Origin of the sequence: Mesorhizobium sp. LHD-90 (assembly GCF_030929505.1) — a bacterium.
In the GTDB taxonomy this organism is placed as follows: domain Bacteria; phylum Pseudomonadota; class Alphaproteobacteria; order Rhizobiales; family Rhizobiaceae; genus Kumtagia.
Genome location: NZ_JAVFVV010000009.1, coordinates 1 through 57,037, shown reverse-complemented (window position 1 = coordinate 57,037; position 57,037 = coordinate 1). Strand labels below are relative to the sequence as shown.

At 65.3% G+C, this 57,037-nt stretch carries 48 protein-coding genes, 1 tRNA gene and 1 pseudogene (1 of these 50 cut by a window edge); 27 read left to right on the top strand and 23 right to left on the bottom strand.

Annotation, left to right across the window (positions count from 1 at the left end; translation table 11 throughout):
- A protein-coding gene (locus tag RB623_RS14130; protein WP_308057497.1) for a PspA/IM30 family protein crosses the window boundary here: on the bottom strand, positions 1–353 show its 5' portion. It extends 334 nt beyond the left edge of the window; 353 of the gene's 687 nt are visible here — the first part of the coding sequence; it begins with the start codon at positions 351–353; its stop codon lies off the left edge, out of view.
- Between the two features lie 228 nt (positions 354–581).
- On the opposite strand from RB623_RS14130, the gene RB623_RS14125 reads away from it, so the two are divergent.
- Positions 582–1,352 carry a polysaccharide deacetylase family protein gene (locus RB623_RS14125; RefSeq protein ID WP_308057496.1) on the top strand — a complete coding sequence of 257 codons (771 nt, stop codon included), beginning with the start codon at positions 582–584 and terminating at the stop codon, positions 1,350–1,352.
- Positions 1,353–1,440: 88 nt separating this feature from the next.
- On the opposite strand, the gene RB623_RS14120 is transcribed toward RB623_RS14125, so the two are convergent.
- Positions 1,441–4,467 carry a calcium-binding protein gene (locus RB623_RS14120; RefSeq protein ID WP_308057495.1) on the bottom strand — a complete coding sequence of 1,009 codons (3,027 nt, stop codon included), beginning with the start codon at positions 4,465–4,467 and terminating at the stop codon, positions 1,441–1,443.
- Between the two features lie 262 nt (positions 4,468–4,729).
- Between RB623_RS14120 and RB623_RS14115 the strand changes: the two genes are divergently transcribed.
- Complete coding sequence (locus tag RB623_RS14115) at positions 4,730–5,389, top strand: helix-turn-helix domain-containing protein (protein ID WP_308057494.1); 660 nt, start codon at positions 4,730–4,732, stop codon at positions 5,387–5,389.
- 31 nt (positions 5,390–5,420) lie between these two features.
- The gene (locus RB623_RS14110) at positions 5,421–6,152 is read left to right on the top strand and encodes a 16S rRNA (uracil(1498)-N(3))-methyltransferase (RefSeq protein WP_308057493.1); all 732 of its coding nucleotides are present in this window, start codon (positions 5,421–5,423) and stop codon (positions 6,150–6,152) included.
- 111 nt (positions 6,153–6,263) lie between these two features.
- Here the strand turns inward: RB623_RS14110 and RB623_RS14105 are convergent, their stop codons facing one another.
- Positions 6,264–6,920: a TerC family protein gene (locus tag RB623_RS14105; protein WP_308057492.1), complete on the bottom strand. Its 657-nt coding sequence runs from the start codon at positions 6,918–6,920 to the stop codon at positions 6,264–6,266.
- A gap of 488 nt (positions 6,921–7,408) precedes the next feature.
- Between RB623_RS14105 and RB623_RS14100 the strand changes: the two genes are divergently transcribed.
- Positions 7,409–8,782 (top strand): glutamate--cysteine ligase, encoded by a 1,374-nt coding sequence (locus RB623_RS14100; RefSeq protein ID WP_308057491.1) that lies wholly within the window; start codon positions 7,409–7,411, stop codon positions 8,780–8,782.
- On the opposite strand, the gene RB623_RS14095 is transcribed toward RB623_RS14100, so the two are convergent.
- Entirely contained in the window at positions 8,779–9,483 is a 705-nt protein-coding gene (locus tag RB623_RS14095) for an RNA methyltransferase (protein ID WP_308057490.1), read from the bottom strand. The two genes, RB623_RS14100 and RB623_RS14095, sit on opposite strands and share 4 nt — an antisense overlap.
- Before the next feature lie 148 nt (positions 9,484–9,631).
- On the opposite strand from RB623_RS14095, the gene RB623_RS14090 reads away from it, so the two are divergent.
- A complete protein-coding gene (locus RB623_RS14090) occupies positions 9,632–10,642 on the top strand; it encodes a DUF937 domain-containing protein (RefSeq protein WP_308057489.1) in 1,011 nt (336 codons plus the stop codon).
- A gap of 120 nt (positions 10,643–10,762) precedes the next feature.
- Here RB623_RS14090 and RB623_RS14085 read toward each other — a convergent pair whose 3' ends face one another.
- Positions 10,763–11,029: a DUF1127 domain-containing protein gene (locus tag RB623_RS14085; protein WP_308057488.1), complete on the bottom strand. Its 267-nt coding sequence runs from the start codon at positions 11,027–11,029 to the stop codon at positions 10,763–10,765.
- A gap of 163 nt (positions 11,030–11,192) precedes the next feature.
- Here RB623_RS14085 and RB623_RS14080 point away from each other — a divergent pair, with 163 nt between their 5' ends.
- Positions 11,193–12,149 carry a LysR substrate-binding domain-containing protein gene (locus RB623_RS14080; protein ID WP_308057487.1) on the top strand — a complete coding sequence of 319 codons (957 nt, stop codon included), beginning with the start codon at positions 11,193–11,195 and terminating at the stop codon, positions 12,147–12,149.
- Positions 12,150–12,237: 88 nt separating this feature from the next.
- On the top strand, positions 12,238–13,830 hold the full coding sequence (gene xseA / locus RB623_RS14075) for an exodeoxyribonuclease VII large subunit (RefSeq protein WP_308057485.1): 1,593 nt from the start codon (positions 12,238–12,240) through the stop codon (positions 13,828–13,830).
- A gap of 286 nt (positions 13,831–14,116) precedes the next feature.
- Here the strand turns inward: xseA and RB623_RS14070 are convergent, their stop codons facing one another.
- The 4 genes from RB623_RS14070 to RB623_RS14055 form a co-directional block, all read right to left on the bottom strand.
- Positions 14,117–15,190 carry an alcohol dehydrogenase family protein gene (locus RB623_RS14070; RefSeq protein ID WP_308057484.1) on the bottom strand — a complete coding sequence of 358 codons (1,074 nt, stop codon included), beginning with the start codon at positions 15,188–15,190 and terminating at the stop codon, positions 14,117–14,119.
- Between the two features lie 149 nt (positions 15,191–15,339).
- Entirely contained in the window at positions 15,340–16,713 is a 1,374-nt protein-coding gene (locus tag RB623_RS14065) for an aspartate aminotransferase family protein (RefSeq protein ID WP_308057483.1), read from the bottom strand.
- A 69-nt stretch (positions 16,714–16,782) separates the two neighbouring features.
- Positions 16,783–18,276, bottom strand: coding sequence for an NAD-dependent succinate-semialdehyde dehydrogenase (locus tag RB623_RS14060; RefSeq protein ID WP_308057481.1), 1,494 nt, complete (start codon positions 18,274–18,276; stop codon positions 16,783–16,785).
- Positions 18,277–18,392: 116 nt separating this feature from the next.
- A complete protein-coding gene (locus tag RB623_RS14055; protein ID WP_308057724.1) occupies positions 18,393–18,881 on the bottom strand; it encodes an Lrp/AsnC family transcriptional regulator in 489 nt (162 codons plus the stop codon).
- Positions 18,882–18,976: 95 nt separating this feature from the next.
- Here RB623_RS14055 and RB623_RS14050 point away from each other — a divergent pair, with 95 nt between their 5' ends.
- The 10 genes from RB623_RS14050 to doeB all read left to right on the top strand — a co-directional run bounded on the left by RB623_RS14050 (position 18,977) and on the right by doeB (position 28,860).
- Positions 18,977–20,362 carry a PLP-dependent aminotransferase family protein gene (locus RB623_RS14050; RefSeq protein WP_308057480.1) on the top strand — a complete coding sequence of 462 codons (1,386 nt, stop codon included), beginning with the start codon at positions 18,977–18,979 and terminating at the stop codon, positions 20,360–20,362.
- Between the two features lie 127 nt (positions 20,363–20,489).
- On the top strand, positions 20,490–21,275 hold the full coding sequence (ehuA, locus tag RB623_RS14045; RefSeq protein ID WP_308057479.1) for an ectoine/hydroxyectoine ABC transporter ATP-binding protein EhuA: 786 nt from the start codon (positions 20,490–20,492) through the stop codon (positions 21,273–21,275).
- A 71-nt stretch (positions 21,276–21,346) separates the two neighbouring features.
- A complete protein-coding gene (ehuB, locus tag RB623_RS14040; protein ID WP_308057478.1) occupies positions 21,347–22,204 on the top strand; it encodes an ectoine/hydroxyectoine ABC transporter substrate-binding protein EhuB in 858 nt (285 codons plus the stop codon).
- Between the two features lie 174 nt (positions 22,205–22,378).
- Entirely contained in the window at positions 22,379–23,038 is a 660-nt protein-coding gene (gene ehuC, locus RB623_RS14035) for an ectoine/hydroxyectoine ABC transporter permease subunit EhuC (protein WP_308057477.1), read from the top strand.
- Positions 23,039–23,060: 22 nt separating this feature from the next.
- The gene (ehuD, locus tag RB623_RS14030) at positions 23,061–23,720 is read left to right on the top strand and encodes an ectoine/hydroxyectoine ABC transporter permease subunit EhuD (protein WP_308057476.1); all 660 of its coding nucleotides are present in this window, start codon (positions 23,061–23,063) and stop codon (positions 23,718–23,720) included.
- 73 nt (positions 23,721–23,793) lie between these two features.
- Positions 23,794–24,573 carry an ectoine utilization protein EutA gene (gene eutA / locus RB623_RS14025; protein ID WP_308057474.1) on the top strand — a complete coding sequence of 260 codons (780 nt, stop codon included), beginning with the start codon at positions 23,794–23,796 and terminating at the stop codon, positions 24,571–24,573.
- Positions 24,570–25,586 (top strand): hydroxyectoine utilization dehydratase EutB, encoded by a 1,017-nt coding sequence (gene eutB / locus RB623_RS14020; RefSeq protein ID WP_308057473.1) that lies wholly within the window; start codon positions 24,570–24,572, stop codon positions 25,584–25,586. Before eutA ends, eutB begins: the two co-directional genes overlap by 4 nt.
- Entirely contained in the window at positions 25,586–26,578 is a 993-nt protein-coding gene (eutC, locus tag RB623_RS14015; protein ID WP_308057472.1) for an ectoine utilization protein EutC, read from the top strand. The genes eutB and eutC overlap by 1 nt, the downstream gene beginning before the upstream one ends.
- 34 nt (positions 26,579–26,612) lie before the next feature.
- On the top strand, positions 26,613–27,794 hold the full coding sequence (doeA, locus tag RB623_RS14010) for an ectoine hydrolase DoeA (protein ID WP_308057471.1): 1,182 nt from the start codon (positions 26,613–26,615) through the stop codon (positions 27,792–27,794).
- 73 nt (positions 27,795–27,867) lie between these two features.
- Positions 27,868–28,860, top strand: a complete 993-nt coding sequence (doeB, locus tag RB623_RS14005; RefSeq protein ID WP_308057470.1) for a N(2)-acetyl-L-2,4-diaminobutanoate deacetylase DoeB — start codon at positions 27,868–27,870, stop codon at positions 28,858–28,860.
- 83 nt (positions 28,861–28,943) lie between these two features.
- Here the strand turns inward: doeB and RB623_RS14000 are convergent, their stop codons facing one another.
- Entirely contained in the window at positions 28,944–29,252 is a 309-nt protein-coding gene (locus tag RB623_RS14000) for a hypothetical protein (RefSeq protein ID WP_308057469.1), read from the bottom strand.
- Between the two features lie 250 nt (positions 29,253–29,502).
- Here RB623_RS14000 and RB623_RS13995 point away from each other — a divergent pair, with 250 nt between their 5' ends.
- Entirely contained in the window at positions 29,503–29,778 is a 276-nt protein-coding gene (locus RB623_RS13995) for a YMGG-like glycine zipper-containing protein (protein ID WP_374121675.1), read from the top strand.
- Positions 29,779–29,983: 205 nt separating this feature from the next.
- Here the strand turns inward: RB623_RS13995 and RB623_RS13990 are convergent, their stop codons facing one another.
- From RB623_RS13990 to RB623_RS13980, 3 genes are all read right to left on the bottom strand, one after another.
- Positions 29,984–30,718 (bottom strand): class I SAM-dependent methyltransferase, encoded by a 735-nt coding sequence (locus RB623_RS13990; RefSeq protein ID WP_308057467.1) that lies wholly within the window; start codon positions 30,716–30,718, stop codon positions 29,984–29,986.
- A gap of 340 nt (positions 30,719–31,058) precedes the next feature.
- Positions 31,059–31,135, bottom strand: a tRNA-His gene (locus tag RB623_RS13985).
- A 224-nt stretch (positions 31,136–31,359) separates the two neighbouring features.
- On the bottom strand, positions 31,360–31,824 hold the full coding sequence (locus RB623_RS13980; RefSeq protein ID WP_308057466.1) for a phasin: 465 nt from the start codon (positions 31,822–31,824) through the stop codon (positions 31,360–31,362).
- Positions 31,825–32,101: 277 nt separating this feature from the next.
- Between RB623_RS13980 and RB623_RS13975 the strand changes: the two genes are divergently transcribed.
- The 3 genes from RB623_RS13975 (at position 32,102) to RB623_RS13965 (ending at position 39,745) form a co-directional block, all read left to right on the top strand.
- Positions 32,102–36,673, top strand: coding sequence for an ATP-binding protein (locus tag RB623_RS13975; protein WP_308057465.1), 4,572 nt, complete (start codon positions 32,102–32,104; stop codon positions 36,671–36,673).
- Positions 36,674–36,916: 243 nt separating this feature from the next.
- On the top strand, positions 36,917–37,966 hold the full coding sequence (locus RB623_RS13970; RefSeq protein ID WP_308057464.1) for a Fe(3+) ABC transporter substrate-binding protein: 1,050 nt from the start codon (positions 36,917–36,919) through the stop codon (positions 37,964–37,966).
- Positions 37,967–38,050: 84 nt separating this feature from the next.
- On the top strand, positions 38,051–39,745 hold the full coding sequence (locus RB623_RS13965) for an iron ABC transporter permease (protein ID WP_308057463.1): 1,695 nt from the start codon (positions 38,051–38,053) through the stop codon (positions 39,743–39,745).
- Between the two features lie 583 nt (positions 39,746–40,328).
- Here RB623_RS13965 and RB623_RS13960 read toward each other — a convergent pair.
- On the bottom strand, positions 40,329–42,287 hold the full coding sequence (locus tag RB623_RS13960; protein ID WP_308057462.1) for an acetoacetate--CoA ligase: 1,959 nt from the start codon (positions 42,285–42,287) through the stop codon (positions 40,329–40,331).
- A gap of 162 nt (positions 42,288–42,449) precedes the next feature.
- Between RB623_RS13960 and RB623_RS13955 the strand changes: the two genes are divergently transcribed.
- The 4 genes from RB623_RS13955 (at position 42,450) to RB623_RS13940 (ending at position 45,363) form a co-directional block, all read left to right on the top strand.
- Positions 42,450–42,833, top strand: a complete 384-nt coding sequence (locus tag RB623_RS13955; RefSeq protein ID WP_308057461.1) for a type II toxin-antitoxin system RelE/ParE family toxin — start codon at positions 42,450–42,452, stop codon at positions 42,831–42,833.
- Positions 42,830–43,147, top strand: coding sequence for a helix-turn-helix transcriptional regulator (locus RB623_RS13950; RefSeq protein WP_308057460.1), 318 nt, complete (start codon positions 42,830–42,832; stop codon positions 43,145–43,147). Before RB623_RS13955 ends, RB623_RS13950 begins: the two co-directional genes overlap by 4 nt.
- 9 nt (positions 43,148–43,156) lie before the next feature.
- A complete protein-coding gene (locus RB623_RS13945) occupies positions 43,157–43,393 on the top strand; it encodes a type II toxin-antitoxin system HicB family antitoxin (protein ID WP_308057459.1) in 237 nt (78 codons plus the stop codon).
- A 134-nt stretch (positions 43,394–43,527) separates the two neighbouring features.
- Positions 43,528–45,363, top strand: a complete 1,836-nt coding sequence (locus RB623_RS13940; protein ID WP_308057458.1) for an AsmA-like C-terminal region-containing protein — start codon at positions 43,528–43,530, stop codon at positions 45,361–45,363.
- 7 nt (positions 45,364–45,370) lie between these two features.
- Here RB623_RS13940 and RB623_RS13935 read toward each other — a convergent pair whose 3' ends face one another.
- The 8 genes from RB623_RS13935 to RB623_RS13900 all read right to left on the bottom strand — a co-directional run bounded on the left by RB623_RS13935 (position 45,371) and on the right by RB623_RS13900 (position 54,979).
- On the bottom strand, positions 45,371–46,189 hold the full coding sequence (locus RB623_RS13935) for an ABC transporter permease subunit (protein ID WP_308057457.1): 819 nt from the start codon (positions 46,187–46,189) through the stop codon (positions 45,371–45,373).
- Position 46,190: 1 nt separating this feature from the next.
- Positions 46,191–47,078, bottom strand: a complete 888-nt coding sequence (locus tag RB623_RS13930) for an ABC transporter permease subunit (RefSeq protein WP_308057723.1) — start codon at positions 47,076–47,078, stop codon at positions 46,191–46,193.
- 84 nt (positions 47,079–47,162) lie between these two features.
- Positions 47,163–48,305 (bottom strand): ABC transporter ATP-binding protein, encoded by a 1,143-nt coding sequence (locus RB623_RS13925; RefSeq protein WP_308057456.1) that lies wholly within the window; start codon positions 48,303–48,305, stop codon positions 47,163–47,165.
- Positions 48,306–48,368: 63 nt separating this feature from the next.
- On the bottom strand, positions 48,369–49,466 hold the full coding sequence (locus RB623_RS13920) for a polyamine ABC transporter substrate-binding protein (protein ID WP_308057455.1): 1,098 nt from the start codon (positions 49,464–49,466) through the stop codon (positions 48,369–48,371).
- A gap of 354 nt (positions 49,467–49,820) precedes the next feature.
- Complete coding sequence (locus RB623_RS13915; protein WP_308057454.1) at positions 49,821–50,768, bottom strand: DMT family transporter; 948 nt, start codon at positions 50,766–50,768, stop codon at positions 49,821–49,823.
- Positions 50,769–50,964: 196 nt separating this feature from the next.
- Entirely contained in the window at positions 50,965–52,089 is a 1,125-nt protein-coding gene (locus RB623_RS13910; protein WP_308057453.1) for a DUF937 domain-containing protein, read from the bottom strand.
- A 355-nt stretch (positions 52,090–52,444) separates the two neighbouring features.
- Complete coding sequence (locus RB623_RS13905; RefSeq protein WP_308057452.1) at positions 52,445–53,344, bottom strand: DUF2167 domain-containing protein; 900 nt, start codon at positions 53,342–53,344, stop codon at positions 52,445–52,447.
- A gap of 117 nt (positions 53,345–53,461) precedes the next feature.
- Positions 53,462–54,979: an XRE family transcriptional regulator gene (locus RB623_RS13900; RefSeq protein ID WP_308057451.1), complete on the bottom strand. Its 1,518-nt coding sequence runs from the start codon at positions 54,977–54,979 to the stop codon at positions 53,462–53,464.
- A gap of 273 nt (positions 54,980–55,252) precedes the next feature.
- Between RB623_RS13900 and aceA the strand changes: the two genes are divergently transcribed.
- The gene (gene aceA / locus RB623_RS13895) at positions 55,253–56,542 is read left to right on the top strand and encodes an isocitrate lyase (RefSeq protein ID WP_308057450.1); all 1,290 of its coding nucleotides are present in this window, start codon (positions 55,253–55,255) and stop codon (positions 56,540–56,542) included.
- Positions 56,543–56,650: 108 nt separating this feature from the next.
- Positions 56,651–56,917: a hypothetical protein gene (locus RB623_RS13890; protein ID WP_308057449.1), complete on the top strand. Its 267-nt coding sequence runs from the start codon at positions 56,651–56,653 to the stop codon at positions 56,915–56,917.
- Here RB623_RS13890 and RB623_RS13885 read toward each other — a convergent pair.
- Positions 56,914–57,037 (bottom strand): annotated as a pseudogene (locus tag RB623_RS13885) (IS481 family transposase); the annotation flags it as partial. The gene RB623_RS13890 and the pseudogene RB623_RS13885 overlap by 4 nt on opposite strands.

Sequence of the window (57,037 nt, the reverse complement as noted above, 5' to 3'; positions counted from 1 at the left end):
AGCCGCGCGATCTCCGTCTCGAAATTCTTCTGCGCCTGTTCGCAAGCCGCCTTTTCCGCCTCGAGCAGGCCGATCGTCTCGGCCGCCTCGCGGGCAAGCTCGTTGCGGCCCTGCTCCAGCGCCGAAACGGTTCGGGTTTCGAGATCCTCGATGCGCGCCGCCAACCTCGCATGTTGCTGGGCCTCCTGGCTGTTCTGGGCGACGGCGACGGCAATCGCCTTGCGCGCCGCGGCGATCGCCTCGGCGCAGTCCCTGATCTGCTGGCGCAGGATCACCAGCGCGTTGCGGTCGACGATGCCCTGACCGGCTTCGTACGACCGGCCCCTGGCGAGCGCGCATAACTGTTTCCACATGGTTCATTCTCCCTATGAACGTTGTTCACAAATGCAACCTACATGATCGTGAACGTTGTTCAAGATAAAAATGAACGTCGTTCAAATTTTTGGACGAGGATGGTTAATGCCCGTGCGCCGGCCCCTCGCCGCGCGGCGGCTGAGTGGAAACCCGCCGCCGGCCATGGCGGCCGGCTTCCAATGGCCGGCGCCGCCGTGCCATGGTGCCGCGCAAATCGAGGGGGACTTATGCGCGACGCGCCGAACACCTGGAACCTGCTTCGCCTGCTGGCGCTGATGCTCACGCTGCTCGCCGCCGGGCTTGCCCCTTCCGCCGCGGCCGAGCGCACCATCTATCTCACCTTCGACGACGGGCCGCTGCCGGGCACCGCCAACGTGCTCGACGTGCTGGAGAGCGAAGACGTGCCGGCGACGATGTTTCTGGTCGGCCTGCATGTCGAAGCCGGCGCCGAGCGGCGCGCTCTGCTCAAGCGGGCGAAATCCATGCCGCTGGTGACCGTCGGCAACCACAGCTACAGCCACGCCCGCAACCGCTACAAGGACTATTACTCGGACACCGAGGCGGTGGTGGCCGACATGCAGCGCGCCAACGGCGTGCTCGGGCTGACGCCGTGGGTCAATGCGCGCATGCCCGGCCGCGACGTGTTCCGGCTGCGAAAGACCTTCAAGGAGGATATTTCGGTCAACGCCGCGCAGTACGAGCGCGAGGCGGTCGACTTCGATTTCGTTTCGGCCTCCGGCTTCCTGCTCTATGGCTGGGATTTCGAATGGGTGCACAAGGACAGCGGCGAGCCGGTGCAGAGCGTCGAGCGTCTCGTCAGCGAGATCGACCATCTGTTCCGCTTCAACCGCTTCACGCGGCGCGGCAAGATGATCCTCTTGATGCACGACCAGATGTTCCAGGACCGGTTCGACGGCAAGGCGAACCTCACTGCTCTCATCCGAGCGCTGAAATCAAGCGGCTACGCCTTCGGCGATATAAGGACCTACGAACAATAGGCACGGAATGCACAAACCCGCCGGGCGCGTGAATGCGCCCGGCGGGTTTGGTCACGTCGTAAGGCGACGAGGTCGCCCGAGCGCGTCCTCAGATGAGGACGAAGTCGCTGACGCTCAGCGTGCTGACGCCGGCCAGCTTGACGACCAGCACGCTTTCATGCTCGCCGCCATTGCCGTCGGCGTCGAACCAGAGCCGGCCGGTATCGGTCTCGAACAGGAATTGCGCGCCCGCCGTCGTGGCGACGGTGCCGGTTCCCAGCACCAGCTTCAGCGCATAGTTATCGGCGAGGTCGAACCCTTCCCGCTCGATACGCAGCATGTCGGAGCCGCGGGTGAAGTCGGTGATCAGATCGCCGGAGTCGACGCCGTCCCAACCGAAGACGAAGGTGTCGTTGCCGGCGCCGCCGGTCAGCATGTCGGCGCCCTCGCCACCACGCAGCAGGTCGTTGCCGCCACGACCGTCGAGCCGGTCGCCGCCCTCGTTACCGTAGAACGCTTCATTGGCGTCGGTGCCGCGAATATCGTCATCGCGGTCGCTGCCGAAGACACGTTCGATGCTGGAGAGCCGCAGCCCCTTCGCCATGCCGGAGTTCAGGGTGTAGTCGGCGAGATCGACCCGGACCGACATGCCCGACTCGAAGTCGAAGAACAGCGTGTCCTGGCCGGCGCCGCCGGCGAACACATCCGTGCCGACGCCGTTGGTGCGGGTGAACGTGTCGTTGCCGTCGCCGCCTGAAAGCCGGTCGCTGCCCCGGCCGTCGAAAAGCTGGTCGTTGCCCGAACCGCCACTCAGCACATCGTTGCCGGCGCCGCCGTCCAGCACATCCGCGCCGGCGCCCGCGGTCACCGTGTCGCCGCCCGCGCCGCCGATGAAGTTCAGGGCTTCCATGCCTGAAAAGCCGGTCGTCGCATCGACCACGACCGTACCGGTCGAGAAGGTAAAATTGATCGCCGCGGTCGTGTCCGAGAGATCGAGGAAGACACGATCCGCGCCCGCACCGCCGGCGGCGCTGTCGCCGGCGTTGATGTGGAGCTGGTCGTTGCCCGCGCCGCCGTCCAGCACGTCGCGGACCTTGTCGGAGATGTCACCCGTTGCCCACAGCACGTCGTTGCCGTCGCCGCCGAACAGCGTATCCTTGCCGTTCCCGCCGATCAGTTCGTCGTTGCCGCCGAGCCCTGTCAGCCTGTCGTTGCCGTCATGGCCGTCGAGCACGTCGTTGAGGTTGCCGCCGGTCAGCGTGTCGTTGCCGGCGCCGGAGGTGATGTGCACGCGTTCGAAATCCACCAGCCGCACGCCGCCATTGACCAGCAGGGCGTTGGCGGAAAGCACGAAAGTCAGGTCGGCAGTGGCGCCCGAGCGGTTGATCGAGGCGAAATCGGTGCCGGTGCCGCCATTGACGCTGTAGACGCCGTAGATGCTGCCGCCGGCAGCATTCAGGTAGATGCTGTCGTTGCCATTGCCGAGCTTCACGGAGTTCTTGTCGCCGGTGGCGTGGAAGGCATCGACCTCGATCTGCACGGTGTCGTCGCCGTCGCCGGCGTCGATGGTGTTGTTGCCGGCGGCTTCCAGGATGCGGTCGTTGCCGGCGCCGCCGACGACGATGTCGTCGCCGCCGCCGGCGTCGAGGACATCGTTGCCCGTGCCGCCGGTGAGCCGGTCGTTGCCATCCCCGGAATTGAACGTCACCTGTCGCGCCGCGCTGCCGTCCAGCACGTCGTCGCCGTCGCTGGTGGTGATGGTGAAAATCTCGGCATCGGCGATCACCGAGCCGTCCGACAGCCTACCGAAGCGGCCGTCTATGGCGAAGTTGAGATCCTGGCCGACATTGGACTGGCGATCGATGACCACCTGGTCGACGCCGGCCCCGGCACGCACGCTGTCCTTGCCCTTTCCGGTGATCAGCACGTCGTCGCCATTGCCGCCGTCGAGAACGTCATTGCCGTCGCCGCCGTCGAGCATGTCGTTGCCGTCGCCGCCATAGAGGGCGTCGCCGCCCGCAAGGCCCGACAGGACGTCGTCCCCGGCGCCGGCGGTGAAGACGTCCTTGGCGCTCGATCCGGTGATCGTGTAGGCCTCGATGTTGATGAAGGTCGTACCGTCGGCCAGCGTGTTGGTGACGTTGGGGGCCTTGGCCGTGAACGTCCCCGAGAGCCCGTTGACGATCAGCCGGTCGATGCCCGTGCCGCCGTCGATCGTGTCCGGTCCGTCGCCGATCCGCAGGGTGATCGTGTCGTCACCGACGCCGCCGATGAGCGTGTCCTTGCCGGCGCCACCCTCCAGCATGTCGTTGCCGGCCGCGCCGTCCAGCTTGTCGTCGCCGCTGCCGCCGGAAACGTAGTCGTCGCCATTGCCGCCACTCGCGGCGTCGATGCCGTCGCCGCCGTCGATATAGTCGTCGCCGTCATTGCCGACCAGCCGGTCGTTGCCGGCGCCGCCGAGCAGGCTGTCGCGTCCATACCCGCCATAGAGCGTGTCGTTGCCGATGCCGCCGTCGATGGCATCGTCGCCGCCATCGCCGTATGCGGTGTCGTTGCCGTCCTCGCCCAGCAGCATGTCGAACCCGCCGCCGCCGCGCAGCACGTCATTGCCGGCGCCGCCGAACAGGGTGTCGGACCACATGCCGCCTGTGAGCTTGTCGACAAACGCCGTTCCGGTGACCATGAAATTTTCGACATCGATGAGCCGCATGCCCAGCAGCGAGACGGTCTTCACCGTGTCGGGCGCAACGAAGGTGACGCCGGCCGCCTCGTTCTCGAAACTGAAACTGATGGTGTCGAAACCGACACCGCCGTTGATCGCGTCACCCACCCCCTCGGCGAGGTCCATCAACATGATGATGTCGTCGCCGAGATCGGCCTTGATGGTGTCGGCGCCTTCCCCGCCGATCAGGAAATCGTCGCCGGATCCCCCTTCCAGGCTGTCGTTTCCGTCGCCGCCAAAGACGCTGTCGTCCTGGAAACCGCCCTTGACGCTATCCTCGCCGTCGCCGCCGTCGAGAAGATCGTCGTCGAAGCCGCCGGAAATGGTGTCGTTGCCGCCATTACCGAACAGCGTGTCGGCGCCATCCGTGCCCGGGATAGTCTCGGATTTGTCGGTACCATTGTAAAAAGCCATATGGTCAGTCCTCTGTTGCGCCGATAGGCGCCTGCCCAAGCGGGATCGACGCGCCGCCCTTCCCTCGAAGGCCGATCGCCGGTCGAATTGCCCGCGATTTCAACGATTGCGATTCACGCAACTGATACCCGCGACGCGTCTTGGCCGACGCGGACTCATCTGGAAACGATGGACAGTCACCCTATTTCAGCATACGGTGGCGTGTAGCGAAAGAAAGAACAACCGTCAATATCAATACATATGTCTGTGCAGTGAAATCGTAGTGACACGGCCCTACACCCTAAGGAAGCGCGCCGAGCAGCAAGCCGACACGAGACGGCGCATCGTCGAGGCCGCCGTGGAGCTGCACAGCAGCGTCGGCCCCGCGCAAACGACGTTCAGCATGGTGGCGGAGCGCGCGAGCGTTCAGCGGCACACGCTCTATGCCCATTTCCCCAACGAGCGGAGCCTGTTTGCTGCATCCTCCAGCCTGGCCGCCGAGCGGCATCCCGTTCCCGACGCCTCGCCCTGGCGCGCGCTAGAGGATCGGCGCGAAAGACTGACGACCGGGATCCGGGCAATCTATGACTGGTATGAACGCCAGGCTCCGCTGCTGGCACGGGTGCTGCGCGACGCCGAGCATCACGCGCTGACGCGCGATATCGCCAGGACCCAGTTCGCCCGGCCGTTTGCCGAGTGGAAAGAGGCGCTCGGGGCGGGACTGGACCACCAGCAGCGCGCCATGCTCGGCCTGGCGCTGCGGTTCTTCAGTTGGCGCTATATGAGCCGGGATGCGGGCCTCAGCCAGGACGCCGCCGTCGACATGATGGTTCTCGCCATCGATGGCGTCGGTCAGGGCGAACAGAGCCGAAGGGCTGGAGCCGAACCCGAACCGGAGGAGGCAAGGCAGGCGAGCGTCGCGTCGTCATCCGCTCTCCCTTGACCCGCTTGCCGGCCTGCCGCATTGCTCGGCGATGCGCGCCAACTACAGAATGCAGCGGCTTTTCGTTTCGGACGACCTCGCCGTCGGCGCGGCGATCGAGGCCGGGCCGCAGCACAGCCACTATCTGCTCAATGTACTGCGCATGGCCGACGGCGAGGTGCTCGTCTTCAACGGCCGTGACGGCGAGTGGCGCGCCCGCGTCCAGCCGAAATCGAAGAAGGCAGCCCTGCTGGTGCCGGTCGAGCGGACGCGCCCGCAGCCGCCGGTGCCGGACCTCGTCTATTGCTTCGCGCCGCTCAAACAGGGCCGGCTCGACTATCTCGTGCAGAAGGCGGTGGAGATGGGCGCCGGCCTGCTCCAGCCGGTCGTGACCCAGCATACGCAAGTCGCAAAACCTGGCATCGACCGCCTGCAGGCGAACGCCATCGAGGCTGCCGAGCAATGCGGCGTGCTGGCCGTGCCGCAGGTTGTCGATGCCGTGAAGTTGGACCGGCTGCTCGCCGGCTGGGAAAAAGACCGCCGCCTGATCTTTTGCGACGAGGACGCTTCGACCAACAATCCGCTGCCGGCCTTGCAGGCGATTTCGGAGACAAGGCTTGGGCTGCTGATCGGCCCGGAAGGCGGGTTTTCCGACGAGGAGCGCAAGATGCTGCGCGCCCTGCCCTTCGTCACCGCCATTCCGCTCGGGCCGCGCATCCTACGCGCCGACACGGCCGCGGTGGCGGCACTTGCGCTGGTGCAGGCGACGATCGGGGATTGGTAGTCTGCGTGCCGCTGCACGGCCGCCGGTCCAAACACCTTGACCATCGGCGCCGCCCCTCATGGCCCTGCCGGGCGGTGAGGAGCGGCGCCAATGGTCGAATGTTGCCGGCCCTTACGAGCCGTTGACGACCGCAAACACCTCGTGACCGCCGCGATAGATCATTTCCAGCGACACATAGAGGATGACGGCGAGGCCGACATAGGCGATCCAGCGGTGGCGCTGGAGAATGCGGGCGATGAAGCTCGCGGCAATGCCCATCAGCGCAATCGACAGGATGAGGCCGAACACCAGGATGCCCGGATGGTCGCGCGCGGCACCCGCGACGGCCAGCACGTTGTCGAGCGACATCGACACGTCAGCGATGACGATCTGCCAGGCGGCCTGCGCGAAGGTTTTTCGCGGCGCGCCGCCGGCGATCGTGCCGTCCTGGTTGAGATCTTTGCCTTCCAGCGCTTCGGCCCCGGCCACTTCCTCGGCATGCGAGGTACGCAGCTCGCGCCACATCTTCCAGCAGACCCAGAGCAGCAACACGCCCCCCGCCAGCAGCAGGCCGACGATCTGCAGGAGCTGCGTGGTGACGGCGGCGAAGCCGATGCGCAGCACGGTGGCGGCGATGATGCCGATCAGGATCGCCTTGGCCCGCTGCTCCTTAGGCAGGCCGGCGGCGGCCAGTCCGATGACAATCGCGTTGTCGCCGGCCAGCACCAGGTCGATCATGATGACCTGCAGAAGCGCGGACAGCGCTTCCGGTGTAAAATATTCCATCATTTGGCACCCATTTTTCGAATGGGGGTGCCGGCATGGGTGGAACGCCACGCGCGCGCGACCGCCGGAAAGCACTTTTGCGCTTCCGGCCAAAGATCACAGGCTGTCGTCAGCTAGATTCCACAAACACCAGACCCCGGTTGGACTTCCAGTCCGACATCACAGCCTTGGAAAAGCTGTCAGAGGGGCCCGGTCTGGTGGCGCTTGTGTAGCGATTGGGCGGATCGAATTCAAGGGCAGTGGCGTAGCAATAGAGTGGGCGCGCACTGCGACGCGCTTCGCCGCACCCACAGGACAGGCGCATCCGTGGGGACCGAACCGGCTGTCCATCACATGTACGCGTCCCCTGAACGGATTTTGCGCGCAATGCCTCCCGCGCAGCATCTCTGCATCAACTCTCCTGACAAATCAGTCAGGATTTTTCGCTTGATCGGCCATGGCAATTTCGGCCATCAAGCCGCGCGGCCATCCGGCCGCCGGAGAAGACCAGCATGGCCCGCGACACCACCGATTTCAGCCCTATCCAGGGCATCGACGAACTGGTCGGCTATCTCGCGGCGGGCAACAAGCCGCGCGACAAGTGGCGCATCGGCACCGAGCACGAAAAATTCGCCTTCTATGTCGACGGCAACGCGCCGGTTCCCTATGGCGGCGAGCGCGGCATCCGCGCCCTGCTGGAGGGCATGCAGCGGACCTTGGGGTGGGATCCTATCCTCGATGAAGGGCGCGTCATCGGCCTGGTCGAGCCGACCGGACAGGGCGCCATCAGCCTGGAGCCCGGCGGCCAGTTCGAGCTTTCCGGCGCGCCGCTGGAAACCATTCACCAGACCTGCCGCGAGGGCAACGCGCACCTGGCGCAATTGCGCGAGATCGCCGAACCGCTCGGCATCCGTTTCCTCGGGCTCGGCGGTAGCCCGAAATGGACGCTCGCCGAAACGCCGAAGATGCCGAAGTCGCGCTACGAGATCATGACCCGCTACATGCCGAAGGTCGGCACAAAAGGTCTCGACATGATGTACCGCACCTGCACCATCCAGGTGAATCTCGACTTCGAGTCGGAAGCCGACATGCGCCGCAAGATGCAGGTATCGCTGAAGCTGCAGCCGCTGGCCACCGCGCTGTTCGCCAACTCGCCTTTCACGGAAGGCCGGCCGAACGGTCTGAAATCCTGGCGCGGCGAGATCTGGACCGATACCGACAACCAGCGTTCCGGCCTGCTCTCCATCTGTTTTTCCGAAAATTTCGGTTTTGCCGACTATGTCGAATGGGCGCTCGACGTGCCGATGTATTTTGTCATCCGCGACGGCCGCTACCACGATATGACGCAATACACCTTCCGCCAGTTCATGGCGGGTGCGGCGCACAATTCGGTGCCGGACGGACTGCCCACCATGGGCGATTGGGCGAACCATCTCTCCACGCTGTTTCCCGACGTGCGGCTGAAGCGGTTTTTGGAAATGCGCGGCGCCGACGGCGGCCCGTGGCGGCGCATCTGCGCGCTGCCTGCCTTCTGGGTCGGGCTGCTCTATGACGAGGCCGCGCTCGACGCCGCCGAGGCGCTGACCGCCGACTGGACGTTCGAGGAGGTGCGCGACCTGCGCGCCGCCGTGCCGGCCGAGGGCATCGCCGCGACGTTCCGGGGCAAAAGCCTGCGCGAAATCGGCCGCGAGGTGCTCGACATTTCGCGCGCCGGCCTGAAAGGCCGGGGGCGGAAAAACCGCGACGGCTATGACGAGACGACATTCCTGTCGACGCTGGACGAGGTGGTGGCGCGCGGCACCACCAGCGCCGAAGAAATGCTCAACGCCTACCACACGCGCTGGGGCGGTTCGATCGAACCGGCGTTTTTGGAGTATGCGTATTAGGGCGCGACGGTTGCCGGATTCGGGACGCTCTCGACCGGTGCCGGATTTTGGTCGATTAGAGCGGCCGGAGTGATTGTGGTCGGCAACGGTTTTGAGCGCTCGCCCCTTTTGTTGCGCAACCTGTATTTGCTTTGATATTCGCGCCTCTGCTTTGCTACTTCGTACAGAACGATCCCTGAGCTTGTCCCAAGGTTCAGGCTTTCGATCATTCCGAACATCGGGATAGAGACGCACATCTCACTTCTTTCGACCGCGCGATCGCTGATGCCGGTCGCTTCGCTGCCGAACCAGACTGCGAGTTTGGTGTGGGCGGTGTAGTCGCCTTCGTGAAGGAAAATGCTGGCTTTGCCTTTCACATGCGGCGACGTGACGATCGACTTGAAACCCTTCTTTTCAAGATGGTCAAAGCACTGGTCGGTATCGTCGAAACGCCTGACGAACGTCCATTTCACCGCCGAGACAGAGGTCTTCGAGATCGATCGTTTCTCGCGCAGGTCCTGCCAGTCGTCGGGCAAGGAATGGCGAGGATCGACGACATAGACTTTCTCCACTCCCAGCGCATTCACGTTGCGGACGACCGTTCCGATGTTCTTGATATCGGTCGGATTCTCCAGCACGGCGATCAGGTTCTTGCAGCGAAACGAGCGGATTTCGTCGGCGCGCTTGCGGACGGATTTTTTGGATTCGACGATCTCTTCCATGGCCACACCCAATACTTCCGCAGGGCATGCCTGTTTTATTCAAAGGATGCAATCCCGGACGCCGCGCTCAACCGGCAGACCGAATATCCCTTCAATCGCCCGCCGAAACGATCTACGCTTCCCGACGATACTCGAGGAGGATTTTTTCATGCTCAACCTGTTCGACATGCTCAACCAATCGCAGAACGGCCAGGGCATCGACCAACTCGCCCGCCAGTTCGGCCTCTCCCAGCAGCAGGCGCAGCAGGCTGTCGAGGCGCTGATGCCCGCTTTCAGCCAGGGGCTGAAGCGCAACGCCTCCGACCCCTACGGCATCGCCGGTTTCATGACCGCTCTGGCCAGCGGCCAGCACGGCAAATATTTCGAGGACGCGCAGAACGCTTTTTCCCCGCAGGGGGTCGCCGAAGGCAACGGCATTCTGGGTCATCTCTTCGGGTCCAAGGATCTTTCCCGCGCCGTGGCGACGCAGGCCGCACAGGCCACCGGCATCGGCCAGGACGTGCTCAAGCAGATGCTGCCGGTTATCGCCTCGATGGTCATGGGCGGCCTGTTCAAGCAGTCGACCAATCAGTTGCAGGGCGCGCAGGCCGGCGGCTTCGGGGCCAGCAACCCGCTCGGCGAGATCATCGAGCAGATGATGCGCCAAGGGGGAGCATCGGGCGGCGGGCTCGGGGGCGGAGCCGCACAGCCGCGCCAGGCGCCCAACCCGCAGAATCCATTGGACAATCCGTTTGGCAAGATATTGCAGGACATGTTCGGCGGCGGCGCGCAGCAGCCGCAATCGCAGCCCGGGCAGGCGCCCGGTCCGACCGACAATCCCTTCGGAAAAATGCTGGAGGACATGCTCGGCGGCGCCCAACAGCAGCCGCAATCGCGACAGGCCCCGAACCCGATGGGCGACAATCCCTGGGGCAAGATCCTTGAGGAAATGATGCGCGGAGGCCAGGCGCAGCAGGTGCCGCAAGCCGAACCGCAGCCGGCGCCGCGCCAGCGCACCGGCCCGCAGCAGCGAGGCAATCCGGGCGGCCAGCCTAAAAATCCGTACGACGACATTTTTGGAAAAATGTTCGAGACCGGAGCAAAACAACGCGACGATTATCAGAAGGGCGTCGAGTCGATCTTCGAGCAGTTTACCAAGGGGATGGATCGGTATCAGTAAGGATCGGTTCGCTTCTAAGAAAATGCCCGGTCCGTGGGGCGGACCGGGCAGTGTGCAGGCAACCGGCAGGGGGAGCCGGGGATGGGGAGCGCCTGCTGAAGGCCTTTCAAATCCAGCGGCTCAGAGCTGTTCGGCCCGGGATTCGACGATCGAGCGCAGCCGCGTGGTCGGGTCTATCCCGAAGGGCTGCGCGACCGCCACGTGCAGGTCGGCGCGCGTAAGTCCGATGTCGCGAAGCTCGGAATCCGTCATCTCGCCGAGGCGGTAGAAGGCGCGGCGGTTTCGCCAGGTGGTGTAGAGTTGCGAAATCATGGTGAGCCCGAGCGCCTGGGTAACCGGACGCCGGGCGGCGCGCGTAGTTTCGGTGGCAAAATCAAAGGCCGCCATGACAGGTCTCCTTCGCCCGCGCGCGATCAATCCGGCGGAACCCATTTCCGTCGCGGTTGTTTTCGACCGCTTCCGTGGACACCTTCACAATTCCACAAGCACATTGATTAATCCAACGAATGTTTCTAATCTTTAGGATCAACATCAGTGATGGATAGGCCCGATGAAAGCGCCACTCGACCTCGATCAGTTGCAGACCTTCATCATGATCGCCGACACCGGCAGTTTTACGCGCGCGGCGGATGAGGTCCATCGCACCCAGTCGGCCGTGTCGATGCAGATGCGGCGGCTGGAGGAACGCATCGGCAAGCCGCTATTCGAGAAGGAAGGGCGGCTCAACAAGCTGTCGGAGGAAGGCGAAAGGCTGCTGGGCTATGCGCGCCGTCTGATCCATCTCAACCGCGAGACGCTTTCGGCCTTCGACGATGCGCGGCTGGAAGGCGTCATCCGCATCGGCACGCCGGACGACTATGCCGACCGCTTCCTGCCGGAGATCATGGCGCGGTTCTCGCGTTCCAACCCCAAGGTGGAGCTTACCGTCATCTGCGAGCCGACGCCGGGGCTGGTCGAGCATATCAAGCGCGGCAATCTCGACCTGGCGCTGGTCACCCACAACGACACGCGCGGCCAATCGGAAGTGGTGCGGCGCGAGCCTCTGCTATGGGTCAGTTCCGCCAACCATGCAACGCATGAGCAGGAGGTGCTGCCGATGGCGTTCGGCCGTCCGACCTGTATCTGGCGGCGCGCCGCCTGCGACCTGCTCGACGACATGAACCGCGAATACCGCGTGTTGTTCACCAGCTTCTCGGCGACCGTGATCACCGCCGCCGTGCTCTCCGGACTGGCGATTTCGGTGCTGCCGGAATGCGCGCTCAGGCCTGGCATGCGTGTGCTCGGCGAGGCCGACGGTTTCGGCGCCCTACCCGACTGCAAGATCGGCATCATGCGCGGCCACACCACCCGTCCCGACCTCGTCGACGCGCTCGCCCGGCATATTTCCGAAAGCCTCGACAATATCTCCGTGCCGGTGGCGGAGGAGAGCGGCTCGTTCGACTTCGCGGCGATGGCATTTGCCCGCGTCAGGCGGCAGAAGCAGGGTCTCGTCCAGCCGGGTTGGTAAGCGAATCGTTCTCCACTCTGCCAACAGGCGGCGCAGACACGACCGCGCCGCCCTTGACCCCGGCACGCGAAAGCGGATCAATCGGCCCATGGACGATCTGTTGCCCGAATCGAAAACCAACGCCGCCGAATTCACCGTCAGCGAGATCTCCAACGCGCTGAAGCGCACCGTCGAGGATGCGTTCGGCAATGTGCGGGTGCGCGGCGAGATCTCCGGCTATCGCGGGCCGCATTCCTCCGGCCACGCCTATTTCAGCCTGAAGGACGACCGCGCCCGGCTGGAGGCGGTGATCTGGAAAGGCACGATGAGCCGGCTGAAATTCCGTCCCGAGGAAGGGATGGAGGTGATCGCCACCGGCAAGCTCACCACCTATCCCGGCTCGTCGAAATACCAGATCGTCATCGACAATCTGGAGCCGGCCGGCGCCGGCGCGCTGATGGCGCTGCTGGAGGAGCGCAAGCGGCGGCTGGCGGCGGAAGGCCTGTTCGACCCGGCGCGCAAGCAGTTGCTGCCCTATATGCCGCGCGTCATCGGCGTGGTGACTTCGCCGACGGGCGCGGTCATCCGCGACATCGTGCATCGCATAAAAGACCGGTTCCCGCTACATGTCGTGGTGTGGCCCGTGCGGGTGCAGGGCGATAGCTGCGCGGCCGAGGTGACGGCCGCCGTGCAAGGCTTCAACGCGCTGCCGGAAAGCGGGCCGATCCCGCGTCCCGACCTGATCATCGTTGCGCGTGGCGGCGGCAGCCTGGAAGACCTTTGGGGCTTCAACGACGAGGCGCTGGCAAGGGCCGTCGCCGCTTCCGACCTGCCGGTGATCTCCGCCGTCGGCCATGAGACCGACTGGACGCTGATCGACCTCGCCGCCGACATGCGCGCGCCGACGCCGACGGGGGCCGCGGAGATCGCCGTGCCGGTGCGCGACGAACTGGCGGCGCGGCTCGCCAATCTTGCCGCCCGGCTGCGCGGCTGCGTCACCCGCTCCACCGAACGCAAGCGAACGGCGCTGAGGGCCGCAGCACGCGCCCTGCCCTTGCCCGACCAGTTGCTGGCGCTGCCCCGCCGGCATTTCGACGAGGCGACCAGCCGGCTCGGCCGGGCGCTGACGGTAAGCACCGACCGCAAGCGGGCGCGGCTGGCGGCGATCCGGCTAACGCCGGCGACGCTTTCCAGGCGGATCGGCGAGACCAGACGGCATCTCGACCGGGATTTTTCGCGGGCCTTCGCCGCCTTCCGCGGCGTGCTGCGCCAGCGGCGGACCGATTTCGCGCGATGCGCCGCGCGGATCACGCCTGCGCCGCTCGAACGGCGCAACGGGCTTGCCCGCCAGGCGCTTTCGCGGGCCGCGCAACGCCACGACAATGCCATGGCGCTGCGGCTCGAACGCACCCGCCAGAGGCTAGGACAGGCCGAGCGACTGCTCGCGACGCTTCAGCTTTCCGACCAGGCGATCCTCGACCGTGGTTATGCACTGGTGCTGGACCGTGAGGGCGGCGTCATCCGCCGCGCGGCCGAAGTGTCGGATGGCGTGGCGCTGACCCTGCGCTTCGCCGACGGCGATGCCCATGCGGTCGCGACCGGATCGGCCGGACTAGCGGCGGAAGCGCCGGCAGCAAGGCCGCCGCGCGGCAAGGCTGCCGAGAAGAAATCGGCGCCAAGCGGGCAAGGGTCGCTGTTCTGACGCGTGCCCGCGCCATGCTCGCGCGGTGTCATGAACGTTCGAACCGATAGATCTGTCGCCGCCTCCGCCCGGAGGGCATCGCCGTTGCCGATGCCGCCGGTGCGGAAACTCGGACTTCGACCAGCGGCAGCCCGGCTTCCGGAGCTGTTGCCAAAGCTCCCGCCAGATGAATGCCGCCCGGAGAAGCAAATCCTGACGGCCGACGCCTGGGGACGGATCGTGCCACAGCCAGACATTTGGCAGGGCTTGAACGTTGGCCCTCCCGTTACTTCAAGAGCAGCAGCATTCAGTCCGGCACGACGACCAGCTTTCCGACGAATTCCTTGCGCATGAAGTCGGCCTGGGCGCGATGGAAATCGGACAGCTTGTAGACGCCGCCAACGATCGGCTTCAGCCTGCCCTCCTCGATCAGCCGCACGATCCGGCGGAAATCGCCGCGCGTGCCCTGGCTCGAGCCGTGCAGTTGCAACTGCTTGAGGTAAAGCGTCCTGAGATCGAGTTGCACGACCGGCCCGGCGATGGCGCCGGCGGTGGCATATCGCCCCTCCGGGCGCAGGATCGCCAGGAGATCGTTGAACATCGGGCCGGCAACGAGGTCGGCAACCACGTCGATCGGCAGGCCGCCTGTCGCCTTATGGACGGCAGCCGGCAAGTCGACCACGTCGCGCGGGATCGCCGCCTCCGCGCCGATGTCGAGCACCGCCCGCTCCTTGCCTCTTCCGACAACAGCGTAAGGTATGGCGCCGCGGGCGCGGGCAAGCTGGATGATGCCCGAGCCGACGCCGCCCGAAGCGCCGGTGACGAGGATGCGCTCGCCTTCTTTCAGTGCGGCGCGGACCAGCATCTGCTCGCCGGTCAGGTAGGCGCAGCAGAAGGTGGCGAGTTCGATGTCGGTGAGGGACGTCGCGACGACATGCGCGTTTTCGGCCGGCAGCGCCTGGTATTCGGCATAACCACCGTCGCGACCGTGGCCCATATAATCGATGTCGGCCAGCGAATCGTCGTCGCGGTTGTAGATCGAGAAGTCGACCATCACGCGCTCGCCGATGCGTGTTTCCGCAACTCCTGCACCCACCGCGACGATGGCGCCGACCGAATCCGCGCCCTGGATGCGCGGGAATATCAGCGTGTTGCCCTGGCGCCGCCAGGTCGATACCGCGTCCGGATCGGCTTCGGTGCCGTAGGCGCCCTGGCGCACCCAGAGGTCGGTGTTGTTCATGCCGCAGGCGGCGACGCGGATGACCACCTCGCCCGGCGCGGGCCGCGGCACAGGAACGTCGGTGCGGTATTCCAGCCTGTCCAGTCCGCCATGCCCGGTCAGCAACACGGCGGCCATCGTGTCGGGAAGCCGGCCCTTCATCCGATCAGGGCCTGTCGATGTTCAGGCTTTGAGGGCCTGCAAATGGCGCTTTTCTGCGCTTCCGATGCTCATGTACCTTCACGTACATTGCGCTTCGGTTCTCGAAAAACACCATTTTCGGCACCTCAAAGCCTGAATCTCAACAAGCCCTAGCCCAACACTGCCTTGACCGCGTCGGCGGTGGCGGCCACCACGCTGTCGGCCTCCTCGCGGGTCAGGCAGAGCGGCGGCGCGAAGCCCAAAATGTCGCCCTGCGGCATGGCGCGGCCGATGACGCCCCGCTCCAGCAGCGCGGCGGCCACCTGCGGGCCGATCTTCTTCGAAGGATCGAAGAAGGCGCGGTCGTCGCGATCCTCGACGAACTCGACAGCCGCCAGCATGCCGTCGCCGCGCACATCGCCGACGTTTTTGTGATCGCCCACGGCCTTCGCCAGCTCGGCGCGGAAATAGGCGCCGACGCTGCCGGCGTTCTCGACCAGGTTCATCTCGTCGATCAGTTCGAGATTGGCGACGCCGGCCGCCGCGCAGATCGGGTGCGCCGAATAGGTCCAGCCGTGGCCGATCGCGCCGAGCTCATCGGATCCCTTCACCAAGACCTGCCAGACCTTTTCCGAGACGATGACGCCCGACAGCGGCGCATAGGCGGAGGTCAGCCCCTTGGCGATGGTGATCAGGTCCGGCCTGATACCGTAGTGGTCGGAACCGAACATCGTGCCCAGCCGTCCGAAGCCGGTGACCACCTCGTCGGCGACCAGCAGCACGTCGTATTTGTCCAGCACCGCCTGGATCTTCTGCCAATAGCCGGCGGGCGGCGGGACGATGCCTCCGGTGCCGAGGATCGGCTCGCCGATGAAGGCCGCGACCGTATCGGGACCTTCGGCGAGGATCATTTCCTCGAGCTTGTCGGCGCAGAATTGCGAGAACTGCTCCTCGCTCTGCGAGCGGTCCTCGCGGCGGAAATAATAGGGCGCCTCGGTGTGCAGGATCGGCGCGCGCGGCAGGTCGAAGGCGTTGTGGAAGAGATGCAGGCCGGTGAGCGAGCCGGTCATCACGCCGGAGCCGTGGTAGCCGCGCCAGCGCGAGATGATCTTCTTCTTCTCCGGGCGGCCGAGCACGTTGTTGAAATACCAGATCAGCTTGATGTTGGTCTCGTTGGCGTCGGAGCCGGAGAGGCCGAAATAGACGCGGCTCATGCCTTGCGGCGCGCGGTCGATTATCATCCTGGCAAGCCGGATCGAGGCGTCGGTGCCGTGGCCGACATAGGCGTGGTAATAGGCGAGGTCCTTCGCCTGCGCGGCGATGGCGTCGGCGATCTTCTGCCGGCCGTAACCGACATTGACGCAGTAGAGGCCGGCGAAGGCGTCGAGGCTCTTGCGGCCGGTCACGTCGCTGACCCAGACGCCTTCGCCGCCGGCCATCACCCGGGTCGGCGTCTCGCCGCGCGCATGCATGCCCATATGCGTCGAGGGGTGGAAGAAGGTGTCGCGGTCCCAGGCGGTGCGTTCGTTGGACTGATCAAGCATGGCGTCTTCCTTCAGGTCATTGTGCGCGCGGATCGCGCGGTAAGGGCAGCGTTGTCCGACGGCGAACGATCACGCCGCGTCGAGGCAGAGATATTTGAGATCGGTAAAGGCTTCGAGCCCGTGACGCGAGCCCTCGCGGCCGAGGCCAGACTGTTTCACGCCGCCGAAGGGGATCGGCGCGCCGGTGATCTTGACGCGGTTGACCGCCACCATGCCGTAGTCGAGCGCCCGGCCAAGCCGCAACTGGCGTGCTCCGTTCTGCGTCACGACATAAGCGACCAGCCCGTATTCGGTGGCGTTGGCCCGCGCGATCACTTCCTCCTCGGTGTCGAACGGAGCGATGGCGGCAACGGGGCCGAACGTCTCCTCACGGAAGATCGCGGCGCTGTCGGGCACATCTGCCAGCAGCGTCGGCTGGAAGAACAGCGGGCCTGCCCGGTCCTCGCCGCCGCCCACCAGACAGGTCGCGCCTTGGGCGACGGCGTCCTCGACGTGGGCTTGCACCTTGTCGACGGCGCGCCCATGCATCAGCGGACCGATCTCGCTATCGGGGGACAAGCCCGGCCCGACCTTTAGCGCGGCGATCCTTTCGGCGAAGGCATCGCGGAAACGGGCATAGACGCCGCGCTGCACATAGATGCGATTGGCCGCCAGGCAATCCTGCCCGGACGTCGCGAACTTGGCGTCGAGCGCGATCGACACGGCGCGGTCCAGGTCGGCATCGTCGAACACGATCAGCGGCGCATGGCCGCCCAGTTCCATGACCAGGCGCTTCACCGTCGGCGCGCATTGTGCCGCGATCAGTCGGCCGATTTCCGTCGACCCGGTGAAGCTGAGCGCCCGGACGCGGGCATCCTCGCACATGCGCCCGACGATCGTCGCGGCGTCGCCGGTCAGCACGTTGAACACGCCCGCCGGCAGCCCGGCGCGCTCACCCAGCTCGGCCAGCGCCAGTGCCGAAAGCGGCGTCTCTGACGAGGGATGCGCGACGATCGTGCAGCCCGCCGCCAGCGCCGCCGCGGCCTTGCGGGTGAGCATCGCCGACGGGAAATTCCACGGCGTGACCAGGCCGGCGACGCCAACCGGTTCGCGGCGCACGATCATCTCCGCGCCGGGCAGATGGCTGGTCACGCTCTCGGCGTTCACGCGTTTGGCTTCTTCGGCGTACCATTCGACGAAGGAGGCGGCATAGTCGATCTCGCCGAGTGATTCTTTCAGCGGCTTGCCCTGTTCCAGCGTCATGATCAGCGCCAGATCGTCCCTGGCCGCGACGATCAGCTCGAACCATTTTCGCAGTATTGCAGACCGCTGCTGCGGCAAGACAGACCGCCATCTCTGAAAGGCGCTGGCGGCGGCTGCGATCGCCAGCTCCGTCTCCGCGGCGTCGAGCGCAGCGACGCAAGCGATCGTATGACCGGTCGCCGGATCGGTCACTTCGAACGATGCCGCATTGCCGCCCGCGGTCCACTTGCCGTCGACATAGGCGAGCTCGCGCAGCAGCCGGCGGTCGGACAGGCGGTCAAACGCGTTCGGCTGGCGGGCTGCGGCGAGTTGTGCGGGCATGGGCGGGCTCCTCGAAACTCCGCCAGCCTAAGGGGCAGGACGCAGATAGACGGACCAAAGGACAGCCGCGAGGCAGAAAGACCGTCCAAAATTGGCGGGGCGGGTAGAGAGATTGGCTAGGCTTGGTCGGCCGGCGCCAGCAGGGATGCGACCGGCACGGTGTCGCCCTCCTTCACCGTGCGGGTGACGATGTAGGTGAAATAGCGGTCGATGCCGATCTCGCGCTCCAGCAGGGCATCGATCAGGCGCTGGTAGGCGTCGATGTCGCGCGTCACGACTTTCAGCAGATAGTCGACGCCGCCGCCGACCGCCCAGCAGGCGACGATCTCGTCGACATCGCGTACCGCCCGCTCGAAACGGTCGAAATCGGCCTGCCGGTGGCTGCCGAGCGTCACCTCGACCATCACGGTGGCGATCGGCGCGACCACACGCAGGTCGAGCGCGGCGCGATAGCCGCGCACGACGCCGGCCTTCTCGAGCTTGCGCAGCCTCAGCCACGCCGGCGTCGGCGACAGCCCGACCTTCTCCGCCAGGGCCAGCTTGGTGATCCGGCCGTCACGCTGGATCGCGTCGAGGATCTTGAGGTCGATGGCGTCGAGTTTCACGGAGGGCATCGGGCTCGGCTGGACTTGCGTGTTCCCGACCATGACGGTCGCCATGCCCCATTGTCAATTGCACTGATTTCGATCTCTAATATGTCATGACAATGTGGCGTCCCGATCCCAGTCTAATCCGGCGGCCGGCTTACCTCTCGCTGGCCGACCAGGTGGCGCGCGCCATCCATGACGGACGGCTGCAGAACGGGGTGCGGCTGCCGCCGCACCGCAAGCTCGCCTACGAGCTCGGCCTGTCGGTGCAGACGGTGAGCCGCGCCTACGAGGAACTGATCCGGCGCGGGCTGATCTCCGGCGAGATCGGCCGCGGCAGCTTCGTCCAGACGATCAAGCGCGAGGTCGAGCCCCCCTACCTGCCGGAGCGACTCGGCGAACTGATCGACCTATCGATCCTGAAGCCGGTCTGCGAGCCGATGCATCTGGAGCGGATGAAGCAGGCGTTCGCCTGGCTGGCCGAAAATCTTCCGGCAAGCGCGGCGCTGTCGTTCCGTCCGAACGTCGTGTTTCCGCGCCATCGCGCCATCGCCGTCGAGTGGCTGAAGGCCTGCGGCCTGTCGCCTTCGCCGCAGAACGTCAGCGTCACCAACGGCGCGACCGCGGCCATGACGGTCGCCCTGATGAGCGTCGCGCCGCCCGGCTCGGCGGTGGCGACCGAGGCGATCGGCCACCACACGCTCATTCCGCTCGCAACCTATCTCGGCTTCAACCTCGCCGGCCTGCCGATCGACGACCAGGGCATCCTGCCGGAGGCGCTGGACGAGGCCTGCCGGACCACGGACATACGCGCCGTCTTCGTGCAGCCTTCTGTCATCAACCCGACCGCGACCTTGATGAACTCGGTGCGGCGCTCGGAGCTGGCGGAGGTGGCGCGCCGCCACGACATCGCGATCATCGAAGGCGACGTGCTGGGTCCGCTGGTGGAGGATCGCGCTCCGCCCATCGCCCATTTCGCGCCGGAACGGACGCTCTACTACACGAGCTTCACCAAGATCACCGTGCCCGGCTTGCGCATCGGCTACCTCGTCGCCCCGGACCGCTACGCGGCGGCGGTCGCCAACCGCCATCTGGTGTCGAACTGGATGGCGACGCCGGCTATCGCCGAAATCGCATCGAAATGGGTAGGCGACGGTACCGCCATGGAACTGGTGCGCTGGCAGCGGGGGGCGCTCAAGCGCCGCCAGGAGATCGTCGCGGAGGTGCTGGGCGGCGCAAACTTCCTGACCCATCCGCATGCGCTGCATCTCTGGCTGCCGCTGCCCGACAACCGCACCGAGGAAGGCTTCGTCGCGCAAGCGCGCCTGCAGGGCGTGGCGATTGCGCCGGGCGCCTCGTTCCGCACCTCCGACGCGCCGTGGGAGCCGGCCGTGCGCATCTCGCTGGGCTCGACCACCGAAGACGAATTGCGCTCCGGGCTCGGCGTCATCGCCAAGCTGCTGCTGGGCGACCCGGAACATCTGCTGCTCGCCATCTGAGTCCAAAGCCTGTCGGCGCCAAAACGGGCACAATCAGAATAATTGTCATGATTTAATTTTCACAATTGACATGATTTTCCAGACTCCCCATCGTTTGGGAAACCGAAAAGGACGGTCAAGGGGAACGATGACCGCACCCATCATCAAGATCGACGCGATCAGCAAGAGCTTCGGCACCTTCACGGTGCTGGACGGGCTGTCGATGCAGGTCATGCCCGGCGAGAAGCTGGCGCTGATCGGGCCGTCCGGCTCGGGCAAGACGACGATCCTGCGCATCCTGATGACGCTGGAGCGCATCGACGGCGGCCACATCGAGATCGAGGGCGAGCAGCTCTACCACATGCCGAAGAACGGCGGGCTGGCGCCGGCCGACGAGCGGCACCTGACCCGCATGCGCCAGAAGATCGGCATGGTGTTCCAGCTCTTCAACCTGTTCCCGCATATGTGCGTGCTCGACAACGTGACGCTCGCGCCGATGCTGACGAAGGGCACGCCGCGCGCCGGCGCCGAGAAGCGCGCGATGGAACTGCTCGACATGGTCGGCATGTCGGCCAAGGCAAAGGCGATGCCGGCGCAGCTTTCCGGCGGCCAGAAGCAGCGCGTGGCGATCGCCCGGGCGCTGGCCCTGTCGCCAAAGATCATGCTTTTCGACGAGGTGACCTCGGCGCTCGACCCGGAACTGGTCGAGGAGGTGCTGAACGTCATGCGCAAACTCGCGGCCGAGACCGACATGACGATGCTTCTCGTCACCCACGAGATGGGCTTTGCCCACGACTTCGCCGACCGGGTGCTGTTCTTCGACCGAGGCAAGATCGTCGAGGAGGGCAGGCCGGACGAGATCTTCAAATTCCCGAAGCAGGAGCGAACGCAGACCTTCCTGCGCAAGATCATCGCGGCCGGACATCGCGTCTGACCGCCATGCCGCGGCCGCCGGACGCCAGTCCATGCCGCTCACCACGAAAACAAACAACGGAGTTGGGAACAATGAGAAAGATCGCAGTTTTCGCCGGCGCGGCGGCCGTCGCCGTAGGCGCCGCCGCCCTCGCCTCCCTGCCCTCGTCGGCGCAGGACAATGCCAAGCTCGAGCAGTTGAAGGCGCAGGGTTTCGCCCGCGTTGCCATCGCCAACGAGCCGCCCTACACGGCGGTCGCTGCCGACGGCAAGGTGTCGGGCGCCGCTCCCGACGTGGCTCGCGAGATCTTCAAGCGCCTCGGCGTACCGGAGATCGTCGCCTCGATCTCCGAATACGGCGCGATGATCCCGGGCCTGCAGGCGGGGCGGCACGACGTGGTCACGGCCGGCCTGTTCATGAAGCCGGAGCGCTGCGCGGCGGTCGTCTATTCCGAGCCGGTGCTGTGCGACGCCGAGGCGCTGCTGGTGAAGAAGGGCAATCCCAAGGGCTTCAAGAGCTACGCTGACGTCGCCAAGGACGAAAGCGCCACCGTCGGCGCGCCGGGCGGCGGCACCGAGGAGAAGCTCGCGCTCGACGCCGGCGTGCCGCGCGACCGCGTCATCGTGGTGCCGGACGGCCAGAGCGGCCTGAAAATGGTGCAGGACGGTCGCATCGACGCCTATTCGCTGCCGGTGCTGTCGATCAACGACCTGATGAAGAAGGCCAACGACTCGAATCTCGAGGTGATCGCCCCGGTCGAGGGCGCGCCGGTCTATTGCGACGGCGCCGCCTTCAAGAAGGGCGACGAGGCGCTGCGCGACGCCTTCAACGTCGAACTGGCCAAGATGAAGGAGTCGGGCGAGTTCGCCAAGATCATCGAGCCCTACGGCTTCTCGGCCGCCGCCGCCATGTCCACCACCATGGAAAAACTCTGCGCTCCGGCGCAGTAGGCGCAGCCGTCACCCTCCCCCTTGTGGGGAGGGTCGGCGCGCAGTGCCGGGGTTGGGGGTATCGTTAATCGCAGCGCTTGATGAATTACCCCCACCCGCGCCTGCGGCGCGACCTCCCCACAAGGGGGAGGTGGACGCAGCCGCACGGGCATCGCAATCGGCAAACAGGGCGAAATGACCGACTGGTCCGGATATCTCAGCCTGATCCTGCAGGGCGCGGTCGTCACGGTGGAACTCACCGTGATGGGGTCGGTGCTTGCGCTGTTCATGGCGTTCCTGGCCGGGCTCGGCCGGGTCTCGCGCCATGCCGCGCTGCGCTGGCTGGCGACCGCCTATATCGAGTTCTTCCGCGGCACATCGATCTTCGTGCAGCTCTTCTTCGCCTATTTCGTGCTGCCGTTCGCCGGGCTGCAACTCACCCCGCTGCAGGCGGGCGTGCTGGCGCTCGGGCTGAATGTCGGCGCCTACGCGGCCGAAGTGGTGCGCGGCGCGATCCTCTCGGTCGGCCGGGAGCAATACGAGGCCTGCGTGGCGCTGAACCTGTCGCGCTGGCAATGCATGCGGCGCATCATCCTACCCCAGGCGCTCCTGGTCATGCTGCCGACCTTCGGCAACAATGCCATCGAACTGCTGAAGGCGACGTCGGTGGTTTCGCTGATCTCGCTGGCCGACATGACCTTCCAGGCCAACATCGTGCGCTCGCAGACCGGCAACACGCTGATCCCGTTCGCGACGATCCTCATCCTCTATTTCGTCTTCGCCATGATCATCGCCTTCTCGATCCGGGCGCTCGAGCGGCGCATGGCGCGCGGCCTCGACGGGGTGCGCGCATGAGAGCCGCCGGAGGAACCCGCTGATGGAGTGGGACTGGAACTTCGTCTGGCAGATCATGCCGACGCTCCTCCAGGGCGTGAAGATCACCATCCTGGCGACGCTTCTCGGCTCGGTGCTTGCGGCGATCGTCGGCCTCGGCATCGCGCTGCTGCGCCGCTCGCCGAACCGGATCGTGTCGCGAACGACAGGCTTTGTCGCGGAGTTCATCCGTGGCACGCCGCTGCTCGTCCAGCTCTATTTCATCTTCTACGTGCTGCCCGACATCGGCATCCTCTTGCCGCCGCTGCTTGCCGGCGTGATCGGCCTCGGCCTGCACTACGGCACCTACACGGCGGAGGTCTACCGCGCCGGCATCGACAACGTACCGCGCGGGCAGTGGGAGGCGGCAAAGGCCTGCAACCTCTCCGCCAGCCAGACCTGGACACGCATCATCATGCCGCAGGCGATCCCGCCGATGATCCCGGCGCTGGCCAATTATTTCATCGCCATGTTCAAGGAGACGCCGCTGCTCTCGGCGATCACCGTGCTCGAATTGATGAACCAGGCAAAAAGCGTCGCCAACACCTACTACCGCTACATCGAGCCGATCACGCTGGTCGGCGCCTTCTTCCTGGCGATCAGCCTCGTCTCGGTGGTGCTGCTGCGTTTCCTGGAGCATCGCTACGGGAGGATCGAGCGGTGACTTTCCTGTCAGGAAGAGATCGGCCGGACGGGGGCGGCGGCAGCGGCCGTTCCGCAGAACATTGGAGGCGCGCATGCTAGCTCCCGCCGACATCCGCCTGCACGCGCAAAAACCCGCGCTCGACGCTCGGCCGCTGCAAAAACGCGTCGGGCTGATCATCCTCGCCACCGACCACACGACCGAGCCGGATTTTTCGCGCATGGTCGCAAGCGAACGGGTCGGCGTCTATGTCGCACGCATTCCCTACGCGAATCCGACGACGCCGGAAAACCTGCGCAGGATGCAGCCGTCGCTGACGGCGGGCGCCGCCCTGATCCTGCCCGACGAGACCCTCGACGCCGTCTGCTATTCCTGTACGTCCGCCTCCGTCGTGATCGGCGACGCCGAGATCGAGGCGGCGATCCAGGCTGCGAAGCCCGGCGTGCCGGTGGTTACGCCGCCGCTTGCCGCCGTCGAGGGCCTGCGGGCGCTCGGCGCGCGCCGGATCAGCGTGCTGACGCCCTATACGGTCGAGACCAGCCGGCCGATGGCGGACTATTTTGCCGGCCACGGTTTCGAGATCGATCGGTTCACCTGCCTCGGTTTCGAGGACGACCGCGAGATGGCGCGCATCAAGCCGTCCGAACTGGTCCGGCTGGCCGCCGAGGTGACCGCGCCGCAATCGGACGCGCTTTTCCTGTCCTGCACGGCGCTTCGCGCCGCGTCGGCGGTTCCCGCGATCGAAGCCGCGATCGGCCGGTCGGCGGTGAGCAGCAACCAGGCGACGGTGTGGAAATGCCTGCGGCTCTGCGGCGACGAGACCGTCCGCCCGGAACTCGGCCGGCTCATGACCTTGGCGCCGGGTGCCGCATGACCGGCCCCGTCACCGTCGCGGACATCCGGGCGGCGCGCGCGCGCATCGCCGGCAGGATCGTGCGGACGGACATGGCGCCGTCCCCCGCCCTTGCGGCGATTGCCGGCGTGCCCGTGCATCTCAAGCTGGAGAGCCGGCAAACCACCGGCAGCTTCAAGCTGCGCGGAGCGTCGAACGCGATCGCATTGCTGACGGACGAGGAGAAAGCGCGCGGGGTGGTGGCGGCGTCAACCGGCAACCATGGCCGCGCGCTGGCGCATGCGGCGAAGCTGGAGGGAATGCGCGCGGTCATCTGCATCTCGCGGCTGGTGCCACAAAACAAACTCGATGAGATACGCAGCCTCGGCGCGGAAATACGCATCGTCGGCGCCAGCCAGGACGACGCGCAGGACGAAGTCGACCGGCTGGTGGCCGACGAGGGGCTGGTCATGGTGCCGCCCTTCGACCACGCTTCGGTGATCGCAGGCCAAGGCACCCTCGGGCTGGAAATGCTCGACGACGCGCCGGACGCCGCGATGGTGGTGATCCCGGTTTCGGGCGGGGGCCTCGCGGCCGGGATCGCCACCGCCGTCAAGGGCGTAAACCCGAAGACTAAGGTGATCGGCGTGTCGATGGCACGCGGCGCGGCGATGAAGGCGAGCCTCGATGGCGGCCGGCCCGTCGAGGTCGAAGAACTGCCGACACTGGCGGATTCGCTTGGCGGCGGCATCGGCCTGTCGAACCGCCTGACGTTTGCCATGTGCCGCGATCTTCTCGACGACGTCGTCCTCCTTTCCGAAGCCGAGATCGCCGCCGGCATACGCCACCTCTACGCAGTCGAGCGCGAGATCGCTGAAGGCGCGGGCGCGGTCGGTGTCGCAGCGCTGCTTACCGGCAAGATTTCTCCGTGCGGACCTGTCGTGGCGCTGGTCTCCGGCCGCAACGTCGACATGAATTTGCACCGGCAGGTGGTCAACGGCGAGCGAACCGAATTCGAGCGGCTGGATGCAATCGCGACCGGGAGGGCCGCGTGATGCCGTCGATGACCATCCTCACCGAAGCCGATCTGCGCAAAATCGTCCGGCTCGATCTCGACGCCGTGGCCTGCGTGGAAAATGCTTTCCGAGCGCTCGCCACGTTGCCGGTCGCCATGCCGCCGATTCTGAGGCTCGACATTCCGGAGCATCGCGGCGAGGTCGACGTGAAGACGGCCTATGTGCCGGGCATCGACGGTTTTGCGATCAAGATCAGCCCCGGCTTCTTCGACAATCCGAAGCTCAGCCTGCCCTCTGTCAACGGCATGATGGTGCTATTGTCGGCGAAGACGGGACTCGTCGAGGCGCTGCTGCTCGACAATGGCTACCTGACCGACATACGTACTGCGGCGGCCGGCGCGGTGGCGGCAAAACACCTGTCCCGCCCGGATTCGTCCGTGGCCGCGATCTTCGGCGCAGGCGTCCAGGCGCGGCTGCAGCTCGAGGCGCTGATGCTGGTGAGGCCGATCGCGGCCGCCAGCATCTGGGCGCGCGATCGCGCCAAGGCGGAGGCGGCGGCGGGCGAGTTGCGGGAACGGCTGGGCATCCGGGTGCAGGCGGAGCCGGATGCCGCGAAGGCCGTGGCCGGCGCCGACATCATCGTGACGACGACGCCGTCCTCCGAGCCGCTGCTGCTGCCCGGCTTCGTCGGTCCTGGACAGCATATCACCGCCATGGGGTCCGACGCCGAGCACAAGAACGAAGTCGCCCCCCCGATCCTCAAGATGGCCGACCTCTACGTCGCCGACAGCACGAGGCAGACGCGCCGCATGGGCGAACTCCATCACGCCGTCGAGGCCGGGCTGATCGGCGCCGAGGCCGAGATGGCCGAGATCGGTGAAATCATCGCCGGCACCCGCAGAGGGCGCCGCTCGCCGAGCGACCTGACCATAGCCGATCTTACCGGCACCGGCGTGCAGGACACCGCGATCGCCACGCTGGCCCGCGACCGCGCGCGGGCCGCCGGCGCCGGCACGATCTTCCAAAGCTGACCGGGCTTTCGCCCACCAAAAAGGATTCCCAACGATGGTCACGCCCAATCTGAAATTCACGCGCGCCGAATATGCGGAGCGGCTCGTCAAGACTCGCAAGGCGATGGAGGCGAAGGGCGTCGACCTGCTCATCTGCTCCGACCCGTCGAACATGAACTGGCTGACGGGTTATGATGGCTGGTCTTTCTACGTTCACCAGGCCGTGCTGGTGCCGCCGACCGGCGAGCCCATCTGGTACGGCCGCGGGCAGGACGCCAACGGCGCCAAGCGCACTGCCTATCTGGGGCACGACAACATCGTCGGTTATGCCGACCACTACGTGCAGTCAACCGAACGCCACCCGATGGATTTCCTTTCCCAGTTGATCGCCGAACGCGGCTGGGGATCGAAGCGAATCGGCGTCGAGATGGACAATTACTGGTTCTCGGCGGCTGCCTTCGCCTCGCTGCAGAAACATCTGCCCAACGCAAGATTCGTCGACGCCACGGCGCTGGTGAACTGGCAGCGCGCGGTGAAAAGCCCGAGCGAGATCGACTACATGCGCAAGGCGGCGCGCATCGTCGAGGCGATGCACCAGCGCATCGTCGACAAAATAGAGGTCGGCATGCGCAAATGCGATCTGGTCGCCGAGATCTACGATGCCGGCACGCGCGGCGTCGACGGCGTCGGCGGCGACTATCCGGCGATCGTGCCGCTGCTGCCTTCGGGCGAGGACGCGTCGGCGCCGCACCTCACCTGGGACGACAAGCCTATGAAGATAGGCGAAGGCACGTTTTTCGAAATCGCCGGCTGCTACAACCGCTATCACGTGCCGCTGTCGCGCACCGTGTTCCTCGGCAAGCCGACGCAAGCCTTCCTCGATGCCGAGAAGGCGACGCTGGAGGGTATGGAGGCGGGGCTGGCTGCCGCGAAGCCCGGCAACACCTGCGAGGACATCGCCAACGCCTTCTTCGCGGTTCTCAAAAAATACGGCATCGTCAAGGACAACCGCACCGGCTATCCGATCGGCGTCTCCTATCCGCCGGACTGGGGCGAGCGCACCATGAGCCTGCGCCCCGGCGACAGGAGCGAGCTCAAGCCCGGAATGACATTCCACTTCATGACCGGCCTGTGGCTCGAGACCATGGGGCTGGAGATCACCGAATCGATCCTGATCACTGACACCGGCGTGGAGTGCCTCGCCAGCGTGCCGCGCAAGCTGGTGGTGAAAAATTGAGGCCGACCGTCCACCCGGTCGGCAAAGTGTTCGGTTCCCGCCGGGTCCGGACGCATGACGTGAAGGACCGCGCATGATCCGCCCTAGCCCCGTCGTTCCCACCATCCCGCTCGACCGGGACGGCGTTCACCACGGCCATCTGCGCCTGCCTTACAGCCGTGACGATTCCGCCTGGGGATCGGTGATGATCCCGATCTGCGTGGTGCGCAACGGGTCCGGCCCGACGGCGCTGCTTACCGGCGCCAATCACGGCGACGAGTATGAGGGGCCGCTGGCGTTGTTCGAGCTGGCGCGGACGCTCGACCCGAAGCAGGTGTCGGGCTCCGTCGTCATCGTGCCGGCGATGAATTTTCCCGCCTTCGAGGCCGGCACGCGCACCTCGCCGATCGACAAGGGCAACATGAACCGCTCGTTTCCCGGCATGCCGGACGGCACGGTGACGCAGAAGATCGCCGACTATTTCCAGCGCGAGCTTCTGCCGCGCGCTGAAATCGTGCTCGACTTCCATTCCGGCGGCAAGACGCTCGATTTCCTGCCGTTCTGCGCCGCCCATCGGCTACCGGACGACGCGATGTCGAAACGAGCCTTCGCGGCGGTAGAAGCCTTCGGCGCGCCATGGTCGATGAAGATGACGGAGATCGACGCCGTCGGCATGTACGACACCGCGGCGGAGGAAATGGGGAAGGTCTTCATCACCACCGAATTGGGCGGCGGCGGCACGTCCCGCGCCGAGACGGTGCGAATCGCGCGGCGCGGCGCAGCCAACCTCCTCAAACATGCCGAAATCCTGCGCGGCCCCGTGGAGGCCGCACCGACACGCTGGCTCGACATGCCGGACGGCTGTTTCTCCTTCGCCGAGGATTCCGGCATGATCGAACCGGCGGTCGATCTGGGCGAGCCGATTGCCGAAGGCGACGTGCTGGCCCGCATCTGGCCAACGGGCCGTACCGGGCAACCGCCGCGGGAGATCAGGGCAAGGATATCGGGCTTGCTGATCGCCCGGCACTTTCCCGGCCTGGTGAAGGCCGGCGACTGCGTCGCAGTCGTCGGATGCCTTGCGGAGTGAGCGCATGCGGCCGAACGACTGACCTGTCGGTCATCGTTTCGCGCGCCAAGAAGCCCCTGAGGCGCCGGGAAGGACGGCTCGGACTACCACCTTCTGATGCGACGCAGGTCGACGACGCGGCCATTGTGTGCGCTCACGGCAATTTCGTATCGGTTACCGCCGCGCCGGCCGTGATAGATGAGGAACCGGCCGCGGCAATCCACGCGCCGAATATCCCGAAAACCGCGGCTGCGCAGGATTCGTTCGCCCTGCCGGCAAGTGATGGCCCTGCCACTGTTCAGGCTGCTGCCGATCGTGATGTTGACGGTGACTGCCTGCGCGGGCGTTGGCGAAGCCACGGGCACGACGAGGCTGAGGGCAAGACCAAGGCAAGCGAAGAAAAGGCGACGCATGGGATTCTCCGTGGCTACACGCACAGAGTGAAATCAATTCGCCATCGGCCGAATTGTCAAGAAAAGTCAGTGCCCGCCCTTGAATTCAGGACGGACAGACAAAATTCTGTATTCTGCGCTCCTCATTCGTTCGCACGGGGTGCAAATTCGGCTGGCGTGTGACGCACGCTGGCGTTTTTCGCCATCGCCCGGCAACAGGACGGGCACCACCGAAAACCACGATAGCGTAGGAGCAATGACGATGACCGGGATGAAACATGGAATTGCGTGCTGTCTGCTTGTCGCCGGACTTGCCGGTTGCGCCGCTACGGAGCGGGAGCAGCGGGCAGGAACCGGCGCTCTCGTAGGAGCCGGGGTGGGAGCGCTGGCCGGACAGGCGATCGGACGCGACACGCGCAGCACCGTTATAGGGGCTGGCACCGGGGCCTTGCTCGGGGCAGTCGTCGGCACGGCATCCGCCCCGCCGGATGCCCGCTATTGCCGTTACCAGCGCGCAGACGGCTCGATCTATACGGCTCGATGCTAAGGCAGCCTGCTCTGAAGTGATCGCTTAGTACGAACCCGCCGTCGGCGTGGAGCCACCTCCATGCTGACGATGCCGCCTCCGTCGCCCCGGACGGGGATGTCGACCACCTGGAGGCCTTCATCGAAGAGGCAGAGGACGGTTGCGATGCCCGCAGGCAGGCGGTCAGTATGGTCGCCGTTGCGTTGCCTCCCTTGCCCGATTGGCGCTACCGTTGAAACGTCAACCGATGCCCTTCAATTACCATGCCGGCCCTGTCGCTCGACCCGTAGAAAACGGTGTCGATGAGTTTCATCGGTGCAAACCAGTCAACGTAGTGCGGGATTGTCCATGCCCAGCCAGAGGGCTGAAAGCGAACCGGTTCCTGAAAGGTGACAACGTTCAGCAGCAGGCGAGCGCCAGGCTTATGGCAAATCGCCTTCAGGTTGCCGACATAGGCATCCTGTTCATCGGGATGAATGTGTGACGAGACGTTGAAGCTGAAGGTTATGTCGACCGCGGCCTCGACAACGTCGTCGAGCCTTTCCTTTATCGTGCCCAGGACTGGGCGCTTCCGCCGGATGACGTCATCCCCAACCAGCCTGATACCTTCGGCGATGAGATATTCGGACACGTCGATTCCAAAGTAGGAGCCGGGCGCCTGCCGATCGATTACATGCACACCCACGCGCAGGTTGCCGCACCCATAGTCACAAATCTTAGTCTCCGGGTTCACACCGCCGAGATCGTAGACAAGCTGGCAGTTCGCAAGCCCGTCGATTGCCCAGTTGTTGCCGTTTTTCAGCTTGGTGCCGAGAGTTGCGTGCGACGCGCCATTCTTCAGGCGCTTGGACGTCTCGATGGCGGAGAACGCCGAGAATTTTCCCCCCGGATTTCTCGCGACCCAGCGATCGAAATCCGCATCGAACTGCCGGATCTTTGTGGCCGCTTTTGATTCGTTCATTTTTTGCTCCCACCCGGCTCGCTTAAAGTCATAGCGATAGCCCCGATCGTCTTTACTCATGAATTCTGCGCGGGCGCCGCCGCGAACACAAGTGCTCCCCCTTGCGGGGCGGCTTGCCTTGGCAGGGAAGTATCGACTTAAACGCCACCTTGGCGGACGGCACCGGACGTGCCTGGCGGCACGGTTCCGATAGGCTGAATATGGCCGTGGCGCCGTTCCGTTCCATAGGAGTCCCATAACAAGCGTCGCGCCTGTCTCGCTGGCAGGTTCAGAACCCCGGCTATGTCGCCGGCCGGCACCCACCCTGGTTGTAACTAACTGAGTTTATTCAGAGAAAGAATGGTACGGTTGCTCGGGATCGAACCGAGGACCTCCGGATCCACAATCCGGCGCTCTAACCATCTGAGCTACAACCGCTCGACCGCTTTGGACATCGGGCAGCCAGGCCGCCACGGGACATCTGAAACGATGCGGGGTCAATAAGGGCAATCTCGCGGTTTTTCAAGCCGCAAAAGAAAAGGCCGGCGGGAGGAGGTGCCGGCCTTTTCCTATGTCGCGCCAGAGGGAGGAGGTTCTGGCGGCATATCCCGCGGAACAGAGGGAGGAGGAACCGCCCCGCGGGTAACTCCGGTCGCCGAAAATCAGGCGACCTTGATATCCTTGAAGGTCTTCTCGAACACGTCCTTCAGCGGCTTGGAAACGTCCTCGGCGGCCTTCGTACCGGCGGCCTGGAAATCCTTGGCCTGGGCGACAGCGGTCTCGACGCCCTTGCGGATGAAGGCGGTCTGCAACTCGATCAGCTCGGAAACCGACTTGGCGCCGACCAGCGACTCGAGATGGGCAAAGCCAAGCTCGGCATTGGCGCGCAGCGCGGCGATGGTCTTCAGCGACAGGTCGCTGCCGGCGGTCTTGGCGGTCTCGACGGTGGTCTCGAGAGCCTTCTGGGTGGTCTCGGCGCCGGTCTTCAGCTTGGCATAGGCTTCCTTCGACTGCTCGACGCCCTTCTCAGCGAAGGCGCGGAACTGGTCGGTGGCCTTGGAGGCGTCGAAGCTGGGGAACTCGACGGTGCCGGCAAATTCGGTGGGCTTGGTTGCGGTCTTGGACATATTTCCATCCTTTTCGGGGGACGGCTGAAGTTGCCGTCACGTTTCTTGCGTGATGGTCATATAGCGCAGTTTTTGCTGCATTGCAATATTTTTGTGCGTCGCAGCATAACAGACTGTGAACGAAGCGAAAATTGCTGTGAACGCACGGTCGCCGGTTAACCAAATGCCGAGAATCTCGCGCTTCAAACCAAGCTGTTTCTGGACGCGGAAGCGCCCAACTTTTATTAACAATGCATTAACCTTGGGGATTCCGCGCCGCGGAGCGTAAAAGCCACCTATGCCATCGGCCGCCTATTCGTTCATCGATGTCGCCGTCCTTGACGGGGTGCGCGAGCGATTCGCCGCGGGTGACGCCATCGTCATCCTGTCGACTGCCCTCGACGAGGTGGTCTGGGCCAACGGCCCGGGCGCGGCGCTGTTCGGCCATGCCGGCATCGAAGCCATCATCGGCGCCGACAGCGGCCTGGGTTTCGCGGCGCGGCGGCAGATCATGGCGACAAGAGGGTTTCCGCATATCGGCCGGGACCGGAGCATCCTTGTTCGTCTGGCCCGCGGCCTCGGCAGCCACGCCACGATGTTTTCGGCGAGCGCGATCGCGTTGCCGGATGGCGAGGACGCCATCATGCTGGCCGTGCCCGCCGGACTGGCAGGCGCGCCGGAGGCGGAAGTCGCGGCGCGCGCGATCGGCGGTTTTTCGCAGCCCGGCCATCTCGTCGCCTTCCTCGACGAGACAGGCGCGGTGGAAGCGGCTTCCGAGGGTTTTGTGGCGCGCGCAATCCCTGCGCCTGTGCTCGCCGCCCTCGTCCGCGACGTGACGGAAGAAAGCGACCGGCTGGTCAAGAAGATCGTTTCCGCCGGCGCTGCGAGACTGCCTGCAGGCATCGCCAGGCTGCGCGACCAGCCGGCGCGGCATTTGCTGGTCGTCATCGACGAGGCACAAGAGGCCGATCCGCAGGCCCCTTCGTCCGACGATGGCACCGCGCAGTCCACGGCTGCGGCAAGCGCCGCGCCCGAGCCTGCCGGAATGGCCGCGGATGAGCCGGAGACAATGCCGGCAGTTCGCCAAGACGACGCCGGCACGCAACCGGAAGCCGTGTCGGCGACAGCGGGTGCCGATACCTTCGCCGTTGTATCCGAAGGCGATGCCGCGACCATTGCCCCGGAGGGAGCGGTCCCGACCTCGGCCTCGCTGGAAACTGCTACGGCCGATGCGTCCGAGAATGCGGAAGCGGCAACCACGCTGGAGGTTGTTAGCGCGGAAGGGCATCCGGCCCTGCCGATGGAGGACATCGTGGGACCGCAGGGTGTCTTGCATACTGCCGCCGACGTGGCGGCGGCAGGCGGAACCGAGACCTTTTCCGCAACGCACACACAAATCGCGCCGATGGAAGCCGCCCGGCCGGCTGCGGCCCGCGCGGCTGGCCAAGCCGCGTCGCCGCCCGCACCCGCGGCTCCGAAGCAGCCCGCCAATAACGCCAGAACCGTCATCGACCGCAGCGCTCAGCCGGTACGGTTTGTCTGGAAAACCGACTCGGCCGGACGCTTCAGCGCCGTTTCGCCGGAATTCCTGGCGGCGGTGGGGGCTTTAGAAAGCGATGTGCTGGGGCGGCCGTTCGGCGCGCTGTCCGAGGCGCTTGGCCTCGATCCGCAAAAGGAGATCGCCGGCCTGCTGGAGCGCCGCGACACCTGGTCCGGGCGCCTGGTGCACTGGCCGGTGGCCGGCACCGGCCTGAAAGTGCCGGTCGATCTCGCCGCCCTGCCGGTCTATTCGCGCGATCGCACATTCGAGGGTTTTCGCGGCTTCGGGGTCGCCCGCCTCGCCGACGCGTTCGGCGATCCCGGACCAATCTTGGAAATGCCGGATGCTGCCGCATCGATCGAGACCGCGGCGGCATCCGAGACAACGGCAGCGCGGGAAAGCACGATCGAGGCCGACGTCACGGCCCCGCCGGCCGTCGAGCCTGACGTGCCGGCCGACGCGTCGGCAACGGTCGAGGCGGAACAGGATCCTGTCCGCGACGATGTGCGAAGCACCGACCCATTCCGCGGCGAAGTGCCGGCGCTCACCATCGCTCCCAAGCCGGACCGCCGTTCCTCCGACAAGATCATCCGCCTGGCGGAACACCGGCCGACGACGACGCCCGAAAAGGGATTGTCCACCGTCGAGCGCAGCGCGTTCCGCGAAATCGGTGAGCGGCTGCGCAAAGCCGGCGGCATCGAAGGCGAGACCGCCGCGAACACCCCCGACGATGCGCCACCCGAGGCCGCGAACGGCAATCAGCGGGGCGAGGAGCCCTCTGGCCGGCCCGATGTGGTTACCTTTCGCACGCAAGACGAAAGGCCTCCGGAACAGGCCGACGCGCCCGCGAGCCACACGCCCGGCGGAGCTTCACCGGCCGGCGCGCCGGTTGCAGGCCTGCCTGATGACAGGCAGTTTGTCGTCGCCTTCGCGGATCACACCCAGGCCCCGGCATCGACCGTGGAAACGCGGCCGACGGAAATCACCACCATCGGCGAGCTTGTCGCGGGGCTTGCGGGCGAGGAGGCACGGGCAGTAGTTCCCGAACCGGCCGCGCCGCATCCCGTTCTCACGACGCCGGCCGACGAGCCGCCGCACGAAACGACGACGGAGTTCGTCGAGCCGGCCGACGCAGCAAGCGAAACTGTCGAGCGAAACCATCCATCTCAGCCATACGGCTTTGCAGCAGCGGTGGCGTCGGCTCAGGAGCCGGTTTCTGGCGCAGTCGACACGGTGGTGCCTGCCGGCGAAGGAGCCGCCGAAAACGCGGCGCCGGCGGCAGATTTCCCGCATTCGCAGGTTGTCCCGCAACCGGCATGGCAGGACGCGCCGGCTGGCGACAAGCCGGTTGAGGCCGACACGTTCTCCGTCGGCGGCGACACTCACGACGCCGCGGCGCCTTCGCCGCTGGCCGCCGGCCCGACGACAGATCTGTCTGCCTCCACCCCGCTGGCGGGAAGCGCCGACTCGCCCTCCGAAATAGCCGACGCGTCGGCGTCGCAAGACACGGCTGCTTCGACGTCTGAGGAGATGCCGGCAAAGGACGAGGGGCGTTCCGCAGGCAACGAGCCGGAGCCAGAGGCCGATGTCTCGGTTTCTCGATCCGAGCCGCCGGCCCCTGCCGAGGATGCGCCGGCGACGGACGTCGGGTCGCAGGCCGCGGCGGAGCCCGCCGCGGCTTCGGAAGATCGCGCGCAGGCAACCGCGAACGCCGAGCAATCAACTCCGGTGGCCGAGCCCGCCACGCCGACGCCGTCGCCTGTGGTTGCCGCGCGCGCGGCAATCTTCGAGCTGAAAACCGGCGGCTACATGCCCTCGGCCTTCTCCCCCGCCACGACCGGCGGGAGGCGCATCCAGGACACGGCGATCCTGTCGCGCCTGCCGGTTCCGCTGCTGATCCATTCCGGCGACGTGCTGCACTACGCCAACGAAGAGTTTCTGAGCCTCACCGGCTATACGTCGCTGGACCGCTTGCGTGAGGCCGGAGGCCTCGGTGCGCTGTTTTCGAACCCCTACGACGATGCCAGAGACGAAGCCGGCCGGTCGCTGCGGCTCAAGACCGCCGACGGGCTGGAGTTCCCGATCGAGGCCATCCTGCGCTCTGTGCCGTGGGGCGGCGGCCATGCGCTGATGCTTGTCGTGCGCCGCACCGGCGACGCCGTCGAGGCCGACGATGACGAGCCGCTCCTCAATCAGCCGGACGTCGAGGCCCTGAGGGCCCGCGTCGCGGAAATGCGGGCGATCATCGACACGGCGACGGACGGCGTTATCCTGATCACCAATGACGGCATGATCCGCTCGATCAGCCGTCCGGCGGAGGCGTTGTTCGGCTTCGATTCCGACGAGATCGGCGGCAAGCCATTCACCGCGCTGTTCGCCATCGAAAGCCAGCGGGCGGCACGCGACTATCTAAACGGCCTGTCCGACCACGGCGTCGCCAGCGTGCTCAACGACGGCCGCGAAGTCATCGGCCGCGAATCCCAGGGCCGCTTCATCCCGCTGTTCATGACCATCGGCAGGCTGCCCGGCGACGGCGGCTTTTGCGCGGTGGTGCGCGACATCACCCAATGGAAGCGCGCCGAGGAGGAACTGACGCAGGCGCGCTCGCTGGCGGAGCGCGCCTCCTCGCAGAAATCGGAGTTTCTCGCCCGCATCAGCCACGAGATCCGCACGCCGCTCAACGCCATCATCGGCTTTTCCGAACTGATGATCGACGAGCGTTTCGGCTCGATCGGCAACGACCGGTACAGAGACTACCTCCGCGACATCAACCGCTCGGGCAATCACGTGCTCGAACTGGTGAACGACCTGCTCGACATCTCGAAGATCGAGGCCGGCGAGCAGGAGATGGCGCATGAGGCGGTGCCGCTCAACGAGACGCTTGCCCAGACGGTTGCGATGATGCAGCCGCAGGCCAACCGCGAGCGGGTGATCATCCGCTCCAGCTTCGCCTCGCGCTTGCCCGACGTGGTCGCCGATGCGCGCAGCGTGCGACAGATCGCGCTCAACCTGCTGTCCAACGCGGTGCGCTACACGCAGGCCGGCGGCCAGGTGATCGTCTCCACGTCCTACGAGCCTTCGGGCGACGTGGTCATGCGGGTGCGCGACACCGGCGTCGGCATGACCCAGGCGGAGATCGAGCAGGCATTGAAGCCGTTCAAGCAGATCAACGCGCTGAAACGCGCACGCGGCGACGGCACCGGCCTCGGGCTGCCCTTGACCAAGGCGATGGTGGAGGCCAACCGCGCGCGCTTCACCATCAATTCAACACCCGGCGAGGGCACTCTGGTCGAGGTGACCTTTCCGTCCACCCGCGTGCTGGCGACCTGAATTTTTCGTGAAGTTTTTTGCGGCCGGTCCGTCTCAGCGCTCACGGCAAACCCGGATCGTTTGTGTCAACTTATTGAAAAGCTGTAAGATTTCGTCCAGTTTAGAATTCTTCTAAAGTATTGATATTGTTGGTGTTTGTATTGACGGCGGGATAGAACATCGCCAATAGGTCGGATCGTTCCCGACAGGGAAACCAAGCCATTCCGACACGGGGCGAAAAACGTCGCCGAGCAGGAGAAAACGATGACCAAGGAACATTTCCGGTCGAGGATCGCGGGTTGCGCCGCCCTTGCCTTCGCAACAGTGTTTGCCGGCTCGGCTCTCGCCGACGGCACCGTCAACATCTACTCCTATCGCCAGCCCGACATCATCAAGCCGGTGCTCGACGCCTTCACCGCCGAGACCGGGATCAAGACCGAGGTGCTGTTCCTCGACAAGGGTCTCGAGGACCGCATCCTCGCCGAAGGCACGAACTCTCCCGCCGACGTGATCCTTACCGTCGACATCGCGCGGCTCACCAACGCCAAGGAAAAGGGCGTGACGCAGGCGCTGGACGACGCCACCGTCAATGGCAACCTGCCTGCCGAGTATCGCGATCCGGAAGGCCACTGGTTCGGCGTCACCAAGCGCGCCCGCGTGGTCTATGCTTCGAAGGACCGCGTGAAGGACACCGCCATCACCTATGCCGACCTGGCCGATCCCAAGTGGAAGGGCAAGATCTGCATCCGCTCGGGCCAGCATGACTACAATCTCGCCCTGTTCTCGGCGGCGATCGCCCATTGGGGCCCGGAGAAGACCGAGGAATGGATGAAGGGCGTCAAGGCCAATCTGGCGCGCAAGCCGGACGGCGGCGACCGCCCGCAGGCCAAGGCGATCTTCGCCGGCGAATGCGACATCGCGCTCGGCAACACCTATTATGTCGGCCTGATGCGCACAAATGAGAAGGACCCGGAGGAGAAGGACTGGGGCAACGCCGTCAACGTCATCTTCCCGACCTTCGAGAACGGCGGTACGCATGTGAACATTTCGGGCGCCGCACTCGCCAAGAACGCGCCGAACCGCGACAACGCCGTCAAGCTGATCCAGTTCCTGTCGAGCCACAAGGCCCAGCAGGTCTATGCGGAGCAGACCTTCGAATACCCGGTCGAGCCCGGACTTGAGCCCTCGGAAATCGTGAAGTCGTTCGGCCCGCTGAACGCCGACACGCTGCCGCTGGCCGAGATCGCCAAGAACCGCAAAGCCGCCTCCGAAATGGTCGACCGCGTCGGCCTGGACGATGGTCCGAGCAGCTAAACTGCGTTCTTTCCGGAAAGAGGCCGGGCCGCGCAAGCGGTCCGGCCTTTGCCGCTTGATGACGCCTCGATCCGAATCATGGGAATGACGGCCGCGACCGGCCTCGAACGGGTCTCGGAAGGACGGCCCGTGCGCCGCATCCGGCATCCGCTGATGCTTGCCGCCGCGCTGGCGATCTCGGCCGTGGTGTTGACGCCGATCGCGGCCCTTACCGTCATCGCGCTTTCAGGCAGCGGAGAGGACTGGCCGCATCTAGCCGCCAACGTGCTGCCCACGGCGGCTGTCACCACCGCCGCGCTGATCGCCATGGTGTCGGCCGGCACGGCGCTGATCGGCGTCACCGCCGCCTGGCTGATCGTCGCATTCGATTTCCCGCTGCGCCGGCTCGCCTCCTGGGCGCTGGTGCTGCCGCTGGCCGTACCGCCCTACCTCGCGGCCTATGCCTTCGGCGAGTTTTTCCTGTTCACCGGGCCAGTGCAGTCGGCGCTGCGCGCCATCTTCGGCTTCCATACGCCGCAGGACTACTGGTTTCCCGACCTGCGCACGACGCCTGGTGCGGCATTCGTGCTCACCTCGGTGCTCTACCCCTACGTCTACCTGACCAGCCGCTTCGTCTTTCTCATGCAGGGCCGCAACATAGGCGACGTGGCGCGCACGCTGGGCGCCGGGCCGGCGCGCGTGTTCTTCCGCGTGCTTTTGCCGGTGGCGCGACCGGCGATCGCCGCCGGCGTCGTGCTGGTGCTGATGGAGACGATCAACGACATCGGCGTCGCCGAATATCTCGGGGTACGCACGCTGACCTCGGCGATCTACACGACCTGGATCAACCGCAGCAGCCTGGAGGGCGCGGCGCAACTGGCCATGCTGATGCTGCTTGTGGTGCTGGCGCTGCTTGCCTGCGAGCAGTTCGCGCGGCGCTTGCAGCGTTTCCACAATGCCCGGGCGACACAGTTGAAGGCCCGCCCTCCCCGCACAAAACTCAAAGGTTTCAAGGGATTGACGGCGCTGGCTGCGGTTGCCGCGCCGGTGCTGCTCGGCTTCGGCGTGCCGCTCTGGGTGTTCGGGCGCTACGCCTCGCGGCGGCTGGATTATCTGATCAATGCCGACCTTGGAAAAGCCTTTCTGAACTCCGTGCTGACGGCCAGCGTCACCGCACTGCTGACCGTCTCGCTGGCACTTTTCCTGCTTTATGCGGTGAGGGTGTCGCGGTCAGCGCCAATGCGCTCCGTGGTCCGCGTCGCCTCGGTCGGCTACGCCCTGCCCGGAACGATCCTGGGTCTCGGCCTGTTGTTCTCGCTGGCGCAATTCGACAACCGCATAGACGCTATCGCACGGGAATACCTCGGCTTTTCGACCGGACTGCTGCTGACCGGATCGGCCGCGGCGGTAGTCCTCGCCTGCACGATCCGCTTCCTTGCACTGGCGGAAGGCGCGGTGCGCTCGGGCATCGAAAAACTGCCGTCCAACCTCGACGACGCGGCGCGCAGCCTGGGAAAATCGCCACTCGGCAGCGCCGTATCGATCCTCGCGCCGCTGCTGAAACCGGCCATCCTGACGGCATTGGTGCTGGTTTTCGTCGATACGGTGAAGGAGCTTTCGGCCACCATCCTGCTGAGGCCGTTCGGTTTCAACACGCTGGCGACGCTGGTCTACGAGAATGCCTCGCGGGCTGTGGTCGAGGACGGGGCGATCGCCGCGCTGCTGATCATCGCCACCGCCACGGTTCCGGTCGTGCTGTTGTCGCGGGCGCTGGCGCGCGACCAGGACGCCTTTCTTTAGACGTTGATTCTGCTTCCATATTCTTCCCGAACGGGACGCCGCGTATGAGTGTCCTGTCTTCGTACCGACGTTTTTCGCTTGCGCTCCCGCCCGGCGCGTGAAGTCGGGAAGATCGAGGGATTTCAACATCTTGTTCCGGCGGCAGCGCCGAGACCGCGCAACGGGCTTCAAAAAGACCTCGAAAAGCACCCGATTCACCTTCCTTCCGGCGTTTCCGGCTTGCCGTGGAGGCCCGTGGCATTCGTTTTCGACGTGGTCGGCAAGGGCGCGCGAACCTCACCGTCGACGTCGCCGGCGGTTTCCAGTCGGGTCCATCGCGACCGGGCGGGCAGCGCGTTAAGAAGCAAAAGAAAAAGGCGCCCTTGCGGACGCCTCAGCTTGGGATGCTGTTACAACGGGGCTTGAGCAAGCAGGAGTCCGCCGGAACTGGAGGACAGGGATCTCTCCCTCAAGTTGCAGAGACTATCGCCCACCTTTCGTTAACAAAACCTTGCCGGATCGGAAAAATGTTTACCGAAATGTTCCACCTCTGAAAACGAGGTAAATTCCGGCTTCAGCAACTGTTAACCATAGGGCATGCCGATCAGTCCCGCAGTTGCAGCAGGTCGCGGTAGAGCTCCAGCGCCTCGGGGTTGGCCAGCGCCTCCTTGTTCTTGACCGCCCGGCCATGCACGACCTCGCGCACCGCAAGCTCGGTGATCTTGCCCGATTTGGTGCGCGGAATGTCGGCGACCGCGACGATTTTTGCCGGTACGTGGCGCGGACTGGCGCCGGTTCGGATCTTGGCGCGGATGCGCTTTTCCAGATCCTCGTCGAGCGCAACGCCAAGCGCCAGGCGCACGAACAGCACCACCCGCACGTCGCCGGCGAAATCCTGGCCGATGCACAGCGCCTCGGCGATCTCCGGCAATTGCTCGACCTGGTTGTAGATCTCGGCGGTGCCGATGCGCACGCCGCCCGGATTGAGGGTGGCGTCCGAGCGGCCATGGATGATCACGCCGCCATGTTCGGTCCATTCGGCGAAGTCGCCATGGCACCAGATGTTGTCGAAGCGCTCAAAATAGGCGGCATGGTACTTTTTTCCGTCGGGATCGTTCCAGAAGCCGATCGGCATCGACGGAAACGCTTTTGTGCAGACCAGCTCGCCCTTCTCCCGCTCGATGTGCCTGCCGTCGTCGTCCCAGACATCGACGGCCATGCCGAGGCCGGCCCCCTGGATCTCGCCGACCCAGACCGGCTCGGTCGGCACGCCCAGCACGAAACAGGACACGATGTCGGTGCCGCCGGAGATCGAGGCTAGATGCACGTCCTTCTTGATGCCGTCGTAGACGAAGGCAAAATCCTCCGGCGACAGCGGCGAGCCGGTGGAAGACAGCGTGCGCACGGTGGCGAGGCTGTGGGTTTCGATGGGGCGTAGGCCCGCCTTGCGCACGGAATCGATGAATTTCGCCGAGGTGCCGAAATAGGTCATGGCCTCCTGGTCGGCATAGTCGAACAGCGCGTTGCCGTCGGGATAGAAGGGCGACCCGTCATAGAGCAGCAGCGTCGCGCCGGAAGCCAGGCCCGAGACCAGCCAGTTCCACATCATCCAGCCGCAGGTGCTGAAATAGAACAGGCGGTCGCCGTCGACGATGCCGCCATGCAGCCGGTGTTCCTTGAGGTGCTGCAGCAGCGTGCCGCCGGCCGAATGGACAATGCATTTCGGAATGCCGGTCGTGCCGGACGAAAACATGATGAACAGCGGGTGGGCGAAGGGCAGCGGCTCGAAGCCGAGCGGTCGCGCCTCGATGTTCGCGACAGCGGCAGCAATAGTGGAGGCGCCCGGAATGCTTGCCGCCGCCGTCGCGGCATTGCCGAGATAGTCGGCGATCAGCACCTTCTCCAGGCCGGGCAGCTTTGCCGCGACCGCCGCGGCCTTGGCCGAAACGTCGATGGCCTTGCCGTTGTACCAGTAGCCGTCGGGCACGATGAAGATCTTTGGCTCGATCTGGCCGAAACGGTCGAGCACGCCCTGCTCGCCGAAATCCGGCGAACACGACGACCACACGGCGCCGATCGAGGCCGTGGCGAGCACGCAGGCCACCGTGTCGGGCATGTTGGGCATCATCGCCGCGACGCGGTCGCCGGCCTTCACGCCCAGCGATCGGAAAAGCTGCTGCAGCTTCGACACCAGCGCGGCAAGCTCGTCCCAGGACAGCCGCTGCTCGGCCTTGTCCTCGCCGCGGAAGACAAGCGCATCGCCGCCGCCCTGCTTGCGCAAGAGATTTTCAGCATAGTTGAGTTTGGCGTCCGGGAAGAAGGCCGCGCCCGGCATGCGGTCGCCATCGGCCAGTCGGCGGTCACCCTTGGAACCGACGACGCCGCAAAAGTCCCAGACGAGGCTCCAAAACGCCTCGCGGTCCTCAACCGACCAGCGGTGCAGGTCGGCATAGCTCGGGAAGGCGCGGCCCGCCACTTGCTCCGCCCGCCGCGTGAACGCCGTCAGCGGCGAAGCGGCGACGCGCGCGGCGTCCGGTTTCCAGAGCGGTTGCGTCTCGGCCATGCTCATCCTCCCAGCGATGCAGCGCTTATGCATATTGCGCCGCACAAGCGCAAGAAGCAGGGTATCTGTCCGGAAGCTGACAAGGTTGAGGCCCGCGTCTGCGCGTGTGGAACATCGCGCTGCTTCACTTGAAAATATACCAATTCAGGGATATTTGGGGAAATGTCTCGACCGCCTCGGCTTGCACAATACCCGCTTCATTGGGTTGGCTCCGCCAAGGCCGATTTCATGGGGTTTCCGGAAGGGGTCCGGAGCGACATGGGATACGCTTTGGGCGTTGCGCAACTCGGCGGCAAGCACCCGAATGCCAAGCCCTGGAAAGGCGAGGGCCCCGGAGTTCTTGAAGTGGTGGAGCGCTACGATGGCGACACCTATCGGGCAGTCTATACCGTCCGTTTCGAAGGCGTCATCTATGTGCTGCACGCCTTTCAGAAGAAGTCACCTTCGGGCGTCCGAACCGCCAAGACCGATGTGGATCTGGTGAGCGAACGCTTGAAGCGAGCGAAAGCGGACTATGAGGCGAACAGGGAAGGGAGACGAGGATGAGCGATATCACTCACGGCAGCAGCAATGTCTTTGCCGATCTCGGGCTTCCCGATGCCGGGGAGCGGCAGACCAAGACGCGTCTGGCGATGGCCATCGCCGAGATCGTCCAGGCCCGCAAGCTGAAGCAGGTCGATGTCGCGTCCCTGCTCGACATACCGCAACCCAAGGTTTCGGCACTCATTAACTATCGGCTCGACGGTTTTTCCGTGGAAAGACTGATGCATTTCCTGACCGCATTGGATCAGGACATTGAAATCATGATCCGGCCGCGCAGCCACGATGCCGGCTCGATTTCGGTGCATATGGTTCGTTAGAAGGTCGCGATGACCGATGCCAGCGAGCTCCCGTGCTTTAAAATCCGTCCTCTCACGGCCGAAGAGGGTGGCGGGTATCTTATTGAATTTCCCGACTATCCGGGCTGCATCGCCGACTGCGAGACGCCGGAGGATGCGGTGCGCGAGGGGCACGACGCTTTCGTCTCCTACGCCAAGACACTCAATGAACTGGACCGGCCAACGACATTGCTGGCCGAAGGCATCGGGCGACGTATCGGCAGTTGAACCTGTCGCGCGCCGTTTGTCCCCAGGACATCGGAGCCCGGATTCCTTCCCGAACCGGCATTGGCTTCAATCCCGGCGCGTCTTGCTCTAAACCCGGCCTGACACGCTTCGCAGCGGCGCAACCGGACGGAACCATGCCAGCACGGACGATCAGGAGGAGTTTGTGGGCGCTGGCCGTCGCGGCCGTTCTCATCGCCGTCCTCGCCGTGGCGGTCCCCTACATAGCCTCCACCCGCATCGTGCGCGACCGCATCGCCGAGGAGATCGGCGCCTGGAGCGGCTACACGGTCCGGATCGAAGGCTCTCCCCGCGTCGAAGTCTGGCCGCGATTCAAAGCCGTGCTCAGGGACGTATCCTTCACGGACGTGGACGCGGCCGGCGAGCGCCCGGTCGGAACGGTCGACCGCGTCGACATCGAATTGTCGGCGCTGGCGGCGATGCGCGGCGACGCCGTGATCACTTCGGCGCGCCTGGAACGTCCGGCATTGTGGATCGGTGCGGATCCAGAACGCGGAATATGGCAAACGCTGGCTGGCAAGGGCCGCATCCGCGCGGCCATCGACAAGGCGCGAGACGCCGTGGCCAGGCAAGCCGACCCCGGCACGCCGAAACCGCCGATGCCCACCAGCCCGTTCGGCAGCATCCGCGTCGAGGACGGCAAAATCCTGCTCGACGACGGCAGCGCCGATGGCGCGCCGCTGGTCACTGGCATCGCCGGCGCGGTCGAGTGGCCGACGCTGGACGGCGCCGGCAGCGTCGAGGCGCAGGGTATCTGGCAGGGCGAGACGATCAAGGTGGTCGCCGAAAGCGCCCAGCCCATGCTGTTGTTTGCCGGGGGCAGCGCGCCGGTCACGCTGAGCGTCGTTTCGGCGCTCGGCAGCGCCTCCTTCGCCGGCGTGGCCAATCTCGCCGGCGAGGTTTTCGTCGACGGCCGGATGACGGCCGCCACGGCGTCGTTCGGAAGGCTCGCCGGATGGGCCGGCGTAGAGCCGCCAGAATGGGAAAAGCTGCAGACGGTAACAATCTCGGGCGCCGTGTCCGGCGATCCGCGCCGCCTCAAGCTCGACGGCGCCAGCTTGCAGGTGGAGGGCGGCACCGGCGCCGGCGCGGCCGAGCTGGCGACCCGGGAGGGGCGGATCGCGGTTTCCGGGTCGCTCGCCTTCGACACGCTCAACCTGGGCACGCTGTTCGAAGTGCTTCTGCCGCTTGCCACGCAGGACCGGGGCGCGCACTCGGCGCCTGCCTTGCAATGGCTTCGCGGGCTGGTGCTCGACCTCAGGCTTTCAGCGTCCAACGCGACCGCCGGACCATTCGCGATGGCGGAGGTGGCGGCCGCCGTGCGGTTGCAGGACGAGTTCGATTCCTTCGACATACTGGATGCGCGCTTGCTCGGCGGCGAGTTGGAGGCGAGGCTGCGCTTCGACCGCAAGGCCGACGGCACTGTCATGACCTTGCGGGCATCCGCCGCGCGCGTCGACGGCGAAGCCATCGGCGCCGCCCTGGGCATGACACGGCTCGTTCCGTCGGCCACCGGCTCGATGACGGTCGACATCGCCGGCCGAGGCGCCGACATCCAGTCGGCGATGAAGGACGCAAAGGGCAAATTCTCGGCGCGCTTCGGGCCAGGCACGCTGTCGGCTTTCGACCTGCCGGCCTTTCTCGACCGCAGCCGCAAAGGCGGCTTCTTTCCGCTGGACGAGGTTTCGGCCGCGAGCCTCGACATCGACGCTTTCGACATCAAGGGGACCGTCGCCGGCGGCGTCGCCAGCATCGACCAGGCGGAAGCGCGCTTCGGTCAGCGCAGGATGTGGATTTCGGGGCTGGCGTCCTACGCCGACCGTAGCCTGGCGCTGACCGGCGGCGTCGGTCCCCTGCCCGCCGGCGGCGAGCAGCCGACCGCCGACGCTGCCTTTTTCGTCGGCGGCTCGTGGAGCGCGCCGTTCATTTCGCCCGCGGCCGGCGGGAACTGAGGTTTACTTACCCACGCTGTGCGGCCTGCTCGTCGCGCGCCCGCTGTACCTCGCGGCGCTTGTTGGCGACCGAAGCGGCGATGACGCCGACCGCGACCACGGCGATCATCAGCGTGCAGGCGGCGTTGATCTCCGGCGTGACGCCGAGGCGCACCTGGGAATAGATCTTCATCGGCAGCGTGGTGGCGCCCGGCCCCGAGGTGAAGCTCGATATGACCAGGTCGTCGATGGAGAGCGTGAAGGCCAGCATCCAGCCAGAGACGATGGCCGGCAGGATCACCGGCAGGGTGATCTGGAAAAAGGTCTTTACCGGCGGCGCGCCAAGATCCATCGCCGCTTCCTCGAGCGAGCGGTCGAAGGTCATCAGCCGCGACTGCACCACCACCGCCACGAAGCACATCGAGAAGGTGATGTGGGCGAGGGTCACCGTGAGGAAGCCGCGGTCGAAGCCGACCGCCACGAACAGCAGCAGCAGCGACAGGCCGGTGATCACCTCCGGCATGACCAGCGGCGCGAACACCATGCCGGAAAACAGGATTCGCCCGCGAAACCGCGTGTAGCGGGTCAGCGCCAGCGCGGCGAGCGTGCCCAGCACGGTCGCCACCGTCGCCGAGATGACGCCGACGCGCAGCGTCACCCAGGCGGCGTCCATCAGGCCCTGATTGTGGAACAGCGACACATACCATTTTGTCGAGAAGCCGCCCCAGACGGTGACCAGCTTCGACTCGTTGAAGGAGAAGATGACGAGCAGCACGATCGGCAAATAGAGGAAGGCGAACCCCAGCACGATCGAGGCGATGTTGAAACGGCTCCAGTTCCCGCTCATCTCAACGCCCCTGTTCCTGGGCGCGCGCCTGGGCGCTCTGGAAGATCATGATGGGCACGATCAGCAGCAGCAGCAGGATCACCGCCACCGCCGACGAAACGGGCCAGTCCCGATTGTTGAAGAATTCGTTCCACAAGGTCTTGCCGATCATCAGCGTCTCCGAGCCGCCGAGCAGGTCGGGGATAACGAACTCGCCGACGGCCGGGATGAACACCAGCATGCAGCCGGCGACGACGCCCGGAAGCGACAGCGGGAAGGTGATCTTCCAGAAGGCGCTGATGGGCGGGCAGCCGAGGTCCTGCGCCGCCTCGATCAGCGAATAGTCCATCTTTTCCAGCGACGAATAGAGCGGCAGCACCATGAAGGGCAGGTAGGAATAGACGATGCCGATGAAGATCGCGATGTGGGTGTTGAGGATGATGAGCGGCTCGTCGATGATGCCCGTCGCCAGCAGCACCTGGTTGAGCAGGCCTTCCGGCTTCAATATACCGATCCAGGCGTAGACGCGGATCAGGAAGCTGGTCCAGAACGGCAGTATCACCAGCATCAGCAGGGTCGGGCGGATGGTCGTCGGCGCACGCGCCATGCCGTAGGCGATCGGATAGGCGATCAGCAGCGCCAGGAAGGTCGAGATCGCGGCGATGATGACGCTCGACACATAGGCGTTGAAATAAAGGGCATCCTCGGTCAGCCAGACATAGTTGTCGAAATTGAGCTGGCTCAGCGCGTCGAAAAAGCCGTCGACGCCGAAGACCGGCGTATAGGGCGGCATGGCGATCGCCGTCTGCGACAGCGAAATCTTGAAGACGATGGCGAAGGGGATGAGGAAGAAGAACAGCAGCCAGAGGTAAGGGACGATGATGACCAGCCGGCTGGTGATGGCGTTCAGGAGCGAGTTGGAAGTCGCTGGCGCCGGCTGAGCCGCCGCGAGGCCGGACGAAGAGGAGACCGCCGTTTCCGCCACCACCGCCTCCTAGCGCGTCAGCACGACGCCGGCGTCGGGCGCGAAGGAAACCCAGGCGCGGTCGTTCCAGGTCAGCGGGTCTTCCGTCACCCGCGAACTGTTCAGCGCACTGGCCTTGAGCACCTGCCCGTCGGCAAGCCTGACGTGGTAGACGGTCATGTCGCCGAGATAGGCGAGGTCGTAGATTTCGCCCTCCATGACATTGGCCGTGCCTTGCGCCGGCGGGCGCGACGACACCTTGATCTTCTCCGGCCGGATGGCGAAGGCGACCGTGTTGCCGGCGGCCGCGTCGCCGGCGTTCTCGACCACGATCTCAGCGCCGCTGGCGCCGGTGATCCTTGCCCGGTTTTCCGTGCGCTCCGCCACGGTGCCCTCGAGCATGTTGATGTTGCCGACGAAGCTGGCGACGTAGCGCGAACCCGGCGCCTCGTAGACTTCGGCCGGGGTCGCCACCTGCATGACCTCGCCCTTGTCCAATATGGCGATACGGTCGGCCATGGTCATCGCCTCTTCCTGGTCATGGGTGACGACGACGAAGGTGAGGCCGAGCGTCTGCTGCAGGTCCATCAGCTCGAACTGCGTCTCCTCGCGCAGCTTCTTGTCGAGCGCGCCGAGCGGCTCGTCGAGCAGCAGCACCTTTGGCCGCTTGGCCACCGAGCGGGCGAGCGCCACGCGCTGGCGCTGGCCACCGGAAAGCTGGTGCGGCTTGCGCTTGGCGAACTGCGTCAGCTTCACCAGTTTCAGCATATCGGCGACGCGCTGCTCGATGTCAGGCTTCGGCATGCCCTCCTGCTTGAGGCCGAAGGCGATGTTCTGCTCGACCGTCATGTGCGGGAACAGCGCGTAGGACTGGAACATCATGTTGACGGGGCGGCGGTAGGGCGGGATGCCGCGCAGATCCTGCCCGTCGAGCAGGATGCGGCCGGCGGTCGGCTCGTCGAAGCCGGCGAGCATCCTGAGCAGCGTCGACTTTCCGCAGCCGGACGCGCCGAGCAGCGCAAAGAATTCCTTCTCGAAGATCGACAGCGACAGATTGTTGACCGCGGTGAAATCGCCGAATTTTTTCGTGACGTTCTCGAAGGCAATATACGGCTTGGCGTTCGGATCGTTCCACGGCGCGAACGACCTGCGGATGCTGCCGAGCGAATTCATTGGTCCCTGTCCCCTTGTCCCCGACGTGAAAAGATCCCGGCGGGTGGCCGCCGGGATCTCGCCTCATTGACCGGTGACGACCTTCGTCCAGAGCCGGGTCACGACGCGCTGGCTCTTCGAATCGTAGGGCGACACGGTGAACAGCTTTTCCAGCGTCGCGGCATCGGGATAGATCGCCGGATTGTCCAGAATCTCCTTGTCGATGAATTCCTGCGAGGCCTTGTTGCCGTTGGCGAAATACACGTAGTTCGTCGCCTTCGCCGCGACTTCCGGCTTCAGGATGAAGTTGAGGAATTCGTGCGCTTCCGCAACGTGGGGAGCATCGGCCGGAATCGCCATCTGGTCGAACCACATCTCGGCGCCTTCCTTGGGCACAACATAGTCGACGACGACGCCCTGGTCGGCCTCGGCGGCGCGATCCCGCGCCTGGAAGATGTCACCCGACCAGCCGACCGCGAGACAGATGTCGCCATTGGCCAGAGCGTTGATGTATTCCGACGAGTGGAACTTGCGGATGAAGGGGCGGATCGCCAGCAGCGTCTCCTCGACCTTGGCAAGATCCTCCGCCGATGTGCTTTCCGGATCGAGACCGAGATATTTCAACGTCGTCGGAACGATATCGCTGGAAGAATCCAGCACATAGACGCCGCAATCCTTCAGCTTGGCCAGGTTCTCCGGCTTGTAGACGACGTCCCAACTGTCGATCTTGTCGACGCCGAGCGCCGCCTTCACCTTCTCGACATTGTAGCCGATGCCGACGGTGCCCCACATCCAGTTGACCGAATAGGCATTGTCGGGATCGTATTTCTGGACCCGGCTGGTCACGACGTCCCATTCGTTGACGAGGTTCGGCAGCTTCGACTTGTCGAGCTTCTGGTACACCCCAGCCGCGATCTGCCTTACCAGGAAGTTGCTGGTCGGAACGACGATGTCATAGCCGCTGCCGCCGGCAAGCAGCTTGGTTTCCAGGATCTCGTTGGAATCGAAGACGTCGTAGACGACCTTGATGCCGGTCTCCTTGGTGAAGTCGTCGATGATCGAACTATCGATGTAGTCCGACCAGTTGTAGACGTTCACAACTCTTTCCTGCGCACCGGCCCCGCCGGCGAAGGCGGCCAGCACGGCCGTCGCGGCGGACAACAACAGCGTCCTGCGGATCATGAAATTCTCCCTTTCCTGTGTTCCCTACGGGCGGCAGTATCTGCACGTTGCGCCCGGCTTTTGTGAAAGACTATTGGCATTGCCGCGGTGCGACAAGCGCAGACCGGCAAGACGGATAGCTGTCCACGGCGAGCTTTTGCGGATGACGCGAAACGATCATTCGATCGAAGCGGGCGGCGAACTGTCGGCACGTTGCGGCAGCGCTCAAATCCGAGCGTCCGCCGCCGCCATCGCGACCCAATCTTTATCGTGAAACCTGCACGGCCCTCCGCGTGGCCCGCTGCGGTGACTGGCAAGATACGCCTGCTCTCTGGTTGCCAATGAAAGCAAGGTGCGCCTTTGGCGGCAAACCTGTCAATGGGGGGCGGGAATTCCGGTGACGCCAGGCCGCGCCGGCCGGGACTGCTTGCGCAACTGCATGGCGATATGCACGAGCAGCGCGGCAAAGACCACCGCTCCGCCCAGTATCGTGCGGGCCGACGGAACCTCGCCGTGGATCAGCCACACCCAGATCGGGCCGGCGATCGTCTCGAACGTGCCGAGCAGCGCCGCCATGGAGGCCGGCACCAGCCGCGCACCGCTGGCGAACAGCGCCATGCCGAGGCCGAGATTAAGCGCGCCGAAACAGAACAGCAGGCCGAGATCGGTCCACGACACCGCCAGCCGACCCGACATCAGGAAGGCGATGGCGCAGGCGATGATGGTGCCGAGGCAGACGGCGGAGGTCATGCGGACGCCGGAGAAATGGCGGGTAATCACCGTCGCCAGCGCGAAGCAGACGGCAATCGTCATCGCCAGGATGTCGCCGACCGGCGAGATGCGGCCGTCGAACGAGCCGGAAACCATGATCGCGACGCCGGCGAGCACGGCGGCAATCGCCGCCCAGGTGGTTTTCGACACGGTGTCGCGAAACAGCAGCCATCCCAGCAGCGCCGCAAACAGTGGCACGCCGGCATTGATCAGCATGACGTTGGCAATAGTGGTGTGGGCGATGGCCAGCACAAAACAGGTCGAGGCGGAAGCGAAGCAGAGGGCGACCACGACGCCCGGAAAGCCCATGGTACGGAACTGCTGCGCGGCGCCGCGCGCGCCGTCGCGAAAAAGCAGGAAAGCGATTAGGAAAAGCGCTGCGAAGAGCGAGCGCCAGAACACGACCGTCCAACTGTCGTCGGCCTCAAGGAAACGGGCGATGGCGCCGCCGGTGCTCCAGGCGAAAGCCGACAGAAAGACCAGCAGCAGGCCGATCCGCTCCTCGCGGTCGGACGGCGCCGCGGCAGGACTTGTGGTGGTGAAATCCGTCATCGGCGGGAGAGCCCGTCGCAAAGAGCCAAGGGCAAAGCTGCCCTAGCCGGACAGCACGCCGGCTCCTGTCTCGCTAGCGGATCGCCAGCGCGAGGAAATGGTCCAGTCGGGCGATCCGCTTGGGGCAATTGCACGCTCCCGAGCGCGCGGCAAAGGGAGCGTGGTCCGGGTGGGCCCGCTGGTCGGCGTTTCCCAGCTACGCGGCGAGACTCGCGAGCTTCGCCCTCAGGGCATCGACGGTGGGTTTCAGCACGTCGCCAACGCCGGGGATCGCAAGCACCTTGTCGAAAAGCTGGTTGAGCGTCGCCATGGCCGGCTCCACCAACCCCTTGACCGCTGTCTTCTGTTCCGGCGTTGCCTGTGCCATGGAGGCGCCGATCGTGTCCAACTGCGTGGCGAACTCCTGCAACTTCGGCAAAGCCGCGTTCGCCGACGCCGCGTCCGTGACCGACTCCAACGACGTCCGCAAGGCGCCAAGGCCGTCCCCAAGCTGCTTGCCTATGTCGACGCCGCCGACGACGACGCCCTGCGCAGCGGGGGCGGTCGTTTCGACGGCCTGCTGGGCGCGATTGCCAAACAGGTACCAGAGAAGCCCCAGGATCACGAGCAGGGCGACCAGCCAGTAAAGCCACCGAGGCACGCCGGAGGCCGCCGCCTCGGCACGACGCCCCGCATCGCCGACCGTTTGGGCTGACGACGAGGCGAGCCGCCCGGCATGCTCGGCCGTATTCGCCGCGGCCCGGGTCGCGGACGCCGCGGTCGAACCCACGGCGCCACCAAGCGAGTCGAGAAGCCCGGAACGCCCCAGCAGATCGCCGAATCCGGCAGGCAGCGCCTGAGCGATGTTGCCTTTCTGGGCATTGAGCAGACTGGCAAGCCCGCTCGCGTCCAGCCTGCCCGGTCCGGCTTCCTTGCCGATCATCCCCAATACGGCCGGGGCAAGCATTCCGACAAGGGAACTGCCCTTGCCGGCGTCGAGGCCGGCAAACTTCGAGACCGCCCCTGCGAGCGCGGCCTGTCCGTCGCCGCCGAGGAGCGAACCAAGCACTTGCGATCCCTGGTCCGCGAGGGTCGACTGTCCGCCGCCGAGCATGCCGGCGAAACCGTCCAGTATGCCGGACTGATCCTTCACGGCGTCGGCCAGCTTCTGCGCACCGCTCGGTTTCGATGCCGCGCCGACCAGTCCGGCGAGCAAGGCGGGCACCGCCGCGCCGATTGCGCTCTGCGCACTGCCGCGATCCAGACCGAGGATAGCCGCGATGCGCGCGATGATGTCAGGCGTCAGGAATTGACTCACCAGTGAAACGATATTGCTAGCCATCAGGGATCCTCCTCCTTTGCTGGATGGCACCAAACCGCCGTGCCGACTTCCTCTCCCTACCCAGAAAACCGTCCCCACACGGTCATTGCAACAACGTGACGTAGCGGCACATGATGCTCCAAACGCACGCAGAACGATAGTTGGAACTGATGACACAACGACGTCCGTGGCACTTTTTCTTTCAAGGAGCGGACGCGAGGTCATACTCAGACCGCGACCCGCCGCTGGAGCGCGCCGGCAAACGGATCGACGAGTTGCGCGAAGGCCACTGGATCGTCATGCACAATGACGACCGCCACCGCGCGACCGGCCCTGCCCGAGGCCGAGCAGGAAGAACTCGCGCGGGCGCTGCCTCTCACGACGTCGAAGACTTTCGGCGGATCACACGCCACAGCCAGGCTACGGGCACAATCAGCAGGAAGCCAAATTTCTTCAGCGCGACCAGGGCGATCGCGAAGAGCCCCGCCTTCGCCGCCACCTTGCCGGCGATGAGGCCGCCGACACCCACCGCCGCGACGGTGTCAACACCCGGGACGAAATCCGAATAGCGCTTGCCGGGCGCGAAACTTGGCGTGCTCAGGACATCGGGCAGGCTGGCCTGGATTTCCGGCAACTGGTCGATCGAGGCGACGTAACCCATGATCAATACGCCTTCACGGCCTAGAAAACGCACATCGTAGTTCAACGTGTGCTTTTCGGCGTTGCCGAACTGAAGTTCCTTGGCCCAGTGCAGCCGCTTGTTCTCGGTGTCGTAAACCGGAGGCGCCGCCCAGCCGATCAGCGTGATCGGCTCGAAGCCGTCCTGCTTTCTCGTCTCGTTTTCGGTAATCGTGTCGCGGCGCATCGTGTTGAGCAGGTCGTCATAGTCGATCGACGCTGCGTCCTTGTCGTCGACATAGCCGATCTTGTCGACGCTAAGCAGCACACCCCAGCCGTCGCTCGCCAGCGGATCGTATTTGACCGGGAAGATCATACCGACGCTGCCGACAGCAGATGTAGGCGGATTGCCCCACGCTTCGGTAAGAACCGCGATGGTGTCTTCCTTGCCGAGAAAATAGAACTTGTCCCGCAAATCGAGGGAGACGCCATCAGGCAAATCTATTTTTCCAATCCTCGGTTCTATCTTGTCGAGGAAGGTCTTTCCCGCGTCATTGTACAGGGGATATTCCGGGAAAAACTCCGCTGATTTCTCGGCGTGAAGGGGAGAAACGGAAAATATCGATGATATGGCAATCGCAAACAAGTATCGTTTCATGTCTTACCCCCTGCAGCCGCGTCCTCCTCATATCTCAGGCTTCGACTGCAACGAGTCAATGATCACGTGGACGTTACTTGAGTGAGACCGCGATGCTTGATGCCGCGGCGGAAGAACTCACCGATAGTCGAACGCGCTCAAGCCCGTCACCATCTCATCGAGACCGAGCGGGCGGGTGATCGGCGGCTCGGCGCGGGAGAGGCAGCCGGTACGCTCGCACAGCCGGCATGCCGGGCCGATCGGCGTCGCGGCAACCGGACCGGGTTTGGCCGAAGCCGCGCCTGACGCGGATGCGCCGACGGCCGACGCGGCCGAACCGACGGCGGACGATCCGGCTCTCGCACCGTTGGGCAAGGCGGCAGGCAGCGCCGCGCCATAGACGACCTCGTCGCGAAAGCCGATATCGCAGCCGATAAGGATGGCGGTGCGGCGCGGCCGCTCGCCGAAGCCGCCTTGCGGGCCGTCCAGCGTGCGGGCGATCGTGAGGAACGCCGCGCCGTCCGGCATCTCGACCGCCTCAACAAGAATCTGGCCGGGCTGGGAAAAAGCCGCGTGGATCGCCAGCTTCGGGCAGCCGCCGCCGAAACGGCCGTGCGGAAAACCCGCCGCGCCGGCGCGGCGCAGCCGGTTTCCGGCGGCGTCGATCTCGCCCAAGAAAAACAGCACCCCGGCGGCGCCGGGGCGCTGCAAGGTCGTCAGACGGTTGGCCGCCTGCTCGAAGGAGACGCCGAAACGCGAACGCAGCACGTCGACATCGTAGCGGGCGCGGACGGCGGCCGTGTGGAAAGCCGCATAAGGCATCATCAGCGCGTGCGCGGCATAGCGGCCGAACTCGAAACGCGCCAGCCGCCGCGCCTCGTCCGACGACAGGTTCAGCGTTCTTGTTTCCGCGGCGACCGCCACCGACATGCGCAGCAGGCAGGCCTCTACGGCGATCTCGCGCAACTGGTCGAAGGGCGACAGGCGCTCGGAGACGAACAGGCGCTGCGAATGGCGGTCGTAGCGGCGGCGCCAATTGGGCATGACGGCGGCCGGCAGCACGCGCACGACGATGCCGTGCTCGCGCTTGAGCCACGCCTTCAGCGCGCCGGCCAGATCGTCGCCCGGATCGAGCAGCGCCGAAAACGTCTCCGCCTCGCCCTCGAGCGCGGCAAAATGGTTGGGCCGCCGCTCCAGCGCATCGCGCACCTCGTCGAGCGGCATGCGCGCGCCGGAGATCGCCGCCGCCCTGCCCTCATGCGCCATCAGCTCGTTGAGGTCGGAAAGCCTCGACGCCTGCTCCCGATAGGCGCGGTAGAGTTTGATCACGCCTGCCGCCATGTTGGGGGCAGCCTCGGCCATCTCGACCAGTTCCTGCTCGCCGGGCAGTTCGGCGGCAAGCAGCGGGTCGGCGAACACCTCGCGCAGCCCGGAAATCGAGCCGCGCGCCTCGCCTTGCAGCTCGTCGGGATCCACCTTGTAGACGGACGCGAGTTTCAGGATGAGCTGGACAGTCAGCGGCCGCTGGTTGCGTTCGATCAGGTTGAGATAGGAGGGCGAGATGCCCAGCCCCTCCGCCATCGCGGTCTGGGTCAAGCCCTTGGCGTTGCGGATGCGGCGGATGCGCGGGCCGGCGAAGATTTTCTGCTCGGGCATGGCTATCGGCCCCATCCAGCGAGCATATCCGCCCGCGGCAGAGGTTTTACAGCTTTTGACAGAGTGTTCCCGGTCATCCCGTCGCCACCGCTTTTACAACATTGACAATTTTACAGCAGCTTTCTGTCAACCTCAATACCGGTTTTCCCTTTTCCATCGGCGCTTCTGGTGAAATTCCTCGTCATATTTTGCACTGCAATGTAAATCTGACGACAGGCAAATGACGTCAATCCGACCGACCAGCCAGACACGCATTGCAAGACGGAGCAGACAATGACCGATTTTTACAACCTCGTCCCTTCCGCACCGGAAGGCCGCTTTGACGGCATCGAGCGGCCCTATTCGGCCGAGGACGTGAAGCGTCTGCGCGGCTCGGTGACCATCCGACATTCGCTGGCGGAGAACGGCGCGAACCGACTGTGGAAGCTCATCCACGAGGAGGACTTCGTCAACGCGCTGGGCGCGATGACCGGCAACCAGGCAATGCAGCAGGTGCGCGCCGGGCTGAAGGCGATCTACCTGTCCGGCTGGCAGGTCGCGGCGGATTCCAACACAGCGTCGTCCATGTATCCGGACCAGTCGCTTTATCCGGCCAACGCCGCGCCGGAGCTTTGCCGGCGCATCAACCGCACGCTGCAGCGCGCCGACCAGATCGAGACCTCGGAAGGCAACGGGCTTTCGGTCGACACCTGGTTCGCGCCGATCGTCGCCGACGCGGAAGCCGGCTTCGGCGGGCCGCTCAACGCGTTCGAGATCATGAAGGCGTTCATCGAGGCGGGCGCTGCCGGCGTCCACTACGAGGACCAGTTGGCCTCGGAGAAGAAGTGCGGCCATCTGGGTGGAAAAGTGCTGATCCCGACGGCGGCGCATATCCGCAACCTCAACGCGGCGCGGCTCGCCGCCGACGTGATGGGCACGCCGACGCTGGTGATCGCTCGCACCGATGCGGAAGCGGCAAAACTGCTGACCTCCGACATCGACGAGCGCGACCGGCCCTTCGTCGATTATGATGCGGGGCGCACCGTGGAAGGCTTCTATCAGGTCCGCAACGGCATCGAGCCGTGCATCGCGCGCGCCGTCGCCTATGCGCCGTCCTGCGACCTGATCTGGTGCGAGACGTCGAAGCCGGATCTGGCGCAGGCGAAAAAGTTTGCCGAAGGCGTGCGCCGGCATCATCCGGACAAGTTGCTCGCCTATAATTGCTCGCCGTCGTTCAACTGGAAGAAGAACCTCGACGATGCGACGATCGCCAAGTTCCAGCGCGAACTGGGGGCGATGGGCTACAAGTTCCAGTTCATCACGCTGGCCGGTTTCCACCAGCTCAATTACGGCATGTTCGAACTGGCGCGCGGCTACAAGGACCGGCAGATGGCGGCCTATTCCGAGTTGCAGGAGGCCGAATTCGCCTCCGAGGTGAACGGCTACACCGCAACGAAGCACCAGCGCGAGGTGGGCACCGGCTATTTCGACGCCGTGTCGATGGCGATCACCGGCGGAAAGTCGTCGACCACCGCCATGCATGAATCGACCGAGCACGCGCAGTTCAGGCCGGCCGCGGAATAGGCAACAGGGGACAGTTTACTTTTCCAGCGCCAACATCGCCGCGCTGCGACCCTTCTGAAAGAAAATAAACTGTCCCCGGCATCAACATCAGGAGCGAGGAGAAAGACCATGCTGGACGCAGTCGAAACCCCCACCAAGACCCCGAAGACCCGCGTCAAGGAACGCGCCGAGGAGCAGTCGAGCGCCATGTCGGCATCGCAGCAGACGGCGATCCGCATGCTGGCCAACGACCTGCACCGGCTCAACCAGTCGGTGATGAAAGCGGTCGAGGCCGGCGTCTCGGTCGAGCTGGTGCGCTCGGCCCGCCACCACGGCGGTGACGGCAACTGGGGCGACCTCCTGATCCCGGTCGTGGTGACGCAGGCGGCGCGCTAGATGTGGAGCCTCAAGAGGTTGTCCTCGGTTAGTCCGAGGCGGCTGATTGGTGTTTTGGACTTTAGGCTACCATGTGGGCGATGCCAATTGTATCGGTGAAGCCAGATGGGAAGTTCACCG

Excerpts from the sequence above, each read along its gene's own strand:
- RB623_RS14060 (WP_308057481.1), bottom strand. The coding sequence starts at position 18,276 with ATGCCCGCACAACTCGCCGCAGCCCGCCAGCCGAACGCGTTTGACCGC.
- RB623_RS13925 (WP_308057456.1), bottom strand. The coding sequence starts at position 48,305 with ATGAATTCGCTCGGCAGCATCCGCAGGTCGTTCGCGCCGTGGAACGAT.
- RB623_RS13890 (WP_308057449.1), top strand. The coding sequence starts at position 56,651 with ATGCTGGACGCAGTCGAAACCCCCACCAAGACCCCGAAGACCCGCGTC.
- RB623_RS13900 (WP_308057451.1), bottom strand. The coding sequence starts at position 54,979 with ATGCCCGAGCAGAAAATCTTCGCCGGCCCGCGCATCCGCCGCATCCGC.
- aceA (WP_308057450.1), top strand. The coding sequence starts at position 55,253 with ATGACCGATTTTTACAACCTCGTCCCTTCCGCACCGGAAGGCCGCTTT.
- RB623_RS14090 (WP_308057489.1), top strand. The coding sequence starts at position 9,632 with ATGCTCAACCTGTTCGACATGCTCAACCAATCGCAGAACGGCCAGGGC.
- doeA (WP_308057471.1), top strand. The coding sequence starts at position 26,613 with ATGGTCACGCCCAATCTGAAATTCACGCGCGCCGAATATGCGGAGCGG.
- RB623_RS14080 (WP_308057487.1), top strand. The coding sequence starts at position 11,193 with ATGAAAGCGCCACTCGACCTCGATCAGTTGCAGACCTTCATCATGATC.
- eutA (WP_308057474.1), top strand. The coding sequence starts at position 23,794 with ATGCTAGCTCCCGCCGACATCCGCCTGCACGCGCAAAAACCCGCGCTC.
- RB623_RS14125 (WP_308057496.1), top strand. The coding sequence starts at position 582 with ATGCGCGACGCGCCGAACACCTGGAACCTGCTTCGCCTGCTGGCGCTG.
- RB623_RS14085 (WP_308057488.1), bottom strand. The coding sequence starts at position 11,029 with ATGGCGGCCTTTGATTTTGCCACCGAAACTACGCGCGCCGCCCGGCGT.
- RB623_RS14100 (WP_308057491.1), top strand. The coding sequence starts at position 7,409 with ATGGCCCGCGACACCACCGATTTCAGCCCTATCCAGGGCATCGACGAA.
- ehuA (WP_308057479.1), top strand. The coding sequence starts at position 20,490 with ATGACCGCACCCATCATCAAGATCGACGCGATCAGCAAGAGCTTCGGC.
- RB623_RS13970 (WP_308057464.1), top strand. The coding sequence starts at position 36,917 with ATGACCAAGGAACATTTCCGGTCGAGGATCGCGGGTTGCGCCGCCCTT.
- RB623_RS13910 (WP_308057453.1), bottom strand. The coding sequence starts at position 52,089 with ATGGCTAGCAATATCGTTTCACTGGTGAGTCAATTCCTGACGCCTGAC.
- RB623_RS13995 (WP_374121675.1), top strand. The coding sequence starts at position 29,503 with ATGAAACATGGAATTGCGTGCTGTCTGCTTGTCGCCGGACTTGCCGGT.
- RB623_RS13940 (WP_308057458.1), top strand. The coding sequence starts at position 43,528 with ATGCCAGCACGGACGATCAGGAGGAGTTTGTGGGCGCTGGCCGTCGCG.
- RB623_RS13965 (WP_308057463.1), top strand. The coding sequence starts at position 38,051 with ATGACGGCCGCGACCGGCCTCGAACGGGTCTCGGAAGGACGGCCCGTG.
- RB623_RS13950 (WP_308057460.1), top strand. The coding sequence starts at position 42,830 with ATGAGCGATATCACTCACGGCAGCAGCAATGTCTTTGCCGATCTCGGG.
- RB623_RS14050 (WP_308057480.1), top strand. The coding sequence starts at position 18,977 with ATGACAATGTGGCGTCCCGATCCCAGTCTAATCCGGCGGCCGGCTTAC.
- RB623_RS13960 (WP_308057462.1), bottom strand. The coding sequence starts at position 42,287 with ATGGCCGAGACGCAACCGCTCTGGAAACCGGACGCCGCGCGCGTCGCC.
- RB623_RS14105 (WP_308057492.1), bottom strand. The coding sequence starts at position 6,920 with ATGATGGAATATTTTACACCGGAAGCGCTGTCCGCGCTTCTGCAGGTC.
- doeB (WP_308057470.1), top strand. The coding sequence starts at position 27,868 with ATGATCCGCCCTAGCCCCGTCGTTCCCACCATCCCGCTCGACCGGGAC.
- RB623_RS13980 (WP_308057466.1), bottom strand. The coding sequence starts at position 31,824 with ATGTCCAAGACCGCAACCAAGCCCACCGAATTTGCCGGCACCGTCGAG.
- ehuC (WP_308057477.1), top strand. The coding sequence starts at position 22,379 with ATGACCGACTGGTCCGGATATCTCAGCCTGATCCTGCAGGGCGCGGTC.
- ehuD (WP_308057476.1), top strand. The coding sequence starts at position 23,061 with ATGGAGTGGGACTGGAACTTCGTCTGGCAGATCATGCCGACGCTCCTC.
- RB623_RS14000 (WP_308057469.1), bottom strand. The coding sequence starts at position 29,252 with ATGCGTCGCCTTTTCTTCGCTTGCCTTGGTCTTGCCCTCAGCCTCGTC.
- RB623_RS13915 (WP_308057454.1), bottom strand. The coding sequence starts at position 50,768 with ATGACGGATTTCACCACCACAAGTCCTGCCGCGGCGCCGTCCGACCGC.
- RB623_RS14110 (WP_308057493.1), top strand. The coding sequence starts at position 5,421 with ATGCGCGCCAACTACAGAATGCAGCGGCTTTTCGTTTCGGACGACCTC.
- RB623_RS14095 (WP_308057490.1), bottom strand. The coding sequence starts at position 9,483 with ATGGAAGAGATCGTCGAATCCAAAAAATCCGTCCGCAAGCGCGCCGAC.
- xseA (WP_308057485.1), top strand. The coding sequence starts at position 12,238 with ATGGACGATCTGTTGCCCGAATCGAAAACCAACGCCGCCGAATTCACC.
- RB623_RS14120 (WP_308057495.1), bottom strand. The coding sequence starts at position 4,467 with ATGGCTTTTTACAATGGTACCGACAAATCCGAGACTATCCCGGGCACG.
- RB623_RS13945 (WP_308057459.1), top strand. The coding sequence starts at position 43,157 with ATGACCGATGCCAGCGAGCTCCCGTGCTTTAAAATCCGTCCTCTCACG.
- RB623_RS13990 (WP_308057467.1), bottom strand. The coding sequence starts at position 30,718 with ATGAACGAATCAAAAGCGGCCACAAAGATCCGGCAGTTCGATGCGGAT.
- eutB (WP_308057473.1), top strand. The coding sequence starts at position 24,570 with ATGACCGGCCCCGTCACCGTCGCGGACATCCGGGCGGCGCGCGCGCGC.
- RB623_RS13975 (WP_308057465.1), top strand. The coding sequence starts at position 32,102 with ATGCCATCGGCCGCCTATTCGTTCATCGATGTCGCCGTCCTTGACGGG.
- RB623_RS14065 (WP_308057483.1), bottom strand. The coding sequence starts at position 16,713 with ATGCTTGATCAGTCCAACGAACGCACCGCCTGGGACCGCGACACCTTC.
- RB623_RS13920 (WP_308057455.1), bottom strand. The coding sequence starts at position 49,466 with ATGATCCGCAGGACGCTGTTGTTGTCCGCCGCGACGGCCGTGCTGGCC.
- RB623_RS13905 (WP_308057452.1), bottom strand. The coding sequence starts at position 53,344 with ATGAAACGATACTTGTTTGCGATTGCCATATCATCGATATTTTCCGTT.
- RB623_RS13955 (WP_308057461.1), top strand. The coding sequence starts at position 42,450 with ATGTCTCGACCGCCTCGGCTTGCACAATACCCGCTTCATTGGGTTGGC.
- ehuB (WP_308057478.1), top strand. The coding sequence starts at position 21,347 with ATGAGAAAGATCGCAGTTTTCGCCGGCGCGGCGGCCGTCGCCGTAGGC.
- RB623_RS14070 (WP_308057484.1), bottom strand. The coding sequence starts at position 15,190 with ATGAAGGGCCGGCTTCCCGACACGATGGCCGCCGTGTTGCTGACCGGG.
- RB623_RS13935 (WP_308057457.1), bottom strand. The coding sequence starts at position 46,189 with ATGAGCGGGAACTGGAGCCGTTTCAACATCGCCTCGATCGTGCTGGGG.
- eutC (WP_308057472.1), top strand. The coding sequence starts at position 25,586 with ATGCCGTCGATGACCATCCTCACCGAAGCCGATCTGCGCAAAATCGTC.